Source organism: Sporosarcina sp. HYO08 (assembly GCF_001563475.1).
In the GTDB taxonomy this organism is placed as follows: Bacteria; Bacillota; Bacilli; order Bacillales_A; family Planococcaceae; genus Sporosarcina.
Genome location: NZ_LPUT01000027.1, coordinates 173,015 through 230,685, shown reverse-complemented (window position 1 = coordinate 230,685; position 57,671 = coordinate 173,015). Strand labels below are relative to the sequence as shown.

Sequence of the window (57,671 nt, the reverse complement as noted above, 5' to 3'; positions counted from 1 at the left end):
GAAGTTCTGTCAGCACGAATTGCGGCACGACCAACACTCCTTCTAGAAAGCCCGTCGCAGATATATCAGCAATTCGTCCATCGATAATAACGCTTGTATCTAACAGCTTATATTTTTCGGCTTTTTCCTTCTTCGAATCGCTTTCTCCATCCGCTTCCTTCTTTTTCGGTGCACTAATTCTTGCGTGTTGAATCGCACTAATGAACTCTTCCCGCTTCTTAAAACCAACTTGAAAACCTAAATACCCAAGCAGAATAGACAATAAGATCGGCAAAATTGATGTAATGACTGGAATTTGAATTTCACTCAATCCAAAACTGACAAGAAAAGCAAGGATTAAACCAACTGTGAGTCCGATAGAACCAAAAAGTAAGTCCAAGATCGGCGCTTTCAATAGGTGCTCTTCCATCCATTTAATGAGATTGATGATTGGATCCACTAAAAAGAGACCGATAAAGAAAAGAATCACGGCACCGAGGATTGCAGATACGTAGGGGTTATTAATCATAGGTGTCGAGGAAAATGAGAATAAGACAAATAAATGCGGTAAAAATAATACACCCAACGTACCTCCAATTAAAATAAATGCTCCTTTTACTACCCATTTCAGCAACACATTCACCTCCTTTTTTTCATAATTATACATGTATTCCCATTTATACGCCTTGATTAACCTTGGCAGAAGGGAAATTTTGCAACTCTTTACTTAGACAGTTTTATCGCATGAAAAGTTGCAATAAAAATCGAACCAAAGATTCCCGCTAAAAATGATGCGGCGCCCGCGAATGCCCCTACTGGATTAATTGGAAAAAGCCACTTTCAATGCATCGCTTACTGTTTCTACGCCAATTACTCGAATATTGGGTGGAAAATCCCATCCGCCGATGTTGGATGCGGGAACAATTGCACGTTCGAAGCCAAGCTTAGCCGCTTCTGTCACACGTTGCTCGATGCGTGAGACACGGCGAACTTCCCCTGTCAGTCCGACTTCTCCAATAAAACAATCTGCAAGTCCAGCGGCCGTCTCACGATAACTAGATACGATGCTTACGAGCACCGCCAGATCAATGGCAGGCTCATCAAGTTTGACACCTCCTGCTACTTTAATATAGGCATCTTGTGCTTGAAGTAACATACCCATTCGTTTTTCTAGGACAGCCATCAATAGTGAGACACGGTTTTGATCTAATCCCGTCGCCATGCGCTTCGGATAATTAAAACTTGAAGGGGTAATAAGCGCTTGTATTTCAACGAGAATGGGGCGTGTCCCTTCCATGGAGGCGACAACCGTTGAGCCGATCCCACCTTGCGCCCTTTCCCGTAAAAACAACTCTGAAGGGTTCAATACTTCTTTTAATCCTGACTGCAGCATTTCGAAAATAGCGATCTCGTTCGTTGAGCCAAACCGATTTTTCACACTGCGCAAAATACGGTATGTATGGTGACGTTCTCCTTCAAAGTAAAGAACCGTATCAACCATATGTTCAAGTAATCGCGGTCCTGCGATTTGACCGTCTTTCGTTACGTGACCGACTAAAAAGATTGCAATCCCTTTTGTTTTAGCAATACGCATCAATTCGGCCGTACATTCCCGCACTTGCGAAACACTACCGGGTGCAGATGTCACTTCTGGATGGTGAATAGTCTGGATGGAATCGACAATAACAAATTTCGGCTTTACGTCATCGATCGTTTCATGAATTTGCGCAAGATCTGTTTCCGCGTAAATATATAATTCGTCAGAAGTAACGCCAAGTCGCTCAGCACGTAATTTCGTCTGGCGAATCGATTCTTCTCCTGAAATATAAAGGACACGCTGCCCAATGTTTGCAAGCAGGGAAGATACTTGAAGCAATAACGTCGACTTTCCAATTCCCGGATCGCCCCCGATCAAAACGAGTGAACCAGGAACAATTCCGCCGCCAAGTACACGGTTAAGCTCGCCAAGATCTGTTCGAATACGCGGCTCTTCCATCGTTTCGATCGAACTGATCGGCATTGCCTTTTGACGACTATTTTCCGAATGCTGAAATGCCCCGCGAGTTCCCTTCTTTGGAATAATTTCAACCTCTTCATCCATCGTGTTCCATTCGCCGCAACCTGGGCAGCGTCCCATCCATTTCAATGATTCATAGCCACAGGAACGGCACATGAATTTTGTTTTTCTTTTTGCCATAAAATTCCTCTCCATACGAAAAGGACAGCCCATCCCGTCCGAAAAATTTCGGCGGATGGACTATCCGGATCATGCTTTATTTTTCAGCTACTGCTTCGGCTTCAGCTTCTACCTCTGTTTCTTTCATCGTTTTGACGATAAATTGGCCCGCTTCCACATCAACAAGTACTTTTCCGCCTGTCAATATCATTCCTTTTAGAAGTTCTTCTGACAAACGATCTTCTACATGCTTCTGAATTGCACGGCGGAGCGGACGTGCGCCGTATTCTGGATCATACCCTTCTTCCACAATTTTGGATTTCGCTTCCTCTGTGATTTCGAGCTCAATATCTTGCTCTTTAAGTCGTCTTGTCAACTCGTCGGACATAAGTGAAACAATTTCACGCAAGTGCTCTTTTTCAAGCGAGTGGAAGACAATCATTTCATCTACCCGGTTCAAGAACTCTGGACGAAACGCTTTTTTCAATTCAGAAAGCATTGTATCCTTCATACCTTCATAGTCTCGATTGCTATCTTGCAAGTTGAAACCAACGTAGCGATTCTTCTTCAATGCCTCTGCCCCGACGTTGGACGTCATAATGACGACTGTATTGCGGAAGTCTACTGTACGTCCTTTTGAATCCGTCAAGCGTCCATCCTCTAATACTTGTAACAGAATATTGAAGACGTCCGGATGCGCCTTTTCAATTTCATCTAAAAGGACAACGGAATAAGGCTTGCGGCGAACTTTTTCGGTAAGTTGGCCCCCTTCGTCATACCCTACATAGCCCGGAGGCGATCCAACAAGTCGAGAAGTCGAATGCTTTTCCATGTACTCCGACATGTCAATTCGAATCATCGCATCTTCATCGCCAAACATTGTTTCTGCAAGTGCCCTTGCAAGTTCTGTCTTACCAACGCCAGTAGGTCCAAGGAAAATGAAGGAACCGATTGGACGCTTCGGATCTTTCAGGCCTGCACGTGCACGGCGAATCGCTCGAGAAATAGCGGTAACTGCTTCTCCTTGACCAATCACGCGTTCATGCAATGTCTCTTCCATGCCCAATAGTTTTTCAGTCTCTGTTTCAGCAATTTTAGCAACTGGCACACCCGTCCACATCGCTACAACTTCCGCAATGTCATTGACCGTTACTTCCGATTCCGTTTGCCCTTGCTTTTCTTTCCATGCTGTTTTTGTTGTTTCCAACTCTTCTTTTAATTTCTGTTCTTTATCCCGGAAAGAGGCCGCCTTTTCAAACTCTTGACTTTGAACAGCTGCGTTTTTCTCGGAACGCATGGCCTCCAATTTTTGTTCTAATTCTTTTAAGTTAGGAGGTGTTGTATAGGAACGAAGACGTACTTTAGAGCCCGCTTCGTCAATTAAGTCAATTGCTTTATCCGGCAGGAAACGATCAGAAATATAACGATCGGACATTTTAGCTGCCGCTTCAACCGCTTCGTCTGTAATCTTTACGCGGTGATGTGCTTCGTAGCGATCACGCAAACCGTAAATGATTTGCACAGTCTCCTCGACAGTTGGTTCGTCAACTTGAATCGGCTGAAAACGACGTTCAAGTGCTGCATCTTTTTCAATATATTTTCTATACTCATCAAGCGTTGTCGCACCGATACATTGCAGTTCACCTCGTGCAAGTGATGGTTTCAAAATATTGGAAGCATCGATCGCACCTTCTGCTCCACCTGCCCCGATTAATGTGTGTAACTCATCAATAAAGAGAATGATATTACCAGCTTGACGGATTTCCTCCATCACTTTTTTCATACGATCTTCAAATTCTCCGCGGTATTTCGTTCCCGCAACGACCGTTCCCATATCGAGTGTCATGACACGTTTGTCACGTAAGATTTCGGGTACTTCGTTGTTCACAATTTGCTGGGCAAGCCCTTCCGCGATCGCTGTTTTACCAACGCCAGGCTCCCCGATGAGGACTGGGTTATTTTTCGTCCGGCGTGCAAGCACTTCGATTACACGTGTAATTTCTTTACTTCGCCCAATGACAGGATCCAAAGAACCTTCCCGTGCAATTTCTGTCAAGTCACGTGCTAAACCGTCCAATGTTGGTGTTGCTGCTGAATTGGATGCACCTTGGTTGCCGACTGAACTGTCGTTACTGCCAAGAAGTTGAAGAACTTGTTGACGCGCTTTGTTCAGGCTGACGCCAGCATTGTTTAAAACACGCGCCGCTACGCCCTCTCCTTCGCGAATCAGCGCAAGTAATATATGTTCTGTGCCAATATAAGAGTGACCCAGTTTACGCGATTCATCAACGGACAATTCAATGACCTTTTTAGCCCGCGGGGTATAGTGAACGATCGGTCCAACCTCTTTCGCCCCGTATCCAACGAGCTTTTCAACACCTTGTTCAATGGTTTCTAAGCTAACGTCAATTGCTTCCAATGCTTTGGCAGCAATGCCCGTTCCTTCTCGAATCAGTCCAAGCAAAATATGCTCGGTTCCGATCGATTCATGTTTAAGGCGAATGGCCTCTTCTTGAGCAAGTTGCAAAACTTTTTGTGCACGTTGCGTAAATCGATTAAACATCATATACAATCCTCTCCTTCTCTCTATATTGCATCCATTTCTTTCTACCTCACCAAGCGTGAAAAATTGCCTTAGTATTACGTATTCAACTGAACACGCTAGAATCCTTTTTCCAAAAAATCAACTTTGATCTTTTCACACGATATAACCTAGTATATTGCCAATAAGCTATTTATAGTTCCAGCGTGTTCAAGGAAGAAATCGATGCATGGATGCTGGCGTTTGCCAATGAGCTAATTTACTCTTCTTCATTACCCTTTTCAGTTGAAGCATACTCTTTTTCTTGATTTAATCTTCCGCGAAACAGTTTTGCTCTGAATATATCGCGTTCTTCTTGCGTTAACTCCGTTCCAGCGTACTGCTGTAAAAAACCAGGCTGCATGAAAATCATCAGTTCATTCAAAATGGACATGTGAATATTTTGAATGATGCCAAGATCAATTCCTAGCCGAACATCGGATAGACAACGCGCCGCTTCACCAGTGGGTAGTAAACGGGCATAGGAAATGGTACCAAGCGAACGAAACAGACGATCCTCTAAGGCAATTCGAGATTTGGCAAGCAGTAGCTCCCGGGATTTACGCTCATGGGCGATGAGACGTGATGTGATATTGCCAAGGTCAGCAAGTATGTCTTGTTCTGTTTTACCAAGTGTCGTCTGATTGGATACTTGATAAACATTGCCTGGCGCTTCACTGCCTTCCCCGTAACTTCCCCGCACGACCATGCCAAGCCGGGAAATGGCTGGAATGATACGGTCAATTTGCTTTGTAATGGTCAGTGCCGGCAAATGCATCATGACGGAAGCGCGCATGCCAGTTCCAGTGTTAGATGGACAACTTGTTAAAAAGCCGAATTCCTCATCAAATGCATAAGGCAATTGATTTTCTAAAAAGTTATCAACTTGGTTCGCTTGTTCATAAGCATCTTCTAGCTGGAGCCCCGGATAGATACATTGAATGCGTATATGATCTTCTTCATTCACCATAACGCTAACCGTTTCATCTTTTGATAGGATGACTGCACCGTGCTTTGCGGGATTTGTTAACTGCGGACTGATGAGATGCTTTTCCACCAAGACCTGGCGTTCAAGTGCTGGTAGATCAGACATCCTCATATAGGAATACCCATTTTCTTCCTCATCTAATAAAACATTTGCAATTGATCGATCAATTTCCACTGCTTCCTTTTCTGTAAAGGCGATCGGGAAACGGTAACCTCTTAAATTACGCGCCAAGCGAATCCGGGTAGACAGGACAATGTCTGAATGCTCTCCGTGCGCCGCCATCCAGCCCGTTACGGCGTTTTGCATAAATTTCTCAATTGACATTGTACTCTCCACCCCCACTATCTAGACGTTCCTTCAAGCGATTTGCTTCGTCACGCAGTTCGGCAGCCTCTTCAAATCGTTCTGCTTCTACCGCTTCCTGCATTTTCACCCGAATTTCTTCCAGCTTTCTTTTAATCGCATAAAGTCCGCTGAAAGATTCGGGAACTTTACCAATATGCGCGGAATGTCCATTATGTAACTTACCTAAGACACGGGGCAACAAAGCGCGGAACGAGTCGTAGCATGTTGCACAACCAAATTTCCCGATTTCAAGAAACTTGCTAAACGTTAAATGGCATTCAGGGCACTCTGGTCCTTTTGGAATTTCCTTCTTTTGTTGGGGAGCGATGAATGGATCTGCTCCACCGAACCAGTGCGCCAAAAACTGCTGAATGGACAATGGTTCGTGACTCGGGTCAAATTGGAATGTTTGCGAATGAAAAGCACATTTTTCACATAAATGCCGTTCAACGGAGCCTTCCATGCTTTCCTGCTTTAAAATGACAGATGCAGGGCGTTCCTTGCAATTTTCACAATACATCTTGCGCCACCTCGTATTCATAATCTTACGGAAGATCAGTCCAATTGTTCATATATCAGTGTTAGAAGCATGTTTTGTAAAATGCGTGCGCGAATTTGATCTCGTTCCGGCAGTGGCTGATGCAATACAGTCCTGCTGACAGCCGCAAGAATAAGCTTCGCTTCACGCTCGTCAATGACTTGTTCTTCCAGCAGGCGGAAAACAATATCTTCAGCCATTGTAAAAGATGCGCCGGATTGAATACCTTTTAAAATATGTTCGATTAAGTCTTTTCGAGAATTCGGCTGAACCCGGTATATGCGAATATATCCCCCGCCGCCGCGTTTCGACTCAACTGCATAGCCGCGTTCTGCTGTAAAACGGGTTTTAATGACATAGTTAATCTGCGATGGAACACATTGGAATTTTTCAGCAACTTCATTTCGCTTAATCTCAATCATTCGATTCTTTTCTTCTTCGATGATTGCCTTTAAATACCCTTCTATAATGTCGGAAATGTTTCGCACGTTTGTTCACCTCTTTCCCTACTGACTTTGACTATCTTTGACTTAATTGTACAAAATATTTTACGTGCTGTGCAAATCATATGACTTAGTTACAGTATAGAACGATTTGTTAAGAAATATATCCGAAAATTAAAAAGGGCATCCCCTGGCTCTTTTGGGACACCCTTCTCCTTATTCTTTCTCTTCGTTTGGGAATAGAAAATAAGAGATTACTCCGCTGACTACGACTGCGCCAATTGTAATATATAAACGCGACGTTTCAGGTACTTCCTGATAGTTTTTGTTTAGCATCATCCAACTGAAAGACCCGACAATGAGCATGATCGGGATCATAAACTTGAAAGCTCTCAAACGGGATCACCCTTCGCCAAAATTATCTTTCTTTCATTTTACCACATTCTCATTTCATAGCGGCGGGACAAGCCCCTTTTGAAATGAACTTGACGCCCCGTTATTATAAGGGTATGATACTTTCAACTATTCATAATATTATATTCTTATCGAGAGAAGCTGAGGGACTGGCCCGATGATGCTTCAGCAACCAGCCGTTCGGTCAGGTGCTAAATCCAGGGACCTATAACGGTCTGCAGATAAGAAGGAGTGAAGTATACACTGAAGCCTTCTTTTTTTAAAGAAGGCTTTTTAATTTATATAAGGAGGATGAACAATCATGGGATTGCTAGATCGATTACAAAAAAATGTCCTAACAGCTGATGGCGCGATGGGCACGCTTTTATATTCATATGGCATCGACTTTTGTTATGAAGAATTAAACGTCTCAAAACCCGAAGTCATTGAAAAGATTCACCAAGAGTACATTGCGGCGGGCGCCGATATTATTCAAAGCAATACATACAGCGCCAACGCGATCAAACTTGCGCGGTATGGTTTGGAAGACCGCGTCAACGAATTTAACGAAGCGGCGATGCAAATTGCAAAGCGCGCCGCGGCGCCAGGCGGTCAGTTTGTACTTGGGACAATTGGCGGCATACGCGGTGTCAGAAAAAGTGATGCATCATTAGATGAAATTATCCGCACGGTCGAAAGTCAGGCGGCTGCGCTCCTTTCTGGAGATCCGGATGGCCTGTTGCTTGAAACGTATTATGATTTTGAAGAGTTGGCTGCCACAGTTACTAGACTCCGCAAGCTCACAGATGCGCCAATTATTGCGCAAGTATCAATGCATGACCCAGGCGTGCTGCAAAACGGCTATTCGCTGAATCGCGCTTTACATGAACTGGAAGCATTGGGCGCGGATATTGTCGGCGTCAATTGCCGACTTGGCCCCTATCATACGATTCAAGCGCTTGAAGGTGTATCGCTGCCTGAAAAAGCATTTTTATCCGCCGCGCCAAACGCAAGCCTATTAGACGTAGAAGATGGCCGTATTGTTTATGTTTCTGAGGCAGATTACTTTGGGCGCGCCGCGGTTCTATTGCGAGATGAAGGCGTGCGTCTAATCGGCGGTTGCTGCGGAACGACTCCGAAACATATTGAAGCTGTGAAAAAGCGCATTGCGGATTTGCCGCCTATTGCACAAAAAATCGTCAAAAAGCCGGAACCGATCGTTATTCAAGAAGCGCAACCCGCGAAAAAAGAACCGCTTCATATACAAGCGCAGACCGAGCGCACTGTCATCGTTGAACTGGATACACCAAGAACGCTGGAGACCGAAAAATTCATTGATGGGGCAAACGCTCTTCATGCGGCTGGCGTCGATGCGATCACAATGGCGGATAATTCACTCGCCTCCCCGCGGATTAGCAATATGGCGATGGGCGCGATTTTGAAGCAACTCCACCATATTCGCCCGCTCGTCCACATTACGTGCCGAGACCGCAACTTAATCGGATTGCAGTCTCATTTAATGGGACTGGACGCACTCGGCATTCGGGACATTTTAGCAGTAACGGGAGACCCGACGAAAGTTGGCGATTTCCCAGGCGCGACAAGTGTCTATGATGTTTCCAGTTTAGAGTTGACGCAGTTGATTAAGCAGTTGAACGAAGGCATTTCCTTCTCCGGAAAGCCGCTCGCTAGAAAAGCGGATTTCTCCGTTGCCGCCGCCTTTAATCCAAACGTTCGTGTATTGGAACGAGCCGTGCAGCGACTTGAGAAAAAAATTGAAAGCGGCGCTGATTATTTCATTTCACAGCCTGTTTATACGAAAGAAAAAATTAAGGAAATTTATGAAGCGACGAAGCATTTGTCCACGCCGATTTTTCTTGGGGTCATGCCGCTCACAAATATTCGAAATGCTGAATTTTTACATTATGAAGTGCCAGGCATCAAGTTGTCTGAGGAAGTTTTGGAACGGATGCGCGCATGCGGCGATGACCGCGCCCGTTCAACGGAAGAAGGTATTAAAATTGCGAAAGAGTTGATCGACACGGCAGCGGAATACTTTAACGGCATCTATATTATTACACCATTCCTCCGCTATGACATGTCGCTTGAACTGATTCGCCATATTCAAGAAATCGATAAAAAGAAAGAAAGAGGTTTTGTCCATGCCGAGTCAACGCATTAAACAACAACTAGAAAAAAGAATACTGATCATTGACGGTGCAATGGGCACGATGCTCCAAAATGCGAATTTAACGCCTGAGGATTTTGGCGGCGAAGAATTAGATGGCTGTAATGAGAACTTAAATATTACGAGGCCTGACGTCATTGAGCGTATTCACCGCGAATATTTAGAAGCGGGCGCGGACATTATTTGCACGAATACATTTGGCGGAACGCCGATCGTGCTTGACGATTATGATTTAGGGAAACATGCGCATGACATTAACTTTCGGGCGGCGCAAATCGCGAAAAAATGCGCGGAGGAATTCTCCACGCCTGACTGGCCGCGTTTTGTTGCGGGCGCGATGGGACCAACAACAAAAACATTATCCGTTACAGGCGGCGCAACATTTGAAGGGCTCACTGAGGACTTTTACGTGCAAGCTAAGGCATTGATTGAAGGCGGCAGTGATGTTCTTTTGATGGAAACGAGTCAAGATATGCTAAACGTTAAAGCTGGAACGCTTGGCATTAAAAAAGCGTTTGAAGAAACTGGAAAAGAACTGCCTGTTATGATTTCAGGCACGATTGAGCCGATGGGCACGACGCTCGCCGGTCAAAGCATTGAAGCGTTTTATATTTCGATTGAGCATATTCAACCGCTATCTGTCGGACTCAACTGCGCGACAGGACCCGAGTTTATGACCGACCATCTTCGTTCCCTATCGGACCTTGCCACAAGCTATGTGAGCTGTTATCCGAACGCCGGTCTGCCGGACGAAGAAGGTCATTATCACGAATCACCGGAATCACTTTCCAAAAAACTAGAGGGCTTTGCGGAAAAAGGCTGGTTAAACCTAGTCGGCGGTTGCTGCGGAACGACACCGGCGCATATTCGAGCAATTCGAGAAGTCGTGAAAAATTATGCGCCGCGCCAGCAGACGGAACAAGCGCACGGTCATGTGGTGGCAGGCATTGAGCCGCTTCTTTATGACGATTCCATGCGTCCAATTTTAATCGGCGAGCGAACAAATGTTATCGGCTCACGTAAATTCAAACAACTGATCGTGGAAGAGAAATATGAAGAAGCCTCGGAAATTGCCCGCGCGCAAGTGCGCGGCGGCGCGCATATTATCGACATTTGTCTAGCGAATCCCGATCGCGATGAGCTGGAAGATATGAGGAAATTCATGCAAGAAGTCGTGAAAAAAGTTAAAGTTCCGCTCGTCATTGATTCGACAGATGAAAAAGTTATTGAGGAAGCTTTGAAATACTCCCAAGGGAAAGCGATTATTAACTCCATTAACTTGGAAGACGGCGAAGAACGATTTGACGCGGTGCTGCCGCTTGTGAAGAAGTTCGGCGCGGCAGTCGTTATCGGGACGATCGACGAAGTCGGCATGGCTGTTACACGTGAGCGTAAACTTGAAATTGCAGAACGCTCGTATGACTTGTTTGTCAACAAATGGGGATTGCCGCCGGAGGATATTATTTTCGATCCCCTTGTGTTCCCTGTCGGCACGGGAGATGAACAATATATCGGCTCCGCAGTCGAGACAATCGAGGGCATTCGTCTGATCAAAGAAAAAATGCCCCGCGCCTTAATCACACTTGGGGTTAGTAACGTGTCTTTCGGACTTCCGCCCGTCGGCCGTGAAGTGTTGAACGCTGTTTACTTATACCACTGCACATTGGCGGGACTTGACTATGCGATTGTGAATACTGAGAAACTTGAACGATATGCGTCCATTCCAGAACAGGAAATCAAATTAGCGAATGATTTGCTATTTGAAACGACCGATCAAACGCTGGCCGATTTCACGGACTTTTACCGTGATAAGAAAAAAGAGAAGACAGAAGAGGACATTCCAAAAACGGTTCCTGAACGTCTCGCTTATTATATTGTCGAAGGCACGAAGGAAGGGCTTATTCCAGATTTAGATGAAGCATTAAAAATGTACGACACGCCTTTAGATATCATTAACGGTCCCTTGATGGACGGTATGGCGGAAGTCGGACGCCTTTTCAACGCCAATCAACTCATCGTTGCGGAAGTATTACAAAGCGCAGGTGTGATGAAAGCATCCGTTTCACATCTTGAGCAATTTATGGAAAAAAACGAAGACGACAATGGGAAAGGTAAAATTGTGCTGGCGACTGTCAAAGGGGATGTCCATGACATCGGGAAAAACCTTGTTGACATTATCTTGAGCAATAATGGCTACAAAGTTGTCGATCTTGGTATTAAAGTGACGCCTGCTGAACTGATTGAAGCCGTTCGAAAAGAAAAGCCGGATATGATCGGCCTTTCAGGGCTACTTGTAAAATCAGCGCAGCAAATGGTATTGACAGCGCAAGACTTTAAGTCGGCCGGCATTGATTTGCCAGTGCTTGTAGGCGGAGCAGCGCTTACTCGCCGCTTTACAGACACAAAAATAACGCCAGAGTACGATGGTCCCGTTTTATACGCGAAAGATGCGATGCAAGGTTTAGAAATTGCGAATCGACTGCAGGACAAAGAAGAAAAGGTCATTCTCATGCAAGAATTGATTGATCAGCAAGAAAAACGCAAAGAAACGGAAGCTTTTCGCGCTTCACGGGGAGATGTCGCAGTTGCCACTAGACCGGTGAAAACGGTTCGGGAAGACGTGCCGGTATTTGTACCGAAAGATTTGCGTCGCCGCGTCATGCGCGACTATTCGGTAGGGCATCTGTATCCTTACGTCAATATGCGCACACTCATCGGACACCACCTGGGCCTTCGCGGAAATGTTGATAAAATGCTTGAAAAAGGCGAACCGCGCGCCGTTGAATTGCATGAACTTGTCACGGAATTTTTACAATCAGGCATCTTGCAGCCTTCTGGCATGTATCAATTTTTCCCGGCGCAGTCAGATGGGGATGATGTCATTATTTACGATCCAACTGATGCGAAGACAGAAATTGAACGGTTTACATTCCCGCGTCAATCGAAGGAGCCATTCCTCTGTTTAGCGGATTATTTAAAATCGGTTGATAGCGGTCAAATGGATTATGTCGGATTCTTGCAAGTAACAGCAGGGCATGGCGTCCGAGAAGCCGCGGATCGACTGAAAGAACAAGGGAAATTTTTAGAGAGTCACGCAATGCACGCCACTGCATTGGAACTGGCGGAAGGTTTCGCGGAACGGATTCACCAGGAAATGCGGGATCAATGGGGCTTCCCAGATGCGACTGACTTTACGATGCGTGACCGTTTTTCGGCGAAATACCAAGGGCAGCGTTTCTCCTTTGGGTATCCAGCTTGTCCAAATCTTGATGATCAAGCGAAACTTTTTGGCCTATTAAAACCAGAGGATATTGGTGTCCATTTAACGGAGGAATTTATGATGGAACCTGAAGCATCCGTTTCAGCCATGGTTTTTGCGCACCCGGATGCGCGATATTTTAATGTCGATTAATAGAGGCAACGGTAAAACCCCCACTTGAGCACAGTGGGGGTTCTTATTTTTTATTAATTTATCTCCACCATCTTCTTCTGCCTCCGCCGCATCCGCAGCCACAGCCATGACCGTGTCCTTGACCTGGTCCAAAACCAGGGCCCATGCCAGCCGGACTTACGCCTGTTGGTCCCATACCTGTTGGTCCTGCAAAGAACGTATCGCCCATCACATTTCGATTGGATTCTTGGAAATAACGACGTGGTGTTACAACTGTGTTGACACGATTTACGTTGACAATTGGTTGGATTACTGGGACTTCACGTTTCACAAAAGTATTGTGACAACGGTAAATTGGCGGGCATACAATAGGCTGCATGCCGTGACCTTGCATGCCATGACCTTGCATGCCATGACCTTGCTGCATTGGATTATGTCCAAAGTTCATCATTAATGATCACCTCCCCTTTATCTATTACATGTAACAATTGTTATTAAAGGCGGGCAACCGACTACTTTTCTTATAAAAAATTCCCGAACTAGCGCAAAAAATATAGACAAAGTCTAAAATTGACTTTGTCTATACGCTAAATATCTTTGTACGAAAGGTATTATTGATAATCATACGGCAATTCGTCTTCATCGTAACTTTTGGGCCCTGTTCGCTGGTTCTTTTTCAGTTCTTCTTTTTCGTCATATTCGCTGAAAATCGGACCGCCTTCACCAATCATTTCTAACATTGCGATATAATCCATATTATGTCTAAGTTCCATTTCAACAGCGTCAATTGTCACGCGTTCCATATACCTCATCCTTTCTATATAGTAGTGCTAGTAAAAGGACCTTGAAACACAATTGATGAGCAAAATCTTACACTACCATTATATCAAAATGCCTGTCACTTGCGGAACTTCTGTCTTTCCTGCGTTATCCCTTTTCTTTAGGATATACTGTAAGTAGCAGATGTTGGAGGTGTGGAAGTTGAAGCGAATTGTACTATTTGACGGTGATTGCAATTTTTGTGATGCAAGTGTCCAATTTATTATCAAAAATGATCCATCCGCCCATTTTCTTTTTAGTTCTTTGCAAAGTGAAACGGGACAGAAACTAATCAAACAGCATCAGATCCCCGAAAACGTTGATAGTCTTGTCCTTATTGAGGATAACAAAGCCTACACAAAGTCTTCAGCTGCACTACACATTGCCAAGAAATTAGATGGCTTATGGCATTTGTTATTTCTATTTATATTCGTCCCTCGGAAGATTCGTGACTACTTTTATGATTATTTCGCGAAGAATCGATATAAATGGTTCGGGAAGAAAGAAGAGGCGTGTGCACTGCCTTCGCCCGAAGTTCGGAAGCGGTTTATTTGAATCGAAAGCCCATAGCCAATTCATCAAAAGTTAACTATAAAAAAAGCTGCAGTCCAAGACAATCCTGTCATTGAACTGCAGCTTTCGTTTAGGTTTGTAATTGTTTGTTTTCCTCTGGCGTGAATGCGCGCGATCTCGTTAGAAAACGGACGCCTTCGACCCCTTCTAGCGAAAACATGCCGCCCCGCCCTTCGACAACGTCGATGATGAGTTGTGTATGCTTCCAATATTCGAATTGGTTTTTATGCATATAAAAAGGTGCGCCGCCAATTGTTCCTAACAGAACGTCTTGGTCACCGATGATTAATTCACCATCTGGATAGCACATGGGTGATGAACCGTCGCAGCAACCGCCCGATTGGTGGAACATCAGCGGTCCATGTTTTGCCTTCAAATGATCAATGAGTTCCAATGCCGCATCGGTCGCGATTACGCGTTTTGTCATCTTGTTACCCTCCTCTTAGAATAAGCCCACTTTGTTTTCGTCGTAGCTCACGAGCATGTTTTTCGTTTGCTGATAATGGCTCAACATGGCTAAGTGGTTTTCACGGCCAATTCCGGATGCTTTATAGCCGCCAAATGCAGCGTGTGCTGGGTAAGCGTGGTAGCAGTTCGTCCACACACGACCTGCTTGAATCCCGCGACCGAAACGATATGCTGTGTTGATATCGCGCGTCCATACGCCGGCCCCTAAGCCGTACAGCGTATCATTTGCGATTTCAAGCGCTTCTTCTTTCGTTTTGAACGTCGTCACAGAAACGACTGGTCCGAAAATTTCTTCTTGGAAAATACGCATTTTGTTATTTCCTTTGAAGACAGTCGGTTTAACGTAGTAACCGTCTTTCAACTCGCCATCAAGCTCGTTTTGCTCGCCGCCGATGAGGCATTCTGCACCTTCCTGCTTACCGATGTCGATGTAGGATAAAATTTTCTCCAATTGCTCGGTAGACGCCTGGGCACCCATCATGACAGTTGGATCAAGTGGATTGCCTATTTTTATCGCTTCGACACGCTTCAACACACGTTCCATGAACTTGTCATAAATCTTCTCATGAATTAATGCACGGGAAGGACAGGTGCACACCTCTCCTTGGTTCAACGCGAAAAGTACAAAGCCTTCGACCGCTTTATCAAGAAACGCGTCATCTTCATCCAAGACGTCTTCAAAGAAGATGTTTGGCGATTTCCCGCCAAGCTCGAGCGTAACAGGAATTGCGTTTTGAGAAGCGTACTGCATGATGAGACGGCCTGTAGTTGTTTCACCCGTAAATGCAATTTTTCCGATACGCGGGCTGGATGCAAGCGGCTTCCCCGCTTCCAATCCGAAGCCATTGACGATATTGACAACCCCTGCCGGAAGCAAGTCTTCAATTAATTCCATTAGGACGAGAATCGAAGCTGGCGTTTGCTCAGCCGGTTTCAACACAACGCAGTTCCCTGCTGCCAACGCCGGCGCAAGTTTCCATACCGCCATAAGGATTGGGAAATTCCATGGAATAATTTGGCCGACGACACCAATGGGTTCATGGAAATGATAAGCAACTGTGTCGTTGTCAATTTGGCTGACGCCGCCTTCTTGCGCACGAATGGCGGAAGCAAAATAGCGGAAATGGTCGATCGCCAGCGGTAAGTCCGCAGCTAATGTTTCACGAACTGCCTTCCCATTTTCCCATGTTTCCGCAACCGCAAGCATTTCTAAGTTTTGCTCCATGCGATCTGCGATTTTCAGTAAAATATTTGAACGCTCCGTGACGGACGTTTTCCCCCACGCTTCTTTTGCTGCATGTGCCGCATCTAACGCAAGCTCGATATCTTCAGCCGTCGAGCGTGCAACTTTTGTAAACACCTTTCCTGTAACAGGTGTTGGATTATCGAAATATTGTCCATTCACAGGCGGTGTCCATTTTCCGCCGATGAAGTTCTGATACCGTTCTTTAAAGTTAACTTTTGCACCTTTCGTGTTCGGAAATGCGTAAACTGGAGTTTCAACTGCTTGTACCAATCTTCATTCCTCCCTAAGTGTTTGTTTTATTAACTTCCCCCTCAAGCCAGCTGCGCAAATGATCTCTATATTTGTATGCGCTTACAAAGGCTTGTCCTCTTATTCTTTCAAACTATGGAAGTGAATTCAAGGAAAAGGATTCAAAACATTTCGACAACGGTTTTCGACAGGTGCCAGGCACCCAAACAATCACGATAATCATGTTTTTCACGTTTATTTCAACAATTAATACAATTACTCATTCTCAATTTCCACCTTCTCTTTCTGAATATTTCTCAAATCCTATAGCAATGCTTATGTAAGGGCTTCCGCTTTTTTTGCGTTTAAAATAAATCGCGATATATTGTATTCAGAGCGCAAAATTCCCTTTTATTCGACAAAAAGATGTGTTATTGTATTTCTATTCTATTTATCAGAAAGGAACAAAGATTATGGCACAGATGCTTGCACTTGTTATTGTTGTTGCAGTTTTATTCATAGGAGATGTTATTTCTGTCCGTACGAAGGCATGGATTCCTTCCGTCTTTGTCTGTGCAGTGTTGTTCTTAATTGGATATTGGACCTTCTTTCCACAAGATATCGTCGCGACCGCTGGGATTCCACCTGTCGTTGCTTCGATGATGATTTACCTGCTTATTACGAATATGGGGACATTGCTTTCCATCCAGCAATTAAAAGAACAATGGAAAACGATTGTCATCTCCCTTGCTGGTATTTTGGGGATTGTCGTTGCATTATTTGGCATTGGCGCCCTAATTTTTGATATGAAAACAGTACTTGTTGCCATTCCGCCGCTCGTTGGAGGCATTGTTTCCGCACTTATTATGTCTGAAGGTGCTTCAGAGGCTGGACTTGCAACATTATCAGTATTTGCGATTGTCATTTATGCGATGCAAGGATTCGCGGGTTATCCGCTAACTTCCATCGTTTTGAATAAAGAAGGAAAACGTCTACTTGCGAAGTTCCGCAAAGGCGAACTTAAGGTAGATCCAGCAGCGGTCGAACCGCCTAAAGAAGAACAAAACAAACTTAAGTTGTTCCCTAAGTTGCCTGAAAAGTATAACACTGAATATTTTAAGTTTTTCAGACTTGCATTCGTTGGCTATTTAGCTTACTTAACATCCGTTGGTCTTGCACCGTTCGTTACTGTCAGTCCATATGTCATTTGTCTATTGTACGGAATTATCGGCGCGAGCATCGGATTTTTAGAGCGCCACACGCTTCAAAAAGCAAATGGATTTGGGATCGCGATTCTGGTTCTAATGCTATTCGTCTTTGACGGATTAAAAGTGGCGACCCCTTCTATGATGCTTGAAATTTTGTATCCACTCGTTGTTTGTATCGTTTTAGGTGTCATTGGGATGTATATTTTCTCATTGATCATCGGAAAAGTGTTGGGCGTTAGTAAGGAAATGGCGTTTGCAGTTTCATTGACAGCACTTTACGGCTTTCCGGCTGACTACATTATTACAAATGAAGTCATTAACTCCTTAACAGAAGATGAAAAAGAACGGGAAGCATTGACAAGTCATATGCTGCCGCCGATGCTTGTCGGAGGATTTATCAGCGTAACAATCGTATCGGTTATTCTCGCAGGTTTCTTTGTAGGATTCTTGTAAGAAAGGAGAACTGTTTGAATGAAAGCTAACGCCGAAAGAATTGAACAGTCTATTAAAGAATTAAGCAAATTCACCGCCACTCCCGGCCAAGGGGTAACGCGGCTCACTTATAGCGCGGAAGATTTACAAGCGCGTAAATATATTAAAGAAAAAATGAAAGACTACGGACTGACTGTTACTGAAGATGGGTTCGGCAATATTTTTGGAAAACTGGACGGCACGTTAGAAAATGCCCCTTCCGTCATCGCCGGCTCCCATTTTGACTCTGTTCCAAACGGCGGCGCATACGATGGCACAGCTGGTGTCGTCGTTGGATTAGAAGTGGCAGCGCTGTTTCAAGAACACAATTTGAAGCCAGCATACCCGCTTGAAATTATCGCTATGGTGGAGGAAGAAGGCTCCCGATTCGGCGGTGGACTCATGGGCTCCCGCGGGATGATGGGTTTATTAACCGAAGAAGATTTTAATACGTTGAGCGATCATGACGGTGTGTTAGCTATAGAAGCCATGCAAAAAATCGGCTTGGATCCTACTAAACCGAAAGTACGTGATCCACAATCGATCAAAGCCTTCCTTGAATTGCATATTGAACAAGGACCGATTTTAGAAGAAAAAGGCATTGATGTTGGCATTGTAGAAGCGATTGTTGGTCTTGCACAGCTGGAAGTGACAGTACAAGGACAAGCCGGGCACGCAGGCACAACGCCGATGAACCGACGCGCGGACGCTCTCGTATCAGCAGCAAAAATCATTGCGGCATTGCCGGAACTTGCGACGGAGGAAAGTGCAGACACGGTTATCACGACAGGCCGTTTAAACGTCTTTCCAAACGGTGCGAATGTCATTCCTGACAAAGTCGTTTTCACGCTCGATATCCGCTCAGGTGACGAGGCTCATGTGAAAAGTGCGCTCCAAAAAGTGAAAGCATTAATGGCAACTTATGACAAAGACGGCATTCAGATTGCGGTGGAGGAGCAGCTATTCATTCAACCGAAGAAAATGGATGAAAAGATTAAAGAGTTATTCAAAACAGCGAGTGATGAGTTAGGGATTCCATATCATTCGATGAATAGCGGTGCAGGACATGATGCAATGGTCTTTTCAGATTATACGGCAAGTGGCATGGTCTTCATTCCAAGCAAAGATGGACTGAGTCATTGTCCGGAGGAATGGTCGGATGCAAGTCATCTCGCGGCCGGCACGGACATTTTATTCAAAACGGCAGTACGTTTAACGGAGGCAACGACAAATGATAAATGAAAAGATTAAAGAGTTAATGGGTCAATATAGCGATGAATTAGTAGAATTGCGGAGAAAGTTCCATAGCGAGCCAGAGCTTTCATTTGAAGAAGTAAAAACGACGCAATTTGTTTGCGATTACTTGGATCAATTAGGCATCGCTTATCGGAAAACAGAGCCGACGGGTGTCATCGCAGAAATCAAAGGCGGAAAGCCCGGAGAAACTGTTGCGCTGCGCGGCGATATGGATGCTCTTTCTGTAAAGCAATTAAATACACACGTACCGTATGCATCTAAAATCGAAGGAAAAATGCATGCTTGCGGGCATGACACACATACAGCGATGCTCATGATTGCGGCGAAAGCATTGAATGAAGTGAAAGAAGAGTTAGCAGGAAACGTCCGTCTTTTATTCCAACCGGCGGAAGAAATTGCACAAGGTGCGAAAGCGATGGTCGAGCAAGGCGCAATGGAAGGCGTGGACAATGTATTCGGCATTCACATTTGGTCACAAGCACCGACGCATCATATTTCTTGTACACCAGGCCCATCGTTTGCCGCAGCAGACATTTTCAAAGTTCGTTTTAAAGGGAAAGGCGGACATGGGGCGATCCCGGAAGATTGCGTCGATGCGGTTATGGTTGCTTCTTCATTTGCCATGAATGTGCAAGCAGTCGTATCACGTACAATTGATCCACAAAGCCCGGCTGTTTTAACGATCGGAAAAATGGAAGTAGGAACACGCTTCAATGTCATTGCAGAAAATGCATTGCTTGAAGGAACAGTTCGTACGTTCCATCAAGATACGCGTGATCACATTGAAAACAGCATTACACAATTCGCAGAAAGCATTGCGACAATGTACGGCGCAACAGCGGAAGTGGAATATATTCGCGGCACACAGCCAGTCATTAATGACACAGAAAGCGCGCAACTTGTTCAGCAAGTCGCAACGGAAGCTTTTGGTGCAGAATTTTTGTACGACGAAAAACCAACAATGGGCGCAGAAGACTTCTCGTTCTTCTTAGATAAAGCACCAGGTTGCTTTGCACTTGTAGGTAGCGGAAATCCTGAAAAAGATACAGAATGGTCGCATCACCATGGGAACTTCGATATCGATGAAGATGCGCTGGCAACTGGCGCGGAACTGTATGCGCAGTATGCGTGGGCTTATTTGAACAAATGATTTGTGTGACGGAAAAGCTTAGGCTTTTCCGTTTTTTTAATTTGGAGCATTAATCAGAGCATATGTTATTCTAGGATGAAGGCTATTACAAAAGAGGTGAGCATGATCAATATCATTATCTGGACGATTATCGCATGCGAAATTGGTTTTTGGGTCGTGATTGCGCTTGGGCTCATTACCCGCTACTTCTTCAAAAATAAACGACTGGGCTTTTTCTTTCTTGCGCTTACACCTATTCTGGATCTGATCTTACTAATTGTTACTGCCGTAGATCTTACGAATGGAGCAACAGCCACGCAAGTACATGCAATTGCCGCTGTCTATCTTGGCATTTCGGTGGTCTTTGGAAAAAGTATGATTCAATGGGCGGATGAACGTTTTCTTTATTACTTTCAGAAAGGCCCGCAGCCCCGCTGGAAATCCGGCTATGAATATGCCCGCCATTCTTTGAAAGGCTCTTTAAAACATTTAGTGGCGTTTGTGATTGGTGTCGGCTTTCTTGTTACAATGATTTATTTGATCAATGATCCTACACGAACCGAAACATTGCAAAGCATGCTACAAGTTTGGGCGCTTGTACTTGGCATCGACTTTGCGATTTCGCTCTCTTATTTCATCTGGCCACGAGCGGAGAAGCCCAGGTAATTGTTTTTAAAGAGCGGATCTGTATGGATTAGCTTTTTTATATGTTGCAAGGAAGATGAACACCGATAAAAATAAACAAAAAACCGACCCTCTCCAGGTCGGCTCTTGTCATTTCACTATTATTCTACTTCACAATAACCGCATACCACTTCAGCAACTGATTTCGCTGAGACAAGCAACGCATCTTCATCAATATCAAATTTCGGGTGATGGTTCATATAAGCTCTTTCTACGCCTTTTGGTTTGCACCCAATATTGTAGAACAGCCCTGGGACTTTCTCCAAGTAGTAAGCAAAGTCTTCGGATCCCGAGAACATTGGGAACTCGATGACTTCCTTGATAGCTGGATTGTCCGCATTTTCTAAAATAGACACGACATTCTCAGTGACCTCTGGATCATTGTAAAGTGGCGGATAGTCAGCTGTGTAGGTCAGCTCACAATGAACATCGAACTCAACACCAATGCCATCAACGATTCTGCGGACTTCTTGTTCAATAATCTTTTGCGTCCCTTCCGTCATGTAGCGGACGTCCCCTTCAATTGTAATGCTGTCTTTAATGACATTGAAGGATCCTTTCCCGTCAAAAGAACCGATCGTGACAACACCCATTTCGAATGGATTCAAGCGGCGGCTGACGATTGTTTGAATGGCTGTGACAAAATGCGCGCCCGCAACAATTGGATCATTCGCTTGGTGCGGCGACGAACCGTGTCCGCCTTTCCCTTGAATGACGAGTTTGAAATACGTTCTGCCTGCCATGGCAAAGCCGCTGCGGTAACCGATCGTTCCGACTGGATGTGTCGGGAATAAATGTGTCCCAAACACATAATCCAAGTCATCTAAAAGACCTGACTCGACAATGCTTTTCGCACCGCCTGGAGGTGTTTCTTCCGCATGCTGGTGAATGATTTTAATCGTTCCAGCGATGGAATCTTTCAACTGGATCAAGCAATCCGCCAAAATCAGCATGTAGGCGGTATGGCCATCATGACCGCATGCATGCATGACCCCTTCGTTTTTCGACTTAAATGGCACATCCGTTTCTTCATGAATCGGCAGCGCATCAAAATCAGCGCGAAGACCAATCGTTTTACCCGGCTTGCCGCCTTTAATCGTCACAATGATACCGTAACCGTTCCCCACATTTGTATGCAGCTCCACGTCTTTTCCTTGATAAAAATCGGCAATATATTGTGCCGTTTCCTGCTCCTGAAAAGATAACTCCGGGTTTTCATGCAAATGTCTTCGAATCGCAATCATTTCATCTTTACGGCTTTCAAGCATGCCCATTAATTGTTGTTTCAATCTATTCAACTCCCTTTGTTTGTTCGTTCATCCTTTGCATTCCCTTTAAGCCGTTTCCTTAGTCTTTTTCATTTTATCCAGTAATAAACAGACGATCACTGTTCCCAAAATGCATAAAAAGGTTTGTAATGAACGCGGCACAGGTCCCAAATTCACGAACAATCCAAATGCGATTCCGATGACACCCCACATCGGCTTTTGCATGGCAAATTGGGCGATGACGCCCCCGAAAATGGCTGGCAGGACAAATCGGAATGTAGATGTCAGTGACTCCGGCAGAAGTGTTAAAAAGTAAGAGCCACCCACAATGACAAACAACAGCATCGTCGTATTCACAATGGACGCCGCCGAAATCGCGAGTGTCGCAGTAATTTCACCTTTTTTCGTGCCAGGTTCCGCTCCCACTACACTTTGTGCAATCGAAGCACTTGGTAAACACATACTGCCGATATTTCCCGTTAAAAATGCTAAATACGTACCGGATACACCTAATACCGGATAATAGCTAATCGGCTCAATAAACCAGACGACCGCCACAATCGCCGCATACGCTGAAAATCCTGTCAAAATCGCAGACCACCCTGGATGATAACCGAGGCCAAACGAAAGATATAACGGAAGCGAAATCGTCAAAAGGATAACCGACCAAATGGTTAACCGACCCCAAAAATGAGATTTCGTGTGAAATGTTTCAAAACCAATGGCTTGTGTGGTTGTTTCTGTATAAGATACCTGCTGCGTAGCTGTATTCATTTCTTTGCTAATTGTCATTTAGTCCCAACCTCCTTAAGATAACAAGTAACCAACTGACAATCCAACGAGAATAACCAATCCCAATGACCATTCCCGCAGCCAGCTTGCATTCAACTTTTTCGATAACATAATAATAATTGGCATGACAAGGAATGCAGCTATTAAAACGATCGATTCAGTTACACCTTTAATCATTTCACTGCCGCCAAGAAAACTGAACGCACCAATCATCGCTGCAGTAGAAACAGCTTTTAAAAGTGTGACATTATTTCCTTTGCGGGCAACTTTTGTTTGTATTTTGTCAAGTGACTTCGTAAATAAGGCGACAAATAATAACCACCCCATGCCGCCAAGGCACATTACCCATACCGCATTCGTAAATGCAATTTCATTGAATTTGGGTGATCCTAAATCGACGCCGACCGCTTGTGAACCTAAACTTGCACCGACTGTTTCGATAGGTGCTGATCCAACGATCCCAATCCGCATCAATGTTACGGGATCCCCAATGAGTGTAATTAAAGAAATGGCAACGACGATAATCGCAAAGGAAGGTCCTAACGCACTAATCGCCCCAGCCCGAACCGCGGCACCTACTTCCTTTTTATTCATACCGACAGCCGGCGCTGCTTGTGAAGCGATTCGAATAAAAACAATCGCTTGAAAAATGACGATCACGACTACAAGTGCTGCAAAAACCCAAATGACAGGACTGTTCGCCAACTCCATTGCTTGTTTCATCGCTGTCTCTCCTTTTCTTGAAATGTTTTTCGACTTTTGAATGTACCTACTATACAAAAAATCCGTACGTTTTACAATAGTAAACTTTGAATGTTCGTGTTTTTAGGCGATATGTATGATTTAATCTCTTAAATTCGATTTATTTCCATCAATATGTAGCGAAACTTTTCTTTTAGCTTTCAAAATAAAAAAACACCAAGCTACGAATAGCCTGGCGTCATTCATTTCACAAACATATTTCTATCATTGATTTTCAAATGCTTCACGGTACCACTTCGCTGCCGCTTCCACTTCTGTGCGTGTTAGCGAATGTCCATTCATTTCCCAATGAACGGCCGTTTTGGCACCCGCATTTGTGAGCAGTTCGTCCAACTCCTCTGATTCTTCCGGCGGACACATCGGATCGTTTTTCCCTGCCGCAATGAAAACCTCCGTACTTCCTAGGTTCGGTAATGCGATACCGCGTCTCGGCACCATTGGATGATGAAGAATCGCGCCTTTTAAACTGTCCGCATAATGGAATAAAAGACTTGCTGCGATATTCGCCCCATTTGAATAGCCAATCGCAATGATATTTGAACGATCAAATTCATATTTTTCTGCGGCCTCACCTAAAAACTGATGCAATTCCTTCGTACGGAAAATTAAGTCCTCCTCATCAAAAACACCCATCGCCAATCTGCGGAAAAAACGCGGCATGCCATTTTCCAGTACGTTACCGCGTACACTTAATACGGATGCTTCCGGGTCAATCATTTCAGCGAGCGGTAGCAAGTCTTGCTCTGTCCCACCTGTACCATGAAGAAGCAGCAAAACTGGTTTGGCTGGATTGCTCCCTTGTTTAAATAGATGTTTCATTATAAATATCCCCCAGTCATTTTCCACTATCTCGAATTCAAGGTAATTATAACAAGTGCACTTCCTACTGTCAAAAACCTCACTCAAAATTCGAGCAGCGCCAATATTGTCGAGAAACGACACGCGATAACCAAGCGAGCCCTTTACTTTCTGCCAAGTAAACCGGCACCCAATCGGGATCCTCCTCACGCATCACGTACATTTCATGATGGGGGGCAGCATCGTGAAAACCTGTCATATCAAAAGTACCGTCTTGCCTCAGAATCACGCGCATTTCATAATCGATACTCGGTGCGGTTGTTAACGGATTCCCGACACGGTGAACGAGATGAAAGCCGGATTCCCCTTCTTTATGATCCATTCTTTCTAGTTGAATGCCATCAAGGGGGGCTGTCGCTTTTTCCCGAAACTGGTGGAAATGACTGTAAGCAATTGAAGGACCAATCTTTTTTGTAAATGTCATCGGAGATCGTTCTACATCGTAAGCGAGGTCAATTCCTACGCGTGTCCTAAAGTTTTCACTGTTCGCATCAAAGTCCCTGCCGTCTCCTTTAAAATAACGATTGAGGGAAAGAAAGTTAGGGTTCGCCACCCAGTCGTCGGATAGAAATGTTGTATATCTAAACTTCCAGCGGTCGATTTTATTCCGCTCTTTTTCCATTGCAGGCTGCAGTAAATTTTTCGGCTTTCCAATCTGTTTAACCAAGACAAACCCTTCTTCGGCTGCGCTTTTCGAACCTTTCCGATTCAGTCGGTCAAAAATGCTTGAAACGAAGGACTTGCTCACATTAAATAACTCTTCGGATTTAATAAGCGGGCGCTTGCATTGGATGGCATATCGGTATGTTTCATCCAACGAGAAATTTCGGTCTATGTAGCTGTTTCCACGTACTGTTTCTATAAATCGCCCATTTCGATACACATCGTATTCATGCACATCTTTTAATAGTTCCCACGATAAGGCGATTTGTGTTTTGGCCACGATAGCTGTAAAAACAAGTTGTTGCAGAGGATTTTCTTTACTTTTTAATTGTGCAAATGCAGATGTTTGCATCGCAATGACGTCCACGACTTGCCCTTCTTCAATGCGCTCGATCGTATACGTATACATTTTGGCATGCTTGAGATCGCCGTCACTGCATTCGGGAACAGTTCCTTCATAAATAGGCATCCCATCTTTATATACTTTATAGAGGCCGCCTCGATCATTCCACATAAATGAAATGGCATCATGTTCATGCGTGACGGATTGAATTTCAAAATTCATATTGAATGACACCCCCTTTTTTAATTCAAAGTTTGGGGCAAATTGCACGGGACTAAACCCCTTTATGAATGGAAAGAGGAAACATTTTATAGTTTGTCGAATTGTATACATAAAAGGTGGGATTCGAAATTTTTAATGAAGGGAAGGATGGCAATGGATCGTTCTTGGATGAAATGGCTTTGGCCGATTTTATGGATGGTTGGATTGGTGATAATCCTTTTTGCATTTTCACATTTTGGGCAAGTGGTCGCGGAACAAACTGCCAGAACGTTTAATATGGCAGCAAAAGTTTGGTTCGAAACCATTGTACCTTTCGCAGCCGGGCTTTATCTTTCACTTCTTTGTGTCAAGGATTGGACATTTCGCCCGAACTGGCCGACCTTGCTGTTGATCACTTTACCTTGTCTCCTGATTACCTTTTATCCACCAGTCGTATTTTCCCTTTCCACTACAACAATCCATTTTCCCTTACCGCTTTGGCTTTTTGAATTTGGGTTATCCCGTATCCTTCCGATCGCAGCCGGTTTGTCACTCGTGATGGGATTGTTTTGGGGTTCTAAAAGATGAATTAACAGTAAAAGACCTTTCATCTATTTGTCACAAGATGAAAGGTCTTTTGATTATTCTTTCGTAAATTCTTTTGTACTGCGCACTGTGTCAATGGGTCTGACCAACTTTTCAATTTGCTCCCGCTGTGGCTCTAAAAATGGCGGCAGTGATAACTTTTCACCTAATGTTTCGTAGGGTTCATCACCCATAAAGCCCGGTCCATCCGTCGCCAATTCAAATAGAATGCCAGGTGCCACGCGTGTGTAAGTGGATTTGAAGAAGAAACGATCGACAAATCCGGATGAACGAAGTCCGATCTGATCAAATCGCTCAATCCATTCCTCCAACACTGCTTTGTCCTCTACGCGGAATGCAGCATGGTGTACAGTACCAAAACCTTGGCGTCCCGGTGGAAGCGTTGTATTTTCTTCAATAATGACTTGTGCACCATTCCCGCCTTCTCCCATGTCAAATAGATGAAGGTCTCCTTCTTGTGCGATTTCATTGAACAAGAATACTTTTTCCAACACTTCTTTCATATACGCAAAGTCGGCGATGCGAATATGAATCGGACCTAACCCCGTAATCGCATATTCTAAAGGAATTGGACCTTTTTGCCATGGCGTGCCGGATGCAATACCTTTGTTATTTTCATCCGATATGAGCTGATAGTATTGATCGTCAAAATCAACGAAAGACAATACTTTTACACCAAATTGTTCTTGAATGCCCTCATGTTTCACGTCTAATCGATCAAAACGTTTCACCCAATAATCGAGTGCTGCATCTGTCGGCACACGGAACGCCGTACGGTAAATTTCATTTGTTCCATGTGTCCCTTTTGGAATACCCGGGAAATCGAAAAATGTCATGTCTGTCCCAGCGCTACCCACGTCATCTGCAAAAAATAAGTGATACGTTTGAATATCGTCTTGGTTGACCGTCTTTTTTACTAGACGCATTCCCAATACATTTGTAAAAAATTTATAATTTTCCTCCGCACTGCTCGTAATGGCAGTAACGTGGTGAAGACCTTTTAACTGAGTTGTCATTTCCTTCACCCTCCTTGGATTTTTATCTCGAATTCAAGATAATTTTATTACAACTAAAAACCAATGTCAAGATTTTCGAAAATCTACCTGATCCTATTTACTTTGCCGCAAACAAAAAGAAGTAACCGTCCTCGACTGATAAGTTTTGACGGTTACTTCTATTATGTCTGGACTAACCACTCTTCCAGTGATTCGTTAGTTCTCTCGGAATTCTGATTCAAGTCGTTTGATAAACTCCTCCGCGGCGCTGTATCCTTCATCTTTGAGATACCAGTTATTCGCTGCCGCTTCGATCAATCCCGCGATGTCACGTCCTGGCTGGAGCTGAATTTTAATATGCGGAACCTGCACGCCCATGTAGTCGACAAACTTTGCTTCCGTCTCCAGCTCATTGTTCAGCTCATTTTCACCCCACTTCGTCAATTCAATATCGAGCGTAATCCGTGTCTCCTGCTTAAAGGCAGCTCTTCCGTAAAGACGGACGACATTTAACAAGCCGATACTGCGAAGAGCAAGAAATTCTTTATTTTTTTCATCACAAGTACCAAGTATTGTTTGCGGACTTAGCTGCCTTAACACAACAATATCGTCAGCTACTAAGCGGTGTCCGCGTCGAATGAGCGCATGAGCCGTTTCACTTTTCCCGACACCGGACTTACCGCGCAGTAAAATGCCAATCCCCGCGACATTCATACAAACGCCGTGTATCGCAATTTCCGGCGCCATCGCTTTCACAACATACGCATCCAATTTTCCGATCAGTTCACTCGTAGATTTAGATGTACGCAACACAGGTATCTTTTTTTCCGCACAGTATTGGGTCAACCCTAAAGGTTCCTTTTGCCCCCACGTAATGATAATACAAGGCGGCGCATATTGAACAAGATTGCCAATTCGCAGCTTACACTCTTCATTTGGCAGCATGTGAAGATATTGTACTTCGCTTTTACCAAGGATTTGCACATGCTCTCTTTCGATAAAATCGAAGTAATCCATGAACTCCAACCCCGGCCGCCGCACTTTTCTTTTTTTAAGCACACAGTGCAAGTGGTCATGTCCACTCAATACTTCTAGCGAAAACTTCTTCACAATCTCTTCTATCGTCACGGTCTTCATATACAATCCCCCAATTGTTCTACGATCCTTGTTTGATGCATGTACTCATCGTACCTCTATTTTACCGGAAAAGAATTTAACAATTTGTGTCCAAATCAAGTGACAGAAGTGACGTTTTTTAGAAGAACCTTTAGACCACTCATATGACTCAAGTATTTAGCAATTGTTCTGGAACTAGACACTTATTTTTTCTTGCTTCACGATTGTATAGATAATTCCGCCGAAAACGAGCAAGATACCAACTGTTTGGTACATAGATGGTTGAAAATCTAAAATAAGCATATCCAGTAGAATGGCAACAACCGGGTCCACAAACACTAACGCGGAAATCACAACCGTCGGTAATTGCCGAAGACTATTGAAAAATAAATAATAGACAAATCCAGTATGTATGAGGCCTGTCCCAATGATGTACCACCAATTCGAATCACTTAAGCCGTTGAATACTGTGAAATTCATAAACGGGAATAACATAACAATCCCAACAGTCGTTTGAACAAACGTCATCGCATACGCACTAATCTCTTTTATCCCTTTTCCAATGAGCATTGTCATGGCATAACAGATAGCCGAGAGAATCGCCCAACCAAAACCCGAACCGACAAATTGTGATAAAGAGGTAAAGTTCTGGATTCCAATAATGAATACACTTCCTAGAAAACAAGTGACAATCGCCAGCAATGCTGTCAGTGTCATTTTCTCTTTTAAAAATAAACTGCCGATAATCAATACAAAAATCGGTGCTAAATTATAAAGCGTAATGGCAACCGTAATGGACATTTCTTCGAATGCCTTGAACAAAAACACCCAGTTCAGTACTAAAAACACGCCACAAATAATCGTTTGTACAACTTCCCGCTTTCTCCAAATTTCTATCTTATGCCCACCAGTGATGAGCCAACAAAACCCTAAAAAAAGCGTGGCACAAATACACCGGACGAAAACGAGTTCAGCCGCGGGAATTCCGGTTTGTACCGTGAAGAACCCAATCGATCCGAAGATTGCCATTGCTAGTGTCATTTGTAGTATTGGAACTCTTTTCATGCGGATCACCTCCTTTGCTTAACTTCCGTTCCTCTTGCCAAGAAAACACCCGTGTCGATATCATTTTTCATATGAAAAAGCAGTAGCCGTCCTTCAATAAAGATTTGAAGGCTACTGCTTTTCTTCTACACATACTGTTATTCTTGAGAATTCTAGGGTGCCAGGCATAGACATCCATTCGCGTCCCTTCGCGAATTGTGGCTGTGCCTGGCACCCGTGTCAACACGATTACGCTTCAATCAAATAGTGATAAAGCTTCTTCTCCACGGCCTGCTCCATTACCATATTCATATGAACGACCGGTTTACTATCTGCCATACGATCCTCTTGAACACTTAACTTGTCCGGTTCCCCCTTACCAAGATAATAAAAATCTGTTCCTTCATCGTCATCTTTTTTCACAAAAATATGGACGTCGATATCGTTTTCGTCTGAATGAATGATTTTTTGAACTTCCTGCGATTGAATTGTCCGATTGCTTCTTGTATACCATTTAAAGAGTCCCGCGTTTATAAATTCGTCGCCATAGTCAATACTCGACTCAACATTGTCGTGTTTATGATAAGTAACGAAAATGGGGCAAGATCCATGTTTCGATTTGTATCCATAGACCGTTGAACTTTCATCACTGTCCCAATTCAATAGTTTACATGCATCTTTTCTCGAATACTTTCCATAAAGTGTGAAGGCTTGACTACACGTATAAGATTTCGATTTTATCTTTGCACTTCCAATGATATCTTTCAACAAAATGACAAAGTGGGAACTGTTCACTAAACTTTTTTGAATCATTTCATCAAACGAATAACCATGCTTTTCATTAAAAATCACAACTGGTTTTTCTCCATACTTCTTTTGAACACTTTGTGTGAAAAAAGACAAATTAAGTACTCGGTTTACAGATGCAATCGTTGCCTCATCAGTTCGACAGCCACTTGCCCTAAGGCGCTGAATAAATTCATCGAGTGAGACAACCTCTTGTTCTAACAACATTTCCAGTAATATAACTTCATGCAAACGTTTGCCATTTAACACTTCTAACGAAAGCATCGTCAAAACCTTTTCTTCATATGCCGTAAGGACAGGCACTTCTTCTTTCATTTTTAATAAAAACTGATAGTAGTTGGTATGTTTCTCCACAATAACGTTAGGGTCGATGGAACGTTGCTCAATAAAATCAATTAAATAAGGAACACGACCGATTTTGTTTTTCAATTGCGTATAGGCATCCCGTAATATTTTTAACGTCGTAAGATTACTACTGCTAATTGAACTGAAAATACGCTTTTTCGCGATTTCCTCGAAATTCACAGTAGAAACACCTTTAATATAACTTGTATCTTTTGTATGTCTACGAACATTGTCTTTATTCATTGACTGGTCGCCGGAAAGAGCTATTGGAATTAAATAATTATTATTGTAGTTACCGATAAAATCAATGATCGTTACATATTCTTTTGAGCCATGTTTTCGTAAGCCACGGCCAAGTTGTTGAATAAAAATGATGCTGGATTGTGTTTGCCTAAGCATGACGACTTGATTAATACAGGGGATGTCAATCCCTTCGTTAAAGATATCGACGGTTAAAATATAATCCAAATATCCATTTTCCAAGCGAGTAACTTGGCGTTCTCTTTCTTCAGGGGAATCTTCACCCGTTAGCGCAACGGTTCGTAATCCTCTTTGATTGAATGCAGCCGATAATTCGATCGCCTCGGTCTTTCTACTACAAAACATCAACCCTTTGACTTCCTTACCAGAAAATCCGTAGTAATCAATCTTTTCGATAATATGCGATACCCGTTCTTCTGTTACAAGATGTGAAAAAACCGCTGTATCATCGACCGCTTTTCCATCGATTTCGAGATCTGTTACACCAAAATAATGAAATGGACAAAGCATGTCTTCTTCTAGCGCTTCCTGTAAACGAATTTCATAAGCGATATTATAATCAAACAACTCGTAAATATTAAAGTCGTCTGTTCGTTCTGGCGTTGCCGTCATGCCCATAAAAAATTTAGGTTTAAAATAATCGATTACCCGTAAATAAGAGGCCGCCCCCGCTTTATGAACTTCATCTATTAAAATATAATCAAAATCCGTTGGGTCAAAGAGCTCCAGATTTTCAGGCTTAGATAATGTTTGAATACTAGCAAACATATATTTCTTTTCTATTTGTCTACTCGTTCCAACAAAAGTTCCAAACTCATGTTCAATTCCGCCGAGCACCTTTTGAAAGTCTTCTTTCGCCTTATTTAATATTTGTTCACGATGTACGATAAACAACATTCGCTTTGGCGCAAAGTTCCTAACGTCAAAAGCAGATAAATAGGTTTTTCCAGTCCCCGTCGCGGAAATGACAAGCCCTTTCTCTTTTCCTTCATCCCTAATCGCTTGAATTTGCTTGAGCGCGGCCTGTTGCATTTTATTTGGAACGATTTTAAGGGATTCTTCAATGGCGTTTATACGATAATCATTGGAAGGCAGTTCAACTATTTGCTCTGCCGCATTAACAGTTGCATTTTGAGCATATTCAATTTCATAGTTTTCAATCCATTGTTCTGTAAGCCTTTCCGAACCAAGCCATACCTCTTCAAATTGATTTTTAAAATGATGAACAATGTCACCATTCTCATGCGAAGTCAATTTTACATTCCACTCATAATTCACTTTCAAAGCATGCGCCGTTAAATTAGAACTTCCAACAATCAACGAATAATGTGTTTTTTGTTTGAATATATATCCTTTCGAATGAAAACCTTCTAAAGATGTTAATCGTACTTCCACATTCGTTAACTTCAACAGCTCTTTAAATACTTTTGGCTGATTAAAGTATAAATAGGTAGACGTTAGGATCCGACCTTTTACACCTTTTTCTTTCAAGTCCAATAGTAAAGATTTTAGTGTCGCCAAACCACTTTCAGTAATAAAAGCTACAGAAAATAAAAAGTCCTCACTTGTTTGAAGTTCTTCCTGAAGTGCGTTCAATACATTGACGTTTGCTTTTCCATTATTAACGAGGAGTTCTGGCTTAAAGCTGCCTGATTTATGTACTGATTTGTCAATAAACCCTTCGTGCAAAGAAACTTCTAGATTTTTAATAAAAGCCTCCATCACTACCACCGCCGCATAGTATTATTTTTCAGATACGGCATTTACTAACTTGTGGATTGCCGGTATATCTGCTGGTGCCCAGTTTAATGATGATAGTTCTTTCCTGGATACCCACTTAATTTCTGCATGTTCCGAAGCTTTCGGTTCCCCTGAAACAATTTTCGCCATAAATGTTTCTAATCGAACGATCACTTGCTCATATTCGTAGATTGTATCATCAACCTGATTAAAAACTTCAATCACACATCCTAATTCTTCTTGAATTTCTCTACTTAGTGCTTCTTCTTTTGACTCGCCATTTTCTATTTTCCCACCTGGAAATTCCCAGTAATTAGGGAGCACCATGTCAGGTCCCCGTAATGCGCATAGAATTTCCCCGTTTTCATTTTCAATAATTGCACCTACAACATGTACTGTTTTTTTAATTTTCCTCACCTTTTCTTTCTGCTTATATCAATACCTGTTCGAAATTGTCTGTTTTCAAACATTATCTAATACTCCCTACTAATTATCAATAACCATGCCGTTCATCAATACACTTTACCGCCCTAAATTCACGAGTGCCTGTCACCGTTACTTTTGGTTATTAGGTTTTATAGTATTATGGTGACAGGCACTCGGATGTATACAGAATTGCAATCAAACCTTAACTCAATCTGGCTTATTCATTCCCTATTTCTTCCCTATTCATCAAAAAGCATATTCCTTCCCTGCACAGGCCACACTAAAACAAACAGAAAGGAATGATGAAATTGGCTTTGGAAAATGTACAAGTGGCAAATTTGAATACGGAGCAATTAGCGGATTTGAAAGAACTGGAGAAAAAATTAGGAGTCACTTTAGTAGCTTATGAACAAACTTCTTAACTAGAATTCACGAGTGCCCGTCACCGTTGCTTCAGCTAATGGTTTTTACTATTACTCGAAAACCACTATTTACAGATGTTGTAGTGACAGGCACTCGGATGTTTATACGCAAAAAAAGACCTAGACTTCATCGTCTAGGCATTAACACTTGAGAGATATGGGGTTTTGAGTGATTGGTACAGGGGCGGCACTGCTAGGTTGAATCCCTAGTCGGATTGGGCTCGGTATTGTTTTCCACTCTCCGTCGAAAGTGCCCCTCGGCGGGCCAGAGATGTGCCGCGTCTCTGTTAGTAGTAGTATATGGATGTTTGCTAGATTTTATACATGGGGGGGGAAATTAATGTAAAACTGGCGAGTGCCTGGCACCGTTGTACTTTGCTGCAGGATTTTTTGGATGACTGAAAGAATGCTTTTTTCATGGCGTGGTGGTGACAGGCACTCGGATGTATTCCCGAAGATCAGTTCAAACAAAAAAACCGCATTTCTGCGGTTTTTTCACTTTCCCTACAATTATTTCCCAATTATTTGTCGATTTCCCGGGAAATATCGAGAATTATTTCCCTGCTGTTTCATAGTAAGCTTTCATTTCTGCTTCTGGTACCATACTGCCGCCTGTTGCCCAAACGAGGTGAGTGGCTTGAGAAGAATTGGCCCCTTCTGCTTGTTCGCGAATCACCTGCACTGGACCTGTCATACCTGCAAGCGCAGATGGCTCCAGGCGAATGTCTTCTGAATCGGCAAGGAGTTTCAACAAACGGAACATCGTTTTATCTGCAATCGTATAACACCCTGCTAAGATTGGCTCGACCGTTTTCCCAACAAACCCCGATGCCGTGCCCACTGCAAGTCCGTCTGCTGCTGTTCGATTATCCAATCCGAAGTCATGGACGGAAATTTTGTCATGCAATCCCGTCATTAAACCAAGCATCATACACGGGGAATCTGTTGGCTCCGCAAAATAGCAATAAACATGATCACCGAATGCTTGTCTTAGGCCAAATGCCACGCCGCCCGGACCTCCGCCGACGCCGCAAGGTAAATAGACGTAAAGTGGATGATCCGCGTCAACTACTGTCCCCCGTTCTTTCAACTGAGCCGCTACGCGTTCCCCTGCAACCGCATAGCCTAAAAATAAATCTAACGAATTTTCATCGTCAATGAAATGACAAGTTGGATCTGCTTCCGCCTGTTTACGGCCTTCTTCAACCGCCTTACTGTAATCATCGGCATACTCGACAACAGTTACCCCTTTTTCACGCAACATATCTTTTTTCCACTGTTTCGCATCTGCGGACATATGAACCGTTACGTCGAAGCCAAGCTTCGCACTCATAATACCAATACTTAGTCCTAAGTTCCCTGTTGACCCGACTGCTATTTTATATTTCGAAAAAAGTTCTAGAAACTGTGGATCTGCAAGTTTTGCATAATCATCTTCTGTTGTCAGCAAATCGTGTTCAATCGCAAGCGTTTCCGCATGCTTCAACACTTCATATATGCCGCCGCGCGCTTTAATGGATCCGGAGATTGGAAGCGCATTATCTTGTTTCAATAAAAGCTCACCCGGAATATCCAAACGGTATTCTTGTTCAAGTACTTCCTTCATATTCGGAATGGCAGTAAGCGGGGATTCAATAATGCCGCCCGATGCTCCTGTTTCTGGAAAAACACGTTGAATATAAGAAGCAAAACGCTTCAGCCGATCCGATGCATCTTGTACGTCTGCTACCGTTACACCTGTCTTAGAAAGCCCCGTCACTGCAGACTCAAGTGCCGGATTTTGCCATAAAACTTCTTTGCGTTCCATCATTTGCCCGATAAGCGGCTGTTTTTCTGTCCATTTATTTAGTTCGTTCTGATCTAACATTTTGAAACGACTCCTTTTTTCTGAATCTTGCAAGAAGATTATAACATGTCTCCGTTTACAACCGTTATTGAAACCATTCCCTGGAAAGACACACACGCTCTCTTACATTGTCGAATAGATTATACTAACGAATCTATCTGGTGGTGATGACAATCGAACTGCCCGCAATACTCAACGAACGATTTTGCGGAGGATCGACACCGGTTCGAGGAGGCGTTCCAACAGTCGATGGGAAATCATTTCGAAGAGTTCATTGCTGGTACACAAATACGGCATAACGTATTTGGGCCCGGGGATTCATACGTGTTTGAATTTTCTGCGGCATCCACTATAGACTCATACTGAATGGGGGATTCCCCAAAAGGAGATGATCCGATCCTCGCTAGGTTCTCCATTATTTTAAAACTCCATTAACAAAAGAAGCTGAGTGATGAATGAAATCCATTCATCACTCAGCTTCTTCCTGTCTTTATCACCTGAACCAGCCTTTCTCTTTAAATAAAGAAATGGCTTCGATTCGATTCCCCACACCAAGTTTTTCCAAAATGATTGAGATATAATTGCGTACAGTTCCTGGAGATAAAAAAAGCTCTGCTGCGATTTCCTTCGTCGTTTTTCCTTCTGCAATGAGCCCAAGCACTTGACTTTCCCGCTCCGTCAATGGGTTTTCACCTTCGTCTTCGTATGCGAGATCGACTAATTCCGGCGCGTACATTCGCCTGCCATCCATAATCATTCGAATCGCATGGACGAGCTCTTCAATTGGACTATCTTTTAATAGATATCCCCGTACACCTGCTTTACGGGCGCGTTCAAAATAGCCAGTTCTTGCAAATGTCGTCAATATAATGATTTTGCACGCTCCACCGTGGAGTGCTTCCGCTGCATCTAGCCCCGTTTTCACAGGCATTTCGATATCCATAATACAAATATCCGGTGCAAGTTCATGTACAAGCTTCACCGCTTCTTCCCCGTTTTTTGCTTTGCCGACGACTTCCATATCGTCTTCCATATCTAGTAAGGACGCAAGTGCGCCAAGCATCATTCCTTGATCTTCGGCGAGGACGATCCGAATCACTCTCATCACCTCTTCATAATATGTGTCAAAATTACTGGAACACGAATTTTTAATACGGTTCCTTTTCCACTTTCAATATCCAATCTGCCATTAATAAATTCAAGCCGCTCCCGCATTCCTTGCAAACCGCTTCCCGCCGATGTTTCTCCGCTCCGCGTAATGCCAATGCCATTATCTGCTACGGTGATCACATACTCATCCGGGGTTTGAAAAAATGTAATACGACAAGAATTGCCAAAGCTATGCTTCACGACATTTGTAACGGCTTCCTTTAAACACATACTTAAAACATTTTCAGCAATCGTTGGAATATCCGTGAAAACCGGCTCTCCTTCGATCGTAACATCCATTTCCGCGGCCGATAAAATTTGTCGAATGCGGACGAGTTCATCTGTTAACTTCGTTGCCCGCATATCCGTTACAAGCTCCCGCACCTCTTTCAATGCAATGCTTGCTGTTTGGCGGATGTCCTGCAGCTCTCGGATCGCCTTTTCTGGATTTCGCGTGACAAGCTTGCCGGCCAAGTCACTTTTCAAACCAATTAGTGAAAGCTTTTGACCAAGCGTGTCATGTAAATCACGCGCAATGCGTTCCCGTTCTTCAACGATAATCAATTCAGAAATTCTTTCTCTTGCATATTCTAACTGCCCTTCCAAGTTTTCTCTTTTATTTCGATAATATAAATTAAACGGCAGCAAAACCGTCCCAATGACCGATATAAGAATGAAATGAAATTGTGGCAAAAACAATTCGATTTCAATAAAAAACCCCGTAGCAATGGCACCAATCGTAAAGAAAATATGTAGGCCGTACATAATGAAAAAGCCGACTGTGCTCCGAATGTTCCCGATGAAGGAAGCTGTGAAAATCGATAAATAGACATAGCCAAAAAGTAGGGTCATCGCAATATTAATGACCATTTCAAAGCTCAGCCACATATAAACGAGCCCGCTTTTCGATTTAAAGGAAAAGCGATAGGACAGGAAAAATAGCAAGATGAGCGAAATCCCAACCGCAATTTCGATTGGTGACGATGACCTGAAAATAAAAAAGAACGGCAAAAGGCAAAAAATGGCCCATGCGTAAATACTTAACCATGGACTTTTCGGGAAAATACTATACCAACTTTGCATACGTGCCACCGTCCTTCACTTCATCCATTGTATCAAAATAACGGCGGAATAATGAAATAGCCGCCTCTAAATAAACCCGAGACGGCTGTGTACATTATTCCCCTTCAAAGCTTGTTTGCTTAGGTTTCAGGTTAATTGCAGAACGTGAGGAACTAAGCAAGGGCTTCACTTCTTTAAACGCGACAAATGTTTTATTCGCCGGGTCGTATAACCGATAACGAAGAGATTCCAAGCTTGTTTTCATCGTGATTGTAGTTGCTTGGTGAAGCGGCGGCGTAGACTCATGCGCCATTTCTAAATTGTAATTTGGAACGCGCGGCGCCAAGTGATGCACGTGGTGGAAACCAATATTTCCTGTCACCCATTGAAGGACACGTGGTAATTTATAATACGAACTACCTTCAACAGCAGCTTTCACATAATCCCATTCAGACTCCTCTTCAAAGTAAGAATCCTCAAATGTATGCTGAATGTAGAATAACCAAATGCCAAGCAACCCTGCCACAAACATAATTGTGCCATGAACGATCAGGAATGCTTGCCATCCGACAAGGAAAATGACACCTGTGTAAAGAACTGCAAGAATCACATTTGTTAAATACGTATTGTTGCGCTCTTTCTTACGCGCATCTTTACGGTTAAAGCGGCTTGAAATGAGCACGAGATAGAGCGGCCCAAGACCAAACATGACCAATGGGTTTCGGTAACAGCGGTACATGAACCGTTGCCATTTGGAAGCAGCAACATATTCATCGATCGTCATCACCCAAATGTCTCCAACGCCTCTTTTGTCGAGATTAGAGCTTGTTGCGTGGTGAATTGAATGCTCTCGTTTCCATTTTTCATAGGCAAATAATGTTAAAACACCCGTAATCGTACCGACAGTATCATTCGCTTTTTTGTTTTTAAAAAAAGAGCCGTGCGTGCAATCATGAAATATAATAAATGTCCGAACGACAAATCCTGCCGCGACAACGGCAATGCCAAGTGTCAGCCAAATAGAGATAGACAGGCTCTGATAAGCCAAAAACCATAACAATAGAAACGGCAGAATCGTATTTATCATTTGTCTTATACTTTTTTTCAAATCCGATTTTGCAAAAGGTGCAACATCTTTGTGAAGCTGCTTCGTTTTTTCTTTACTCATTTTATCCTCCCTCAATCGGTTAGTCTTTCCTACGATCATCTTTTGAGTTCATCATAAAATAAATACAGTCAAAGCAGTAGGCGCAAATGTCACAAAGAATTAATGACAAGCGTCATTTATTGTGAAACGATTCACAAAACTCCTCTCACTAATTTATTTACTGATAATTGTAAATTTACCTTCCATTCAGTTATTAATTATGTTATATTTATAAACATTACAGTGATAATACAAAAAACAGCTAAAAATTATAGTGTATTCAGAATTATTGCTGTAAAACTAGAACTTCTCAAGGAGTTTATCGTTATGGATGATATTCACAAAAAGATTAAAGCTTTACGTCTCCAAAAAGAAATGACGTTAAAGGAGCTTAGCGAAGAAACAGGGTTGTCCCTTAGTTTTCTATCCCAGATAGAAAGAGGTGCGTCATCTTTATCTATTACTTCTTTAAAGAAATTAGCCGATGCATTAGACGTTTCGATGATTTTCTTTTTTGAAGAAGATAAAAATCACCAAAACTATTTATTACGTAGAGAAGAGCAAAAAAACTTCAAGATGAATGGCGGCCAACAAATTTACGCTCGCTTATCAGGTTCATTTCATGATCGAAAACTTGAGCCTATAAAAGTGATTCTTCCGCCAAATATGAGAGAAGAACATAGTTATAGCCACCCTGGCGAGGAATTTTACTATATTCTTCAAGGGGAAGTCATTTTTTATTTAGATGACACTCCTCACCGGATGAATGCTGGGGATACCATTCATTTTCCATCTGAAATATTACATGCGTGGGAAAATCCAACGTCAAAGGAAACAGTTATTCTTAGTGTAACTACCCCTATAATTTTTTAACTATTCAAAGGAGTGTGTCTTTATGAGAGTTGCAACAGATATCGGAGGAACATTTACAGACCTAGTGTACGTTGATGAAAATGGACAAATCGGTATTGCTAAAAGTAATACAACACCTCCCCACTTTGAAAAAGGTGTTTTAGATGTCCTCAAAAAAGCTGGTGTCGATCAAGCGCAGTTATCTATGTTTATCCATGGTACGACAGTCATTATCAATGCATTAACAGAGCGTAAAGGCGCAAAGACCGGTTTAATCACGACGAAAGGATTCCGTGATATTTTAGAAATTGCACGTGGGAATAGACCTGATCTATTTAATGTCCGTTACAAAAAACCAGAACCTTTCGTAGAGCGCTATTTACGACTGGAAGTAGATGAGCGGCTAAATTACAAAGGGGAAGTCTTATCTCCATTACAAAGGTCAGAAATAGAAGAATGTGTAGAGTACTTCAAAAAAGAAGGCGTTGAGGCAATTGCAATTTCCTATATGCACTCTTATGTAAATCCTGCGCACGAACAAGAAACAGCTACTATCATCAAAGAGTTATGGCCAGAAGTACTTGTAACAGCTTCAAGTGATATTACGCAAGAGTGGAGGGAATACGAACGGACAAATACGGCAGTTTTAAATGCTTATGTCCAACCAGCAGCCACAACGTATATCAATAACTTAGAAAATAAACTTCGCGAGCAAATTGACATTGAACAGCGTTATATTATGCAGTCAAATGGCGGAACGACAAAGTTTGAAAATGCTAAAGCAGCTCCTATTAATATGGTCGAATCTGGTCCAGTTGCGGGTATTTTCGGTGCGGCTGTCCTTGGAGAGATGATCGGTGAAGAAAATATCATTGCATTTGATATTGGAGGAACGACGGCTAAATGCTCATTAATTGAAAATGGCGAGGTCAAAGTTTCAACGGATTATTATATCGAAAGAGATAGCCGTAATGCTGGTTACCCAATTAAAGCCCCAGTTGTCGACATTATCGAAATTGGAAACGGTGGCGGTTCAATTGCATGGATTGATAGTGCCGGATCGTTAAAAGTAGGACCACAATCTGCTGGTGCCATGCCTGGTCCGGTGGCATACGGATTAGGCGGGACAGAACCTACTACAACCGATGCGAACCTATTAACAGGTCGTTTATCAGCCAAAAACTTCGATTATGACGTTGACTTAGAGAATGTGAGAAACGTCATTCAAGAGAAAATAGGAAATCATTTTGATATTTCAGCTGAAGAAGCTGCACTCGGCATCATTCGAATTGCCAACTCAAATATGTTAAATGCATTAAAACTGATTTCCATCCGTAAAGGTCATAATCCACAAGACTTTACACTATTAGCCTTCGGTGGTGGAGGTTCGATGCATGCTCCTGCATTAGCACTTGAGCTTGGTGTTAAAAAAGTTGTTGTTCCAATTGCATCACCTGTGTTCTCTGCTTGGGGCATGTTAATGACTGATTTGCGTCATGATTACATTCAAACTTATATCAGAAGAGTGAATGAGCTTTCACTGCAAGAAATGGATGCTCAATGGAAACAAATTGAACAGCATGCGCTTGATCATTACGCTCAAGAAGGAATGCCCGCGGACCAAGTTGAATTCCACCGTTTTGCAGATATGCGTTATTTAGGACAAGAACATACAGTAAAAGTTCCTGTACCAAGTGGTCGTTGGTCGGAAGCAGATAAGGCAACAATTATTGAGGAATTCCATAATTTACATGAAAAGAATTATACGTTCAGATTAGAAGACTCCCCTACCGAAATTGTTAACTTGCATGTTACGGCTTTCGGTAAAGTTCCAAAAGTGACAATCGGAAAAGTTAATCGATCCGGATCTATAGAAGAAGCTAAAAAGGAAAATCGAAACGTTTACTACGAACAAAAAGGTTGGGTAGATACGCCTGTGTATGATCGTGAAAAATTGCCAGCTAATGTTGTCATCTCTGGCCCTGCGATCGTCGAGGAAAAGGCAGCAGTAACAGTCATTTATGAAAGTCAACAATTATATGTAGACGACTATGGCAATATCATCATTGAAACGGAGGAGAAATAACATGACAACTACTTCTGTTAAAGTGGATCCATTTACATTGGAGATCGTCAAAGATTCCCTACTAGCTGCCGGTGATGAAATGTTTGTTGCATTAGCACGCACTTCAATGAGTCCAATTATTTACGAAGTACTTGACTATGCTAGTGGATTGACGGATGCAAAAGGAAATCTCTTAACACAAGGAAACGGTGTCACTGGTTTTATAGGAATGCTTACATTCATGGTAAAAGAGACGCTTAAAAAGTATCCTGATGATCAGCTTAAACCGGGCGACGTAATTATCATAAATGACCCCTATAACGGAGGAGGTTCTCACCTTTCCGATGTCGGACTTGTCATGCCAATCTTCTACGAAGGGGAACTCATTGCTTTCTCTGCAAATAAAGCCCACTGGACTGAAGTTGGCGGAAAAGACCCTGGTTCATTTACAAACGATGCAGTAGATATCTTCCAAGAAGGACTACAATTTAACTGCATTAAATTATATGACGAAGATCGTTTAAATGAAGGGATCGTTGAAATCATCCGCTCAAATGTTCGGTTCCCAGATTTATCACTCGGTGATATGTGGGCACAAGTTGCCGCTTTAAGGACAGGAGAACGCAGATTGAAAGAGCTATGCGATAAACATAGCAAAGAAACCATTTTAGCTGCAATTGATTATTTGTTAGATCATGGCGAGATCATTTCTCGTCAAGAACTTCAAAAACTACCAAAAGGTGTTTTTGAGGCTGAAGATTACATTGACACTGACGGCATGGGAAATGGCCCCTTTAAGATCAAAGTAAAGGTAACCATCACGGATGATGAATTTATTTGTGATTTCCGGGGCAGCCATCCACAAGTTCCCGGCCCCATGAACTGTTCCTATACAGGGCTTGTTTCAGCAGTCCGGGTCATTTTCTTGGCCATGACAAACCCAGAACAGGACGTGAATGACGGGGTTTTCCGACCGCTAAAGGTCATTGTGGATCCAAAATCAATTATGTCAGCTGAACGACCGGTACCAGTTTCCAACTACTTTGAAACTTTACTCGGAAGTCTAGATTTGATTTGGAAAGCAATGGCTCCGCATTTACCAAATCGTTTAACAGCCGGTCATCACCTTTCTGTCTGTTCAGTTACGTTAACTGGTAATCATCAGGACACGAATGAGCCATTTTTAATTGTGGAACCTTCAGTTGGGGGTTGGGGTGGAGCACTTGGTCAAGACGGAGCTTCCGGCCAATTCTGTGTAGCAGATGGAGAAACCTATAACGTTCCAGTAGAAGTAGCGGAAACAAGATATGGCGTTCTAATTGATGAATATAGCTTGCGCCAAGATGGGAACGGAGCTGGCGCCGGTGAATTTATTGGAGGTAAAGGTGTCATACGGGCTTATCGTGCGTTATCTGACGGACAAGCAGCTACTATCACTTACGGACGTAATAAGTTCTATCCATGGGGAATGAACAAAGGAAATGAAGGTTCCCCTAATGAGTTTTATATTCATAAGGCGAATGGTGAAGTTGACGGTCCTTTCGGGGTTTACCCACGTTATAGACTCCAGAAAAATGACGTAGTCCGTTTAATGACAGGGACAGGTGGAGGGTATGGCGATCCACTTAATAGATCGGCAGCACAAGTTGCACAAGATGTTAAAAATGGGTATTTCACCGTGGAGGAAGCAAAAGAACACTTTTTAGTAGAAGTCGATCGAAGCACATTCGACTATCAGGAACTGCCTGGAAGAACATCGTAATTTGGAGGAATTGCTATGAAAATTGAACAACCAAAAATCACAGAAGAAATTGTCCAAACACTTTTTCAAGATCAATTTGAAGGTGCTGACGTAAATTTTGGCTTTGTCTCTATACCTGCAGGAGAAAAATTGCCGAAAGAAGGAACAACTTCCCATGAAGAGCATGAATATTCCTTTATTCTTAAAGGAGCTCTTTCAGGCGAAAGCGGTGGAAAACCTTTCACGATTACAGAGGGTCAAGCGTCTTATATTCCAGCTGGAGAACCGCATTGGTGTGTAAATGAAGGAAACGAAGCATGTGAGCTTGTCTATGCACTGGTGAAAGTCTAATAGGAAATAGATTGAGTAAATGAAACTCTTGAATAGGAAGCGATGCATTTCTCCTTCCTATTCTTTTTTATTATCAAAAAGGATGTGAAATAGAATGGTACAAACAACGAATGCCCCAACAAGGGTAAAAAAGACTTCGGCCGAAGGTTTCATGGATCAGGACCAAGCGTTAGATTCAATTCCTGAATCCGCACGGCAACATTGGATTACCCCTACGATGATTTTTGGCGGATTAGAATTTACCATTCCGGTATTAATGGTTGGGGCTGCACTTACTGCCAGTTTCGGACTTTCTAAGATTCTTTTAATACTAATTATCGCACTATTCGGGTTCCAGTGGATTGGCAACACATTGCAAGGCTATATCGGAGCCAAAACCGGACGTTCATCTTCTGTTATTTCACGTGCTAGCTTTGGGGCTGTTCAAGCAAAAGTAATCGTTGGATTTACAATCTTTATCGTTTCGCTTGGTTGGTGGGCCTTACAAACCGCGGTAGCTGGTAACGCGATCTCCGCGATGTTCGGTATCGATTACCAGCATAATTGGATGGGCTGGGCAATTGTGACAGTTGTTTGTGGGTTACTTTTTGCCCTCCCTTCAATTATTGGTTATAGTTCTATGAAATGGACGGATTATATTGCAGTTCCTGCTGGTCTTGTTTTAATTGCCGGCGGAATCTACTATGCGATGCGAAATATTGGTTGGGATACGATTACATCTTGGCAACCGACACCCACAATGACAATTTGGGCTGCGATTAGTCTTGTTATTGGGGCTAACGTTTCTCAATGGGTCATTGCATCGGATTATACGCGTTATGCTAAACCAACATGGAAGGATAATTTTATTATCCCGAGTGGAATCATTCTTGTTGGCTTACCGCTTTTTGTAGTAGGGGCTGTGATGGCTGTAGGCGTTGGCGATGCAGATATTGTTAACGTCATGATGGGATTAGGTTTTCCAATTTGGGGCTTTTTAATTTTATGGTTTGCGACATGGACTTCCCAATTAGTCAATAACTATAGCATGGGGTTAGCTTTGGCAAACATTTTTAATGTGAACTCAGGTAAAGGCCGGGCCCTTCTTACGCTGTTAGGTACAATCCTAGCGATTATCGTTGCATTAATGGGGATTCTTGACTACTTTATGGATTTCCTTTACTTAACAGCCTTATTGTATCCTGCTATTGGTGGAGTAATGATGGCAGATTTCTTCTTCATTAGAAAGCAAGAATGGGAAGACCATGATGGATGGAATTGGATGGCAACCATTGCAATGGCTGCCGGTATCATAGTCGGGTATTTCACACAATACGTATCGCCGTGGGGTCTCCCGGCAGTCCAATCGCTCATCGTCTCCATTGTTGTATATGTATTTGCTATGAAAATTAAAAAGAATGTTGCACCGGATCAATTTACGGTCTAATCGTAACGAAAAAGGCTACAGACCTCGTCTAGGAGTTTTCTGTAGCCTTTTTTAATTTAATTGTCAACTTGTTTTGTAGTCGAATCAATTAACAGCGCAAAACAGTTCCTTTCCCCTTACAAAATAACTAACTCTTTCGTAGAAGGAGACAACACTTCACAGCCCTCTTCCGTGATGAGGAGCATATCTTCCACTCGCGCCCCCCCGACATCCTTTACATAAACACCCGGCTCAACCGTTACAACCATATTCGGCAATAGTATTTTCTCGGAGTCTACTGAAAATAATGGTTTTTCGTGTACCTCAAGTCCAATGCCATGACCTGTTCCCGTCCCGGAAACTTCGTTGTACCCTGTCTCTATTAACACTTCACGCATATATTGATCGACTTCTTGATCCGTTAAACCAGGCTTCAAATGATCAATGCAATTTGTAAATGCCCGGTGGACAACTTGATGCACTTCTTTTAACGTATCGCTCGGTTCGCCTAGCGCAACCACTCGGGAAATGTCCGACCAATAGCCATTATAATTTGTACCGAAGTCAATCGTGATCATGTCGCCTTTTTCCAGTACTTTGTCACTTGCTCGGCCATGCGGCAACGATGCCCTTTTTCCAGAAGCAACGATTGGACTAAACGTCCCAGTCAAACCGCCATTTTTCTTAATAAAGCTTTCCAGTTCACCCGCAACATCCAATTCAGTCATGCCCGGACGAATGATCTCTAAAATATGAACAAATGCATCATCCGTAATTTTAGTGGAAATGCGAATGTTTTCAATTTCTTCTGCTGACTTTACCATGCGCAAGTTTTCAACTACGTCATATGTTGGTACGAGCGTCGTATCAAGGAGCGTCTCCAATCGCGCGTAATTGCCATAGTTTAAATGTTGCTGTTCAAAGCCAAGCTTTCGAATCCCCATTTGTTTTACTTGCTTCGCGACTTCGTCATAGATTTTATGCTTATGACCCGTATGCTCCGCATGCAATACAACATCCAACCCCGTTTGCTTTTCTGCCTGCTCAAAATAACGATAGTCTGTTACAAAACGCACGTCGTCTGCTGTGACAATAAGGATGCCATTGCTTCCTGTAAATCCTGACAAATATCTTCGATTCCAATCCCCGTTAACGATCAAACCATCTACTTGTAGTTCATCTAATTGTTTTTGCAACTTTTCAATACGATTCATTCCACTTCCCCCATTCTCATCTTATTGAATAAAATAAACTGGAAAAACTGTTGCCACGACAAGCATCGCTACACCGACAAGCAATAAGTAACGTGTAAAAGAAAATTTCATCGGCAAGGATGCGATTACTTGTCTTTCCCCATTTACTTCCGACACGTATTCTTCCGCTTTCGACGTCGATTTTAAAAACTTACGAAAGCTCAGAAAGAAAAAATTAAAAATTCCCTTTTCCAATAATAGAAAAGCGCCCCCGCACATAAAAAGAACGAGTCCAGTCAGAAAAAACGTATCCCAAACTGCCATTCCAACGTCTAGGACGAACAAGACAAGCGCCAAAAATCCGATCGCGGCAATTGTCCAACACAATCCTTTTCTCATACGAACAACATCTCTTTCTGCGCTGCTTGTTTGTATTGCATAAACTCCGCTTCCGTGCAGGCAACCCAATGCCCTTCTACTACTTCTCTTAATTGATAATCCGACGCCGACATATCCCATTCCGTTTTATGTACACGTTTTCGTGTTTTTTCAATGTTCGGATCGGGGACAGGGATCGCGGATAACAACGATTTCGTATACGGGTGAAGCGGGTTCGCATACAGTTCATCACTTTCCGCCACTTCAACGAGCTTCCCTCGATACATCACCCCAACGCGGTCACTAATATATTTCACCATCGAAAGATCATGCGCGATGAACAAATAAGTTAACCCTTTCTCCCGCTGCAACTTTCGCAGCAAGTTCGTAATTTGTGCTTGAATCGATACATCCAATGCTGAAATTGGTTCATCCGCGATGATGAACTTCGGTTCAACAGCGAGAGCACGCGCGATGCCAATTCGCTGTCTTTGCCCCCCACTAAATTCGTGTGGATAGCGATTGGCGTGTTCTTCTAGTAAACCAACCGTTCTTAGCAACTCATAAACCTTTTCCATGCGCTCTTGCTTTGTTTTATATAACCCATGAATATCCATGCCCTCCGCAATAATGTCCGCTACCGTCCACCTCGGATTCAATGAAGAATACGGATCTTGGAAAATCATTTGAACTTCTTTGTTCAAATTGTTTTGTTGTCGAATATCGACACCTTTGAACAGTATTTCGCCATCCGTGGCATCGTACAAGCGAATCAATGTCCGACCAGTCGTTGATTTCCCGCAGCCTGATTCACCAACAAGTCCGAACGTTTCCCCTTTGAAAATATCAAATGTTAAACCGTCTACCGCTTTAATGACCGACTGGCGGCTGTCCGGGAAATGTTGCTTCAACCCTTTCACTTCCAGCAGTTTTTCCTGCCGAACTGACTTTTGGACCCCAACCGTTTTAGATTGCTTCTTCACCTTGATTTTCTCATCGATTTCCTTTGCTTTTCCTACTGCCTTTTCATGGAGCAGCCACGTCGCTGCATAATGTGTATCTGATACTTTGAACATCGGCGGGTCATGTAGAAAGTCGATTTTCAATGCATGTTCATTACGCTCGGCGAAAGCATCTCCGACAGGCGGGTACAAGAGATTTGGAGGTGATCCCGGAATCGTTTGCAGTTCATCCTGCCCCGTGTTTAAATCCGGCATGGCCGCAAGCAACCCTTTCGTGTAGGGGTGCTGTGTGTTGTAAAAAACTTCTTCCGTCTTGCCGATTTCCACAATTTTCCCTGCGTACATAACGGCAACCCGGTCTGCAATATTCGCAACAACCCCTAAATCATGGGTAATAAATATGATCGATGTCCCCATTTTCAGCTGTATTTCTTTTAACAATTCCAATACTTGCGCTTGAACCGTCACATCTAAAGCCGTTGTCGGCTCATCCGCAATTAAAATCTCCGGGTTACAAGCAAGCGACATGGCAATAATAACCCGTTGCTGCATACCGCCTGAAAACTGGTGCGGATATTGCTTCACACGCTGTTCTGGATTCGGAATGCCGACGAGATGCAACAGTTCAATCGCTTTTTCCTCCGCTTCTTTTCGAGGCAGCTTTTGATGCACCATAATCCCTTCCATAATTTGATGACCAATTGTCATCGTAGGATTCAAAGATGTCATTGGATCTTGAAAGACGATGGAAATGTCTGCACCGCGGATCCCTCGATATTCTTTCGACGAGAGTTTCGTAATGTCCCGATTTTTATACATAATTTTTCCATTCACGATTTTCCCGGACGGTTTTGGTACTAGCCCCATAATACTTTTCGACATGACCGATTTCCCTGATCCTGATTCACCGACAATTGCAAGTGTTTCCCCTTTATATAAATCGAACGAAACACCCCGAACAGCTTTTACTTCGCCATCGTACGTATCAAAAGAGATGTGCACATCTTCTACTGTTAAAATTTTCTCCACGTCCATCACCTCTACTTTTTCATTTTCGGATCAAATGAATCCCGTAGACCGTCTCCGAGTAAGTTAAAGCTGATCATGATTAAACTGATAATGACAGAAGAGAACAACAACATATGCGGATAAATTCTCAGCATTTTAAATCCGTCGTTCACAATCGTCCCTAAGGATGCAATAGGCGGTTGCAGCCCTAACCCGATAAAACTTAAAAAAGCTTCTGTAAAAATCGCCGTTGGAATGGTGAACATCGTTGTAATAATGATCGGCCCTAAACTGTTCGGGATCAGATGCCCCCAAATGAGCCGCTGATCTTTTGCACCTAAGGTTCGGGAGGCTAACACAAACTCTTGCCCTTTCAATTTCAGCACTTGACCCCGGACAATTCTTGCCATATTCACCCAGCCTGTAATGACCATCGCAAGCGTGATCGACACAATACCCGGCTTCAAGACTAAAATAAGTAAAATGACGACGATTAAGTTCGGAACACCCATTAACACCTCAATAATCCGCTGCATCACGTTGTCCACGCGTCCGCCGTAATAAGCCGATATGCTCCCGTACGCAACACCGATGATTAAATCTAACGTGGCAGCCAAAAAGGCGATATACAAAGAAATTCTTGTCCCTTGCCAAATACGCGTCCACAAATCACGGCCCAGCTCATCTGTTCCGAACCAATAATAGTCCGTAACACCTTTCGCTTCATACTGATCCATCCCCCGAATATCCACGCCATTCATTCCCAAAAAGGGAATATTCTCTAGGACTGGCACTTTAGGTGGTAAATTGGCTCTCGTTAAATCCTGATCGTCAAAACCATAAGAATTCATCATTGGACCGAAGATTGCCAATAAAATCATGGCAATGATCAAAATAAGTCCAATGAACGCACCATTGTTTTTGCGGAGTCGAATCCAGGAATCACGCCAAAAGCTTGAAGATGGGCGGCCGGACTTTTTCTTTTCTTTGAATTGTTGACCCGCTTCTTCGAATAGATCATCTGTGAATTCTGCTTCATTTACCTTCACGCTGCCCACCCCCTGCTAGTCGGATTCTTGGATCGATGACACCGTATAATAAATCGACGATTAAAATAACAAGTATGAATAAAAAACTATAAAACAATGTCACACCCATAATGACCGGGTAATCATTCGTTAAAATAGATTTGACGAACTGTTCGCCGAGACCCGGAACACTAAAGATTTTTTCGACGACTAATGTCCCCGTCATTAGTGCAACTGTTAAAGGTCCGAGAATCGTTATAATTGGAATCATCGCATTCCGCAAACCATGCTTTAAGACGACTTTTAGTTCACTAATTCCCTTTGCCCTTGCCGTCGTGATGTATTCATTTCCTAATACGTCGAGCATTTCTGTCCGCATAAACCGTGCCATCGTCGCCACAACGAAAGCGGAAAGTGCAATGGTTGGCAGAATGGAATACGCAAATCCATCCCAAAACGCAACAGGCAGCCATTGTAAACGAACGCCGATCCAGTATTGCAGTAAACCTGCTAATACAAAGTTTGGAATCGACAAGCCGAGTACCGCAATAATCATCGCGCCATAGTCAATGAAGGTGTTATGTCTTAAGGCGGCAATAATCCCTAAAAACAGCCCTAAAACCGTTCCAACAATCAATGATTGCGCGCCGAGAACTGCCGAGACACCGATCCGTTCACCGATAATGCTGGTCACAGCTCTTCCATCGAATTGGAAAGAGACACCAAAGTCTCCTTTCACGATATTCCCCAAATATTTGACATACTGAATCGCCATTGGTTCATTCAATCCATATCTTTCATACAACACTTGCTTTTGTACTTCTGTTAAACGTTCGTCATTAAACGGAGAGCCCGGCAACGTTTGCATGAGAAAGAAAGTAAACGTGGCGATTAGCAAAAATGTGAATATCATGTACCCAACCCGACTCACAATATATTTTTTCACAGAAGTCTCACCGCCTTTTTTGGAAGTACTTTCGCCATCTTCCGTGTCCCCCATCATTTAATAAATGGGAGACACGAAAAACTGATGACGTATTTGCCTTTACTTTTCAATCGTTACCCATTGGAACGAAAACGTTGAATTCGCATGTGTAACAAAACCTTTGACATGAGGCTTCACAAGTCGTGCAGATCCTGCTTGATACATCGGTGAAATTGCCGCCTCTTGTGCGATTAAAATTTCCTCCGCTTCTTGCAGATCGATCGCACGCTGGTTATTGTCTGAGAAATCGACCATTGCCTTTTTCACAAGCTCATCGAAGCGGTCATTTTTGAAGTTTTGCCAGTTGTAAGGCCCGTCCGAAAGGAACACGGATAAAAATTCAACTGGATCCGCAATGTCATTTCTCCAGCCGGAATGGGATATGTCATAATCTAACGCATCTTCCAAAGCCAATTTCTGTTTGTTTGGCTGTTGGTTAATCGTAATTTTAAGGCCTGGAAGATTTTTCTCTAATTGATTTTTCATATATTCAGCGATGGACTTTCTTTGATCATCGTCATAGCTTAAAAGTTCTAATGAAATTTCATCGACACCTAGCTCTTCAAGACCTTTCGTCCAAAGCGCTTGCGCTTCTTCAACTGTTCCTTTGTTTAAATCACCGAATTTGTCACGGAAATCCCCGCCCTCTGGTGTCTCGACAAAACCAGGGAATACGAGCCAATAAGCCGCTTGGGAACCATTCTTTAAAATCGCATCGGCAGCTTGTTCTTTATCCCACCCCATGTCGATTGCCTTTCGGATGTTAGCATTCGCCAAGTTCGGGTTTTTCTGGTTCATGCGCAGGAAGTAAATTTCTGATTTTAGGGAAGTTGTATATTCCTCATGATCTTTATAGACGTCAACAAATTCAGAGGACAAGTTAGCAACATCGATTGTGTCTGTTTCGTAAAGATTCATTTCTGTCGCTGTATCTTTTGCCACTTTATAGTTCACTTCATCCAATTTAACTGTGTCGGCATTCCAATATTTTGGATTCTTTTTCAATGTCCAGCTTTGGTCATGCGCCCATGTGTCAATTGTAAAAGCTCCATTGGAGATAATATTTTCCGGCTCTAGCGCATATTGATCCCCTTGAGATTCAACAAACTCCTCGTTTTGTGGATAAAATACTTGGTGTGCTAAAAGCTCAGTAATGTATGGAACAGTATTATCTAGCTCCACTTCTAATGTCTTTTCATCGATCACCTTCACGCCAAGCTCGTCTACTTTTCCGTAAAGATCGCTTTCAGGGTCTTGGATTGCTGCTGCATTTTTCACAGGACCCATTAAGTACGCATGTGGTGAAATCGTTTCGGGGTGTAAGTTTTTCTTCCATGCATAGACAAAGTCGTTCGCCGTCACTGGCGTGTCATTGCTCCAAACAGTTTCTTTCAAATGAAAAGTGTATGTTTTCCCATCTTCACTGACGTCGTAAGTGTCAACAATTCCTTCAATCACTTGATCATTTTGATCGATTTTGAACAAACCTTCATAAATATTTTGAAGGATTGTTTGAGAAAGACCGTCCATCTGACCATTTGTTTTCAATGTTGGAATCTCCCCCGCCACTGCTAAGTGTAAAACACTTGGTCCTGTGCTTTCTTCGCTTGTTCCTTTCGTTTCATCTTTTTCATCTGCGTCTGATCCGGCTTTTTCTCCACCGTAACACCCGGCTAATGCCACTACACTGACGATCAGAAGTGTGAAAAGCCATAACATTTTCTTTTTCATGCGCGTTGCCCCCTTGTGAATGATAGTTTTGGAATGGAACCGCTTTCAATAATTCGACCGCGTATGCTGTCTAGACTTTTTGACAGGTGCCTCTAAATAATTCCAGGAATTTTTACAGTTTTAATTAGTTCACCCATTCAAGTCATCATCTCTTTCTTGCAACCTTCTTTTTTGACACGTATTAATAGTGGGAGTTAAACTTCCTAAATCACTCCTTTCTTTGCTATGCTTCTATATATTCTTGCAATTTCCGTGCCGAAAATATTGAATTCGCACACTAATCGCAATACTCACTCATTTGTCGAATAAGAAAAAAGGAATCACCAAGGACACGTTCTACAAAGTAACTGTTCAATGGTAATTCCTCTAGACTCCTAACGATTAACTTTTCATCTTTGGATCTATCGCATCTCTTAAACCATCACCAATTAGGTTGAATCCTAGTACAACCAACATAATGGATATACCCGGTGCGATGAGCGTCCAAGGTGCTAACTGGATAAAGTTACGCGAATCGGCAAGCATTTTCCCCCATTCAGGCATAGGAGGCTGTGCCCCTAGACCTAGAAAGCCTAATGCTGCGGCATCTAATATTGCGGTACCGAATCCTAAAGTACTTTGAACAATAATAGGCGCCATACTGTTCGGCAGGATATGATGGAGAAGGATCCTTCCATTTTTCATACCCTGTGCTTTAGCTGCCATTATATACTCTTCCTCACGCAGACTAATGACCCTTGAGCGTACCAAACGTCCAAATACCGGTATGTTGATAATAGCAATAGCAATTAAAGCGTTTTCAAGAGAAGCACCTAAAATCGCAACAACTGCAATTGCCAATAAAATACTTGGAAACGCCAAAAGCATATCGAACGTTCTAGAGATGATCGTATCGATCCAGCGGCCAAAATAACCTGCAACGATCCCTAAAATTGTACCGAAAACGAGCGCACCACTTACTGCAAACAATCCAACTTGCAAGGAAATTCTTGCGCCATAGGCAATTCTCGTGAAAATATCCCTTCCAAGGTCATCGGTTCCAAACCAGTGATCGGCAGATGGTGCAAGTAATCGATTGGCAAGATTTTGTTCTTCATAACTATAAGGCGTTAATAATGGCGCTAACAGCCCAAGAAAAACAAAAAACACGATAATGATAAAACCCGCAACAGCAAAGCGATTTTTCCGAAGTTGTTTCACTGCATCTTTCCAAGGAGGAGAAACTTTAACTTCTACCGTATCGAATTGATGATTTCTTTTTACAGGGTTTGTTAATAATTTTTCAACTTTTGGTCGTTCCTCTATCTTCATAATTATTACGCCCCCTAATATTTTATCCTTGGATCAACGTAAGTGTAGAGCACGTCAACTAGTAAATTAATCATAACAAACATAAATGCAACAATTAAAATACCTGACTGAATCACTGGATAATCACGGTAATTAATCGCGTCATAAATATATCGCCCAATGCCAGGCCAACTAAATATCGTTTCTGTTAGAATAGCTCCGCCTAACAACACGCCCATTTGTAATCCCATCACTGTCAAAATTGGGATGACTGCATTTTTTAGTGCATGTTTATAAACAACTAGGAACTCTCCCGAACCTTTTGCACGAACAGTTCGGATGTAGTCAGACTTCATCACTTCTAACATACTTGAGCGAGTCATTCTTGCAATAATCGCCATCGGTATCGTCCCTAAGGCTATACTCGGTAATACCAAATGTTTAAGTGTGGTTATTGTTCTTCCAAAATCTAGATGAAGTATGGAATCGAGCACATATAAATGTGTAATTGCCTCCATCGTATCCCTACTACTTTGTCTTCCATAGGCTGGAAACCAACCAAGCTCTTGCGCAAAAATCCATTGTTCCATAAGCGCAAGCCAAAAAATAGGAACTGAGACACCGACTAGCGCGAAGATCATTGCCAAAAAGTCAAACCATGAATTCTGTTTCCAGGCACTAATAATTCCTGCATTTACACCTATAATTACTGCAAATAACATCGCAAATAGAGATAACTCAATCGTCCCAGCCATAAATGGCCATATTTCACTTGCAATTTCTGTTTTAGTCTTTAGGGATGTTCCTAAATCGCCTTGAAGAAGACCTTTTACATACAAGCCATATTGAACAGCGTATGGCTTATTTAAGCCCATTCGCTCTTCTAGCTCCTCTACAGCAGCTTCAGTCGCAGTTTCCCCTAAAATGACTTGTGCAGGATTACCCGGTATAAAATGGACAATCGCAAAAGTAACAATTGTCATACCTATTAGCACTGGAATGAGCATCAATAAACGTCTCATTATATATGCATACATCGTCTCACCCCGGTTTTCATCTATCCATATTCGGATAAAATGTTTCATGTTGTATTCGTCTGAGCCATCAATACGCTAAAGCTCTTTCAATTAACAAAGATTGGGAGAGTGAAAGATCTCCCCCAATCCTATTCGTTACTCAAGTTCAACTTCTACCAACGAATCACTTGTTGAAGGGTGTGGTTGGTAATTTTTCACGGCACTTCTAGTTGCTACTAGTGGTTTAGAATGGACAAGCGTTACCATCGGTGAATCTTCCGATATGATTTCTTGTGCCTCTTTATACAATCGCGCACGTTCTTCTTGGTCGACAGATAGTTTAGCCGCATCTAAAAGTTCGTTTAGCTCTGCATTATCATAGAAAGTACGATTTTCTCCACCAACACTTTCCCCGTGTGTGAGACTACTTAGGAAATAATCTGGATCACCGTTTGATCCCGACCAACCAAGTAGGTAAAGCTCTTGATCACCTTTGGACGTTTTCTCCAAGTATGGGGCCCATTCTTCTCGGACAATTTTGACTTTAACGCCGATTTTACTTAAGTTATCTTGAATGATTTCAGCAGCTTTTTCTGGATCCGGCATATACGGTCTAGAAACTGGCATTACCCATAAATCAATTTCAAAACCATCTGGATAGCCTGCTTCTGCCAATAATTCTTTTGCTTTGTCAGCATCAAACTTGTACCCTTCAACTTCATCGTTATAGCCCATGTATCCAGGCGGCAATGGATTAACCGCAGGTGTCGCATAACCAGCATAAAGCGCATCTGCAATTTTTTCACGTTCAATTGAATGGTTAATTGCCTGACGAACTAACTTGTTATTTAATGGCTCTTTTGCTGTATTAAATCCTAAAAAGCCAACATTATTTTCTCCTCGTGTATAGAGGTTCAAAGCGTTATCCGCTTCAACACCAGCCGCATCATCCGGATTTACATCATCCATAATATCGATTTCCCCCGAACGTAATGCGATTAAGCGAGCTGCGTTATCAGGTACAACTTTATAAACAACTTTATCCAGTTTTGGAAGTCCTTCTTTACGATAGTTCTCATTCTTTTCTAGTACAATGGAGTCGTCTTTACTCCAACTTACAAATTTAAATGGACCTGTACCTACTGGGTTTTCATTGATTTTAGCTCCGAAATCTTCTAAAGCTTTTGGAGATGTAATTGCAAAGTAGTGCATGCCCATGTTTTGTAAAAATGATCCCAATGGCTGTGTTAAAACAAATTCAATTTCGTGATCACCTACTACGTTTATTTCCTTGATGACGTGATCTTCATCTCCCTTATATCCACCGAACATCGTCCCGTACAATGGGTAAGCGTATCCATCTTCCTTGAATGCATATTGATGATCAGGGTCAGACCAACGCTCAAAATTCACCTTTACTGCCTCAGCATTAAAATCAGTGCCATCATGGAACGTAACACCTTCTTCAAGGTAGAATTTGTAGCTCAATCCATCTTCTGAAACGTCCCAATCATGTGCCAATCCTGGAACAACATTGAATGAGTCTTTATCAAAGTCAAGTAAACTCTCAAAAATTTGCTTTGTAACACGTGAAGATTCTCCATCTGAAGTGCTTGCAAAGTCTAGACTGCTTGAATCACCGCCGCGCGCAAATACTAACACTTGATCCCCTTTGGATTCTGACTTGGATCCTTCTTTACTACTTCCTTCTTCGCCACCACCACCACATGCGGCAAGCACTAAAACTAATGCAAGTATGAAAACCCTTACAAAAGCAGTTTTAAATTTCATCACTTTTTACCCCCTTGTAATATGTTTTTAATTGTATAGATGGCATGCAACAGCATGATTTTCATCAATTTGGTTGAATTGAGGCCGAGCCGTTTTACAAATATCCATTACATTCGGACATCTCGTATGAAAAGTACATCCTGTCGGTGGATTGGCTGGACTTGGTACATCACCTTTTAAAATAATTCTTTCTTTTTTCACGTCAGGATCTGGTAACGGAACCGCTGACAATAATGCCCGCGTATAAGGATGTTTCGGATCATCATACAGGTTGTCCTTATCCGCCAACTCGACCATGCGCCCCAAATACATAACACCCACCCGGTCGCTAATATGCTTCACGACACTAAGATCATGGGCAATAAAAATGTATGTTAGGTTAAATTGATCACGTAGTTCTTCCATCAAATTCAAAATTTGGGATTGTACTGATACGTCTAAAGCAGAGACAGGTTCATCACAAATGATTAGTTTGGGATTATTTGCCAACGCCCTCGCAATCCCGATTCGTTGCCTTTGTCCTCCACTAAATTGGTGAGGGTACCTTGAAGCATGATAGTCACTTAAACCAACTACTTCCAGTAATTCTCTTACTCTTTCTTTCCGTTCTTTAACAGATTTCATCCCATGGATTAACAAAGGCTCGCTAATAACTTTTTCGATCGTATGTCTTGGATTTAAGGAGGCATATGGGTCTTGGAATATAATCTGCATATCCCGTCTCAGCTTTCGCATTTCTTCCTGAGTAACAGCTGTAATATCCCGCCCCTCAAACTTTACTTCTCCATCGGTTGGTTCAATCAATCTTAGGATTGACTTTCCGGTTGTAGACTTACCGCAACCAGATTCTCCTACAATCCCTAGAATCTCGCCCTCTTTGACGGTAAATGTAACATCGTCAACCGCTTTCACCTCAC

The 57,671-nt window shown here is 42.8% G+C and carries 48 protein-coding genes and 1 riboswitch (2 of these 49 running past the window's edge); of the genes, 13 read left to right on the top strand and 35 right to left on the bottom strand.

Annotated features, from left to right (window positions below; genetic code table 11):
• The 7 genes from AU377_RS10325 to AU377_RS10295 all read right to left on the bottom strand — a co-directional run.
• Window positions 1–613 carry the 5' portion of a PIN/TRAM domain-containing protein gene (locus AU377_RS10325; RefSeq protein ID WP_067407678.1) on the bottom strand. The gene continues 500 nt to the left of window position 1, outside the view, so only the first 613 of its 1,113 coding nucleotides appear in the window; it begins with the start codon at window positions 611–613; the stop codon falls past the left edge of the window.
• Between the two features lie 186 nt (window positions 614–799).
• Window positions 800–2,176, bottom strand: a complete 1,377-nt coding sequence (gene radA / locus AU377_RS10320; RefSeq protein ID WP_067407676.1) for a DNA repair protein RadA — start codon at window positions 2,174–2,176, stop codon at window positions 800–802.
• Between the two features lie 76 nt (window positions 2,177–2,252).
• Window positions 2,253–4,721, bottom strand: coding sequence for an ATP-dependent protease ATP-binding subunit ClpC (gene clpC, locus AU377_RS10315; RefSeq protein WP_067407674.1), 2,469 nt, complete (start codon window positions 4,719–4,721; stop codon window positions 2,253–2,255).
• A 235-nt stretch (window positions 4,722–4,956) separates the two neighbouring features.
• The gene (locus AU377_RS10310; protein ID WP_067407672.1) at window positions 4,957–6,048 is read right to left on the bottom strand and encodes a protein arginine kinase; all 1,092 of its coding nucleotides are present in this window, start codon (window positions 6,046–6,048) and stop codon (window positions 4,957–4,959) included.
• Complete coding sequence (locus tag AU377_RS10305; RefSeq protein WP_067407671.1) at window positions 6,038–6,589, bottom strand: UvrB/UvrC motif-containing protein; 552 nt, start codon at window positions 6,587–6,589, stop codon at window positions 6,038–6,040. Before AU377_RS10305 ends, AU377_RS10310 begins: the two co-directional genes overlap by 11 nt.
• A 35-nt stretch (window positions 6,590–6,624) precedes the next feature.
• Window positions 6,625–7,095 carry a CtsR family transcriptional regulator gene (locus AU377_RS10300; RefSeq protein WP_067407669.1) on the bottom strand — a complete coding sequence of 157 codons (471 nt, stop codon included), beginning with the start codon at window positions 7,093–7,095 and terminating at the stop codon, window positions 6,625–6,627.
• 171 nt (window positions 7,096–7,266) lie between these two features.
• Window positions 7,267–7,446, bottom strand: a complete 180-nt coding sequence (locus AU377_RS10295; protein WP_067407668.1) for a hypothetical protein — start codon at window positions 7,444–7,446, stop codon at window positions 7,267–7,269.
• A gap of 143 nt (window positions 7,447–7,589) precedes the next feature.
• Window positions 7,590–7,692, top strand: a riboswitch (SAM riboswitch).
• 73 nt (window positions 7,693–7,765) lie between these two features.
• Here AU377_RS10295 and AU377_RS10290 point away from each other — a divergent pair.
• Together AU377_RS10290 and metH are read left to right on the top strand one after the other, a co-directional pair.
• Window positions 7,766–9,625 (top strand): bifunctional homocysteine S-methyltransferase/methylenetetrahydrofolate reductase, encoded by a 1,860-nt coding sequence (locus AU377_RS10290; RefSeq protein ID WP_067407666.1) that lies wholly within the window; start codon window positions 7,766–7,768, stop codon window positions 9,623–9,625.
• A complete protein-coding gene (gene metH, locus AU377_RS10285; RefSeq protein WP_067407664.1) occupies window positions 9,606–13,043 on the top strand; it encodes a methionine synthase in 3,438 nt (1,145 codons plus the stop codon). Before AU377_RS10290 ends, metH begins: the two co-directional genes overlap by 20 nt.
• 58 nt (window positions 13,044–13,101) lie before the next feature.
• Here metH and AU377_RS15695 read toward each other — a convergent pair whose 3' ends face one another.
• Complete coding sequence (locus tag AU377_RS15695) at window positions 13,102–13,473, bottom strand: hypothetical protein (protein ID WP_067407662.1); 372 nt, start codon at window positions 13,471–13,473, stop codon at window positions 13,102–13,104.
• Window positions 13,474–13,633: 160 nt separating this feature from the next.
• Window positions 13,634–13,825, bottom strand: a complete 192-nt coding sequence (locus AU377_RS10275) for a hypothetical protein (RefSeq protein ID WP_067407659.1) — start codon at window positions 13,823–13,825, stop codon at window positions 13,634–13,636.
• Window positions 13,826–14,003: 178 nt separating this feature from the next.
• Here AU377_RS10275 and AU377_RS10270 point away from each other — a divergent pair, with 178 nt between their 5' ends.
• Window positions 14,004–14,396, top strand: a complete 393-nt coding sequence (locus tag AU377_RS10270; protein ID WP_067407657.1) for a thiol-disulfide oxidoreductase DCC family protein — start codon at window positions 14,004–14,006, stop codon at window positions 14,394–14,396.
• Window positions 14,397–14,484: 88 nt separating this feature from the next.
• On the opposite strand, the gene AU377_RS10265 is transcribed toward AU377_RS10270, so the two are convergent.
• Entirely contained in the window at window positions 14,485–14,841 is a 357-nt protein-coding gene (locus AU377_RS10265) for a DUF779 domain-containing protein (protein ID WP_067407655.1), read from the bottom strand.
• Between the two features lie 15 nt (window positions 14,842–14,856).
• Window positions 14,857–16,398 (bottom strand): aldehyde dehydrogenase, encoded by a 1,542-nt coding sequence (gene adh / locus AU377_RS10260; RefSeq protein ID WP_067407652.1) that lies wholly within the window; start codon window positions 16,396–16,398, stop codon window positions 14,857–14,859.
• Between the two features lie 431 nt (window positions 16,399–16,829).
• Between adh and AU377_RS10255 the strand changes: the two genes are divergently transcribed.
• The 4 genes from AU377_RS10255 to AU377_RS10240 all read left to right on the top strand — a co-directional run bounded on the left by AU377_RS10255 (window position 16,830) and on the right by AU377_RS10240 (window position 21,087).
• Window positions 16,830–18,017, top strand: coding sequence for a hypothetical protein (locus AU377_RS10255; protein WP_067407650.1), 1,188 nt, complete (start codon window positions 16,830–16,832; stop codon window positions 18,015–18,017).
• 18 nt (window positions 18,018–18,035) lie between these two features.
• On the top strand, window positions 18,036–19,277 hold the full coding sequence (locus AU377_RS10250; protein ID WP_067407648.1) for a Zn-dependent hydrolase: 1,242 nt from the start codon (window positions 18,036–18,038) through the stop codon (window positions 19,275–19,277).
• Window positions 19,267–20,442, top strand: coding sequence for a M20 family metallopeptidase (locus AU377_RS10245; RefSeq protein ID WP_067407647.1), 1,176 nt, complete (start codon window positions 19,267–19,269; stop codon window positions 20,440–20,442). Before AU377_RS10250 ends, AU377_RS10245 begins: the two co-directional genes overlap by 11 nt.
• Before the next feature lie 105 nt (window positions 20,443–20,547).
• A complete protein-coding gene (locus AU377_RS10240; RefSeq protein ID WP_067407890.1) occupies window positions 20,548–21,087 on the top strand; it encodes a hypothetical protein in 540 nt (179 codons plus the stop codon).
• Between the two features lie 119 nt (window positions 21,088–21,206).
• Here the strand turns inward: AU377_RS10240 and AU377_RS10235 are convergent, their stop codons facing one another.
• From AU377_RS10235 to AU377_RS10215, 5 genes are all read right to left on the bottom strand, one after another.
• On the bottom strand, window positions 21,207–22,394 hold the full coding sequence (locus AU377_RS10235; protein ID WP_067407645.1) for a M20 family metallopeptidase: 1,188 nt from the start codon (window positions 22,392–22,394) through the stop codon (window positions 21,207–21,209).
• 45 nt (window positions 22,395–22,439) lie between these two features.
• Window positions 22,440–23,165, bottom strand: a complete 726-nt coding sequence (locus AU377_RS10230; protein WP_156450428.1) for a small-conductance mechanosensitive channel — start codon at window positions 23,163–23,165, stop codon at window positions 22,440–22,442.
• Between the two features lie 15 nt (window positions 23,166–23,180).
• Complete coding sequence (locus AU377_RS10225) at window positions 23,181–23,888, bottom strand: DUF5058 family protein (protein ID WP_067407643.1); 708 nt, start codon at window positions 23,886–23,888, stop codon at window positions 23,181–23,183.
• A 243-nt stretch (window positions 23,889–24,131) separates the two neighbouring features.
• Entirely contained in the window at window positions 24,132–24,746 is a 615-nt protein-coding gene (locus AU377_RS10220; protein WP_067407641.1) for an alpha/beta hydrolase, read from the bottom strand.
• Between the two features lie 79 nt (window positions 24,747–24,825).
• Complete coding sequence (locus AU377_RS10215) at window positions 24,826–26,013, bottom strand: DUF3238 domain-containing protein (protein WP_067407639.1); 1,188 nt, start codon at window positions 26,011–26,013, stop codon at window positions 24,826–24,828.
• Window positions 26,014–26,166: 153 nt separating this feature from the next.
• Here AU377_RS10215 and AU377_RS10210 point away from each other — a divergent pair, with 153 nt between their 5' ends.
• A complete protein-coding gene (locus AU377_RS10210) occupies window positions 26,167–26,580 on the top strand; it encodes a hypothetical protein (RefSeq protein ID WP_067407637.1) in 414 nt (137 codons plus the stop codon).
• Between the two features lie 53 nt (window positions 26,581–26,633).
• Here the strand turns inward: AU377_RS10210 and AU377_RS10205 are convergent, their stop codons facing one another.
• From AU377_RS10205 to AU377_RS10165, 9 genes are all read right to left on the bottom strand, one after another.
• Window positions 26,634–27,614 carry a ring-cleaving dioxygenase gene (locus tag AU377_RS10205; RefSeq protein ID WP_067407635.1) on the bottom strand — a complete coding sequence of 327 codons (981 nt, stop codon included), beginning with the start codon at window positions 27,612–27,614 and terminating at the stop codon, window positions 26,634–26,636.
• Between the two features lie 195 nt (window positions 27,615–27,809).
• Window positions 27,810–28,730, bottom strand: coding sequence for an HPr(Ser) kinase/phosphatase (gene hprK / locus AU377_RS10200; protein WP_067407633.1), 921 nt, complete (start codon window positions 28,728–28,730; stop codon window positions 27,810–27,812).
• Between the two features lie 174 nt (window positions 28,731–28,904).
• The gene (locus AU377_RS10195) at window positions 28,905–29,774 is read right to left on the bottom strand and encodes a DMT family transporter (protein WP_067407631.1); all 870 of its coding nucleotides are present in this window, start codon (window positions 29,772–29,774) and stop codon (window positions 28,905–28,907) included.
• A gap of 228 nt (window positions 29,775–30,002) precedes the next feature.
• Window positions 30,003–32,888 (bottom strand): DUF3427 domain-containing protein, encoded by a 2,886-nt coding sequence (locus tag AU377_RS10190; RefSeq protein WP_067407629.1) that lies wholly within the window; start codon window positions 32,886–32,888, stop codon window positions 30,003–30,005.
• 21 nt (window positions 32,889–32,909) lie between these two features.
• Window positions 32,910–33,314 (bottom strand): (deoxy)nucleoside triphosphate pyrophosphohydrolase, encoded by a 405-nt coding sequence (locus tag AU377_RS10185; RefSeq protein ID WP_067407888.1) that lies wholly within the window; start codon window positions 33,312–33,314, stop codon window positions 32,910–32,912.
• A gap of 993 nt (window positions 33,315–34,307) precedes the next feature.
• Window positions 34,308–35,621 (bottom strand): D-serine ammonia-lyase, encoded by a 1,314-nt coding sequence (locus AU377_RS10180; RefSeq protein ID WP_067407628.1) that lies wholly within the window; start codon window positions 35,619–35,621, stop codon window positions 34,308–34,310.
• Window positions 35,622–36,093: 472 nt separating this feature from the next.
• Window positions 36,094–36,699, bottom strand: a complete 606-nt coding sequence (locus AU377_RS10175; RefSeq protein ID WP_067407626.1) for a response regulator transcription factor — start codon at window positions 36,697–36,699, stop codon at window positions 36,094–36,096.
• A 5-nt stretch (window positions 36,700–36,704) separates the two neighbouring features.
• Window positions 36,705–37,832, bottom strand: coding sequence for a sensor histidine kinase (locus tag AU377_RS10170; protein ID WP_067407624.1), 1,128 nt, complete (start codon window positions 37,830–37,832; stop codon window positions 36,705–36,707).
• Between the two features lie 94 nt (window positions 37,833–37,926).
• Window positions 37,927–38,979, bottom strand: coding sequence for a fatty acid desaturase (locus AU377_RS10165; RefSeq protein WP_067407622.1), 1,053 nt, complete (start codon window positions 38,977–38,979; stop codon window positions 37,927–37,929).
• Window positions 38,980–39,285: 306 nt separating this feature from the next.
• Here AU377_RS10165 and AU377_RS10160 point away from each other — a divergent pair, with 306 nt between their 5' ends.
• From AU377_RS10160 to AU377_RS10140, 5 genes are all read left to right on the top strand, one after another.
• Complete coding sequence (locus AU377_RS10160) at window positions 39,286–39,831, top strand: helix-turn-helix domain-containing protein (RefSeq protein ID WP_067407620.1); 546 nt, start codon at window positions 39,286–39,288, stop codon at window positions 39,829–39,831.
• A gap of 22 nt (window positions 39,832–39,853) precedes the next feature.
• Window positions 39,854–41,896: a hydantoinase/oxoprolinase family protein gene (locus AU377_RS10155; RefSeq protein WP_067407618.1), complete on the top strand. Its 2,043-nt coding sequence runs from the start codon at window positions 39,854–39,856 to the stop codon at window positions 41,894–41,896.
• Window position 41,897: 1 nt separating this feature from the next.
• The gene (locus tag AU377_RS10150; protein WP_067407616.1) at window positions 41,898–43,637 is read left to right on the top strand and encodes a hydantoinase B/oxoprolinase family protein; all 1,740 of its coding nucleotides are present in this window, start codon (window positions 41,898–41,900) and stop codon (window positions 43,635–43,637) included.
• A gap of 15 nt (window positions 43,638–43,652) precedes the next feature.
• On the top strand, window positions 43,653–43,967 hold the full coding sequence (locus AU377_RS10145) for a cupin domain-containing protein (protein WP_067407614.1): 315 nt from the start codon (window positions 43,653–43,655) through the stop codon (window positions 43,965–43,967).
• Window positions 43,968–44,118: 151 nt separating this feature from the next.
• Window positions 44,119–45,393, top strand: a complete 1,275-nt coding sequence (locus tag AU377_RS10140) for a cytosine permease (RefSeq protein WP_067407887.1) — start codon at window positions 44,119–44,121, stop codon at window positions 45,391–45,393.
• Between the two features lie 116 nt (window positions 45,394–45,509).
• Here AU377_RS10140 and AU377_RS10135 read toward each other — a convergent pair whose 3' ends face one another.
• From AU377_RS10135 to AU377_RS10090, 10 genes are all read right to left on the bottom strand, one after another.
• Window positions 45,510–46,586: a Xaa-Pro peptidase family protein gene (locus AU377_RS10135; protein ID WP_067407612.1), complete on the bottom strand. Its 1,077-nt coding sequence runs from the start codon at window positions 46,584–46,586 to the stop codon at window positions 45,510–45,512.
• 21 nt (window positions 46,587–46,607) lie between these two features.
• Entirely contained in the window at window positions 46,608–46,964 is a 357-nt protein-coding gene (locus AU377_RS10130; protein WP_067407610.1) for a DUF3899 domain-containing protein, read from the bottom strand.
• Window positions 46,961–48,934 (bottom strand): ABC transporter ATP-binding protein, encoded by a 1,974-nt coding sequence (locus AU377_RS15875; RefSeq protein ID WP_082732004.1) that lies wholly within the window; start codon window positions 48,932–48,934, stop codon window positions 46,961–46,963. Before AU377_RS15875 ends, AU377_RS10130 begins: the two co-directional genes overlap by 4 nt.
• 11 nt (window positions 48,935–48,945) lie before the next feature.
• The gene (gene opp3C, locus AU377_RS10120; protein ID WP_067407601.1) at window positions 48,946–49,962 is read right to left on the bottom strand and encodes an oligopeptide ABC transporter permease; all 1,017 of its coding nucleotides are present in this window, start codon (window positions 49,960–49,962) and stop codon (window positions 48,946–48,948) included.
• Window positions 49,949–50,887 (bottom strand): oligopeptide ABC transporter permease, encoded by a 939-nt coding sequence (gene opp3b, locus AU377_RS10115; protein WP_067407886.1) that lies wholly within the window; start codon window positions 50,885–50,887, stop codon window positions 49,949–49,951. The genes opp3C and opp3b overlap by 14 nt, the downstream gene beginning before the upstream one ends.
• 99 nt (window positions 50,888–50,986) lie before the next feature.
• On the bottom strand, window positions 50,987–52,657 hold the full coding sequence (locus AU377_RS10110; RefSeq protein ID WP_067407599.1) for a peptide ABC transporter substrate-binding protein: 1,671 nt from the start codon (window positions 52,655–52,657) through the stop codon (window positions 50,987–50,989).
• 381 nt (window positions 52,658–53,038) lie between these two features.
• Window positions 53,039–53,968 carry an ABC transporter permease gene (locus AU377_RS10105; RefSeq protein ID WP_067407597.1) on the bottom strand — a complete coding sequence of 310 codons (930 nt, stop codon included), beginning with the start codon at window positions 53,966–53,968 and terminating at the stop codon, window positions 53,039–53,041.
• A gap of 14 nt (window positions 53,969–53,982) precedes the next feature.
• Window positions 53,983–54,984 (bottom strand): ABC transporter permease, encoded by a 1,002-nt coding sequence (locus tag AU377_RS10100; protein WP_067407595.1) that lies wholly within the window; start codon window positions 54,982–54,984, stop codon window positions 53,983–53,985.
• A 135-nt stretch (window positions 54,985–55,119) separates the two neighbouring features.
• Window positions 55,120–56,754 carry an ABC transporter substrate-binding protein gene (locus AU377_RS10095; RefSeq protein ID WP_067407593.1) on the bottom strand — a complete coding sequence of 545 codons (1,635 nt, stop codon included), beginning with the start codon at window positions 56,752–56,754 and terminating at the stop codon, window positions 55,120–55,122.
• Window positions 56,755–56,781: 27 nt separating this feature from the next.
• On the bottom strand, window positions 56,782–57,671 hold the 3' portion of the coding sequence (locus AU377_RS10090) for an ABC transporter ATP-binding protein (protein WP_067407591.1). Its footprint extends 79 nt past the window's final position; only the last 890 of its 969 coding nucleotides appear in the window; its start codon lies off the right edge, out of view — the gene reads right to left on this strand; its stop codon occupies window positions 56,782–56,784.

Coding starts and splice junctions, on each gene's coding strand:
- radA (WP_067407676.1), bottom strand. CDS start 2,176: ATGGCAAAAAGAAAAACAAAATTCATGTGCCGTTCCTGTGGCTATGAA.
- clpC (WP_067407674.1), bottom strand. CDS start 4,721: ATGATGTTTAATCGATTTACGCAACGTGCACAAAAAGTTTTGCAACTT.
- AU377_RS10310 (WP_067407672.1), bottom strand. CDS start 6,048: ATGTCAATTGAGAAATTTATGCAAAACGCCGTAACGGGCTGGATGGCG.
- AU377_RS10305 (WP_067407671.1), bottom strand. CDS start 6,589: ATGTATTGTGAAAATTGCAAGGAACGCCCTGCATCTGTCATTTTAAAG.
- AU377_RS10290 (WP_067407666.1), top strand. CDS start 7,766: ATGGGATTGCTAGATCGATTACAAAAAAATGTCCTAACAGCTGATGGC.
- metH (WP_067407664.1), top strand. CDS start 9,606: ATGCCGAGTCAACGCATTAAACAACAACTAGAAAAAAGAATACTGATC.
- AU377_RS15695 (WP_067407662.1), bottom strand. CDS start 13,473: ATGATGAACTTTGGACATAATCCAATGCAGCAAGGTCATGGCATGCAA.
- AU377_RS10275 (WP_067407659.1), bottom strand. CDS start 13,825: ATGGAACGCGTGACAATTGACGCTGTTGAAATGGAACTTAGACATAAT.
- AU377_RS10265 (WP_067407655.1), bottom strand. CDS start 14,841: ATGACAAAACGCGTAATCGCGACCGATGCGGCATTGGAACTCATTGAT.
- AU377_RS10255 (WP_067407650.1), top strand. CDS start 16,830: ATGGCACAGATGCTTGCACTTGTTATTGTTGTTGCAGTTTTATTCATA.
- AU377_RS10250 (WP_067407648.1), top strand. CDS start 18,036: ATGAAAGCTAACGCCGAAAGAATTGAACAGTCTATTAAAGAATTAAGC.
- AU377_RS10245 (WP_067407647.1), top strand. CDS start 19,267: ATGATAAATGAAAAGATTAAAGAGTTAATGGGTCAATATAGCGATGAA.
- AU377_RS10230 (WP_156450428.1), bottom strand. CDS start 23,165: ATGACAATTAGCAAAGAAATGAATACAGCTACGCAGCAGGTATCTTAT.
- AU377_RS10225 (WP_067407643.1), bottom strand. CDS start 23,888: ATGAAACAAGCAATGGAGTTGGCGAACAGTCCTGTCATTTGGGTTTTT.
- AU377_RS10220 (WP_067407641.1), bottom strand. CDS start 24,746: ATGAAACATCTATTTAAACAAGGGAGCAATCCAGCCAAACCAGTTTTG.
- AU377_RS10215 (WP_067407639.1), bottom strand. CDS start 26,013: ATGAATTTTGAAATTCAATCCGTCACGCATGAACATGATGCCATTTCA.
- AU377_RS10210 (WP_067407637.1), top strand. CDS start 26,167: ATGGATCGTTCTTGGATGAAATGGCTTTGGCCGATTTTATGGATGGTT.
- AU377_RS10205 (WP_067407635.1), bottom strand. CDS start 27,614: ATGACAACTCAGTTAAAAGGTCTTCACCACGTTACTGCCATTACGAGC.
- hprK (WP_067407633.1), bottom strand. CDS start 28,730: ATGAAGACCGTGACGATAGAAGAGATTGTGAAGAAGTTTTCGCTAGAA.
- AU377_RS10195 (WP_067407631.1), bottom strand. CDS start 29,774: ATGAAAAGAGTTCCAATACTACAAATGACACTAGCAATGGCAATCTTC.
- AU377_RS10190 (WP_067407629.1), bottom strand. CDS start 32,888: ATGGAGGCTTTTATTAAAAATCTAGAAGTTTCTTTGCACGAAGGGTTT.
- AU377_RS10180 (WP_067407628.1), bottom strand. CDS start 35,621: ATGTTAGATCAGAACGAACTAAATAAATGGACAGAAAAACAGCCGCTT.
- AU377_RS10170 (WP_067407624.1), bottom strand. CDS start 37,832: ATGCAAAGTTGGTATAGTATTTTCCCGAAAAGTCCATGGTTAAGTATT.
- AU377_RS10165 (WP_067407622.1), bottom strand. CDS start 38,979: ATGAGTAAAGAAAAAACGAAGCAGCTTCACAAAGATGTTGCACCTTTT.
- AU377_RS10160 (WP_067407620.1), top strand. CDS start 39,286: ATGGATGATATTCACAAAAAGATTAAAGCTTTACGTCTCCAAAAAGAA.
- AU377_RS10155 (WP_067407618.1), top strand. CDS start 39,854: ATGAGAGTTGCAACAGATATCGGAGGAACATTTACAGACCTAGTGTAC.
- AU377_RS10150 (WP_067407616.1), top strand. CDS start 41,898: ATGACAACTACTTCTGTTAAAGTGGATCCATTTACATTGGAGATCGTC.
- AU377_RS10145 (WP_067407614.1), top strand. CDS start 43,653: ATGAAAATTGAACAACCAAAAATCACAGAAGAAATTGTCCAAACACTT.
- AU377_RS10140 (WP_067407887.1), top strand. CDS start 44,119: ATGGATCAGGACCAAGCGTTAGATTCAATTCCTGAATCCGCACGGCAA.
- AU377_RS10135 (WP_067407612.1), bottom strand. CDS start 46,586: ATGAATCGTATTGAAAAGTTGCAAAAACAATTAGATGAACTACAAGTA.
- AU377_RS10130 (WP_067407610.1), bottom strand. CDS start 46,964: ATGAGAAAAGGATTGTGTTGGACAATTGCCGCGATCGGATTTTTGGCG.
- AU377_RS10110 (WP_067407599.1), bottom strand. CDS start 52,657: ATGAAAAAGAAAATGTTATGGCTTTTCACACTTCTGATCGTCAGTGTA.
- AU377_RS10105 (WP_067407597.1), bottom strand. CDS start 53,968: ATGAAGATAGAGGAACGACCAAAAGTTGAAAAATTATTAACAAACCCT.
- AU377_RS10100 (WP_067407595.1), bottom strand. CDS start 54,984: ATGTATGCATATATAATGAGACGTTTATTGATGCTCATTCCAGTGCTA.
- AU377_RS10095 (WP_067407593.1), bottom strand. CDS start 56,754: ATGAAATTTAAAACTGCTTTTGTAAGGGTTTTCATACTTGCATTAGTT.